This window comes from Bifidobacterium margollesii (genome assembly GCF_002860355.1).
Taxonomy (GTDB): domain Bacteria; phylum Actinomycetota; class Actinomycetes; order Actinomycetales; family Bifidobacteriaceae; genus Galliscardovia; species Galliscardovia margollesii.
Genome location: NZ_NMWU01000026.1, coordinates 1 through 57671 on the forward strand (window position 1 = coordinate 1; position 57671 = coordinate 57671).

Here is a 57671-nt window from a genome sequence, read left to right on the forward strand (position 1 = left end):
TCCCGATGCGCGTGCCGATCGCCGACCGGCCCAAGCGCGTGGACTCGCGCCGCGGGTTCGGTCACTTCGAGTCCGACACCGTCGTCGGCGCGTCCCCGTCGAAACGGTGCATCGACACGCAGGCCGAACGCAAGAGCCGCAAGCTGTTCGCCCGGTTCATCCCCGACAAGAGCGCGCTGGCGACCGCGCGCGCCGAATACGACATCTACAGCCGGATCCCCGCGCCCGCGCGCATCGACCGCACGTGGGACAACGGCACGGAGTCCTCCTGCCACCTGCTCGTGGACGAGGCGCTGGGCATGCTCACCTACTATGCGGACCCGTACTCCTCGTGGCAGCGGGGCACGAACGAGAACCGCAACGGCAGGATCCGGCGCTACCTGCCCAAGGGGACCAGCTTCGACGACCTGTCGGATGCGGACCTGCAGGCCATCGTCGACGAGATCAACGACACCCCGTTGAAGGTCCTGGGCTGGGAAACGCCCAACGAGGTTTGGTACCGCGAGCTCGGCAAGGTAATGTCAAAGACAAGCCACCCAGAGACGAGTGTTGCACTTACAAATTGAATCCGGGTATCGTTGGGATCGTATCGACACCGTTGGGATGATTAGGCACCGTTGGGATTGGACTGTGCGCAACACACGGAGCCTGGTCGATCTTCAACCTGGCCGATCTTCGATACTCGGTCAGCGTATTGGCCGTGTACGCCGGTGTTTGCCGCCGACGATGGACTAGATTTAGGAGAGTGCGGCGTCCGATCGCCGCGCATGGTCCGGCGGACATCGTATGCGCTCACGTATGCGCATGCCGCCGTATGCACATGCACAAGGAGGAAAGCCATGGGCAAGCGTATTTGGGTTGAGCGGAACAAGGACGGTTCGTGGGATGCGTTTTCGGAGGACGGAGCGCACATCAAGTTCGGCAAGGGCAGGGGTCTGTTCACTCCGGGCGATCTGATGAAGGTCGCCTTGGCCGGTTGCGCCGCGCTGAGCAGCCAGTTCGCCGTGGAGAACGCGCTGGGCGAAGGCAAGGGCGCGAAGATCTTCGTGGACGGCACTGCCGACCAGAAGCACAACGCCTACAGTGATTTCAGCGAAAAGGTGGAGATCGACGCTTCCGAGGCCGGTCTGCGCAAGGCTCAGGTGGATGATCTCAAGGAGCGTGTGCGTCGGCACATCGAAAAGGGCTGCACCGTGCAGCACACCTACCAGCGTGAGACGCCGGTCGATCTCACCATCGACATCAAGGAGTAGCGTCCGGCATCAAGGAGTAGCGTCAGCGCACGCGACCTCGCCGGATGCATCTCAGTCGAATACGTCGAATATGGCGGAACCTCCCCGATACGAAGGGGAGGTTCCGCCATATTTAGTCATGTCCGGATATCAGGAACCCGGAATACCGAAAACCCGGAATATCTCAGAACGGTGATTTCGCCGTTACTCCTTATGCTCGGGATCGATCGCGGCCTCGATGGAGTGGGCGGTCTCCACATCGGCGGTGGGCACCGACACCTCCTGCACGCCGGAGATCTCGTCGATGGACTTCGGGCTGACGTCGGCCGGGGATGCCGGAACGGTATCGAGACGGGACTCCGCGGCCTCCACATACTTGCGGGGCACCACGTAGACCGGTCCCACCGAATGCTGCAGCAGACCTTGACTGGTAGAGCCGAGGATCAGACCGGTGAAGCCGCCACGACCGCGGGAGCCGACGACCACCACGTCGTTGTTGTGGCTGGCTTCGGTGAGCGCGGTGACCGCGGAGCCGGGCACCACCGATTTGGCGATGACCAGATCGGGGTAGCGCTCCTGGATTGGGGCGATGCGCACGTCGAGATCCTCCAGATAGGATTCCATGATGCTGTTCGCCTCGGCACCGCCGGAACCGCCCGACGCGAACATGCCCATGCCGCCGAAACTCGGTACGGCGGACAGCACCGTGAGCTGGGCTCCCCACTGGTGGGCGAAGTCGGCGGCGATGTCCAACGCCTTGAGACCCCACTTCGATTCGTCGGAGCCGACGACCACACGGGTGATGGTGTTGTTCAGGTGCATCAGGTTGCCATCGTCGTCGGTGTACGGCACCACGACGATCGGACAGTAGGCATAGGCGGGCAGACTGGAACTGGTGGTGCCGAGCAGCCGTTCGGCCAATCCTCCCTTGCCGCGGTTGCCGATCACGATCAGATTGTAGTTGCGGGAAAGCTCGACGAACACGGAGCTCGGGTCACCGGTGACGATCAGCGTGGCTGCCTCCACGCCCTGTTCGTCAGCGATGGCCTTGGCTTTGGACAGAATCTCCTGCGCATCGGTGTGCGCCACATTGTCGTCCCCCATCGCCGTATAGGTGGCGTCGAATGATACCGCGGCATAGCTGGGCAGTGAGTATGCGCAGACGATCTGCAGAGTCAGACCGGCGTGCTTGGCGTAGTTCGCCGCCCACCATGTGGCCTTGTAGCTGGCATCCGAACCGTCCACACCAACAAGAATGGCCTTTTCGTTGACAGTCATGATGACCTCCCCTTGAGAACCATGAGCCCCGCGCCTATGCGTGGCTCTTACCTCCTAGGATAACGCCCGGGGCAACGAAACGCGTATAGCAAAACGCCCCCACCGCATGAGGCAGGGGCGTGAGACGATAGCGATTGGCGCCGTCTGGCCGAATCAGGCCAGTGCGCCTCCACCGATGAACGACATGGTGCTCACCGCGCGAACGGCGACGCCGCCACCGGCGGAATCGACCATCAGACCATTGCCGATGTAGATGCCGACGTGGCCGGGATGACGTCCGGCGTAGTTGAAGAAGACCAGATCGCCGTAGGAGAGCGAGCCGGTGTCATGCTTCAGGTTGCCGGCGCCGCCAACCTTGGCGTACAGTCCTTCCGGCGTGTTGGAGTTGGTGGGCAAACCGAGGGCGTAATCGACCAGACCGGAGCAGGTGAACGCGGAGCTGCTGGTGCTGCCCGTCCACACGTAGCCGCTGGAACGGTATGCCGAGCCGATCACCGACATGGCTCGGCCGACGAAGCTGTTGTCGGAGTCCGTAACGGTGGAGGAGCTGACGGACGCCGACGACTCCGCGGAGGAGGACGAAGCGGACTGATCCGTTGATCCGGCGTATGAGGAGTCGGAAGTCGTTTCGGAGGAGTCGGAGCTCACCGCCCCGCGTTCGGCGGAACGGCTGGCTGCCGCGATGTTCTGTTCGGCCAGCTCCTGTGCCCGCTGCTTTGCCGCGGCGGCGTCCCTTTCAGCCTTCGACGGGGTCTTCGGTACGTTGAGGCTTTCGATGCCGCCATAGCTGGCATCGGTTTTCACGGATGTGGAGGTGGATTCCTTCAGCAGAGTGTTGCTACGGGTCTTCTGAGGGGTGAACGAGCGGGAGGACGTCACTTCACCGTCCTCCGCGGCGGAGGCGGTGGCCCCCGTAAACGAAATCAGCGTACCGCTCATCGCAACGGCGGCCGCAACGGAAACGATCCTACGCATGTTTGTCATCGTTTCCCCACAGTACCGCAATCCGAATCCTCGGAAGCGGGCAGGAACCGGATTTTTAGGGAATTTTAAGGTACGGCGAGGAATTCTGTAATGCAGATCACATATGAACGCACTGTCACGATTGAACGCACTGCCACGATTCCACTCGAATAGTCCGAATATCCCGAATACGGCAGGTACTCCGAATATGAGGAAGCGCCTCCGAAGAGGCGCTTCCGATCATCAAAACCGTTTGGCGGACGACAAACGATATGTTGCCTGAGATGGCTCAGAGCACGCGGCGGATGGCGTAGTTGCCGCCCGGGAAGCCCCAGCTTACCGGAGTGAGCTGCGTGCCGCGGCTCGGGTTGAGGGCGTTCATGATCATGCCGTCGCCCACGTAGATGGCCGAATGGGTGCTGTTGGCGAGAATGTCGCCGGGCTTGGCCTCGGCAAGGCTGGAAACGGGCGTGCCCACGGCGGCCTGTGCGCCGGAGCTGTGCGGGAGGCTGACGCCGAACTTGGCGAACACGTACATCAGGAATCCGGAGCAATCCCAACCGGAAGGGGTGGATCCACCGTACACATACGGGGCTCCCTGATACTGCAGGGCGGTTTCCACCACGGCGGTGGCGGTGCCGCTCGCCGTCACGGTGGCAGCTGCGGAATCGGTGGCGGGAGCAGCCGCTGCCGCGGACTGCGATGCGGAGGAGGAAGTCGAGTTCGAAACCGTGCTACGCGACTGGGAACGGCTGGCGTAGGTCGTGGCGGCCTGCTGCTGAGCGGCTTCGGCGGCGGCCTGAGCCTGCTGCTGAGCGGCCTGTGCGGCGGCCTTGGCCTGCGCCTCGGCGTCCTTTTCTGCCTGGGACTTGGTCTTCGGCACGTTCAGGCTTTCGATGCCACCGTACTTCGTAGTGCTTTTGACGGTGGTCGAAGTCGATTCCTTCAGCAGCGCCGTGGTGCGGGACTCCTGACCCTTGAAGGACCGGGAGGAGGTCACGACGTCCGCGTCCTGCGCCATCGCGGCTGGAGCCACGAAGGCGGAGAGCGAAACAACGGCGGCTGCGGCCGCGATAATCGAAACAGGCTTTGTAAATGTCATCAGTGCACCACCATACCAGCTGGACGGTAAATCGGTGATTTCCCGTCCGGAACCATTGAACGCGAAAGGATTGTCAACAACAGGAAAGGCGGTTCCGAGGAACCGCCGAACAGATCAGTAATGAATGTACTGGAAATCGCTCACATTGGAGAACGTGCGCGTGAAGGACTTACCGTTGTAGGTGGCACCGCATTCGGAGGTGATCACCTTGCCGTCCTTGATGGCTTCGACGATGGCCACATGACCATAGGCGGAGCTGGCGCCCTCCTGACCTCGCTGGAACACCATGATGTCGCCGACGCGAGGGGTGTTGTCCACCCAGTAGCCGAGCTCCTTGGCCGAATTGGCCCAGTCCGCGCCGTTGCCGAAGTACGAGCCGACCGGCAGACCCAGCTGCTGGCGACGGGTGTAGGCCCACCATGTGCACTGGGAGAACGCATAGGCGTTACCGGTGTCGCCGGTGGCGTGGTTCGGGTTGAAACCCTGCGGAATGCTGCCCGCATCACGATCCATCAGCTTGGCGACGTGCGGATTGTTGGCCAGGGACTTCGACATCTGTTTGGTGTCGATGCGATCGACGGCCGACGAGATGTTCCACTCTGCCGACGTGTCGGCTACTGTGGTTTCGGCGGGGACGCCGCGCTCCGCGGAACGGGAGACCATCACGCCGTCATCGTTCCCATGCTCGGACGCGTTGGAGATCGCAGCCGTGTTGGCGTCGGCGATCACCGAGGACTCGGCCTTATCGGCCAACGGCGTATTGGAACGGGAGGCGTTGTTGGACGAAGCATAGACGAAGCTTCCCGCCGTAGCCGCAAGCAGTGCCAGCGACCCTGCGGTCACGAACTGCTTCTTGTGGGCGCGCTGGCGGGCGGCCTGACGGATGGCGCGACGGGTTTTGGGAGCCGCCTCGTTGAGCATCCGGGCCACTTCGGGAACCAGAACAGTCATAGGAGCGTTGGCTTCCACCACAGACGCCGTGTGGGCGTTCCGCACCGCACCGGTACGGCCCATCTTCACCACAACGGCGTTGCGCTGGGCATTGCGTGCCTTATGCGCCGCATGTCTCATTGCGAATCACTCCTTGGATACTTTTACCAAGTCGAAATAATAACCGTCCGGTATTGCGATGACAAATCACGATAACCGATCGGAAGGCGAGGCCGATCATTGTTCAACCAACCAACGTTAAGCAGACGTTCAGGTTTTCTCCAGATTCACCGACTTGAGATCCGACGACCCCGGTACCGAAAAATCCAGTGATCATTACGGATAACTCCACCAATTCATCACCAATGCGAACAGTTTCGATCAGCCATCGATATCCATGACCGGCACACCGCTCAAACATGGAGGAAATCTCATTATTCGAGAAGATACACTGGTCTGACTACGCTCGGCACCATGATCGAATCCGTGAAAATTCCTACCTCCCTACTGCCCGAAGACGGTCGTTTCGGCTGCGGACCGAGCAAGATCCGCCCGAAGCAGGTCAAGGCCCTGGCACAGGCCGGCACCACCCTGCTGGGCACTTCACACCGTCAGTCCCCGGTCAAGCACGTCGTCGCATCCATCCGCGAGGGACTCGCCAACTACTTCGACATCCCCGAAGGATGGCAGGTGGCGCTGGGCAACGGCGGCGCCAGCGCATTCTGGGAGATGGCCTGCGCCTCCCTGATCGCCCGCCGTGGCGCCTTCGGCTCCTACGGCTCATTCAGCGGCAAGTTCGCGGCCAGCGCGGCCAAGGCACCGTTCCTGGAAGAACCCGTTATATATAAAGGTGAATACGGCACCTGCGCGTTGCCCGAATATACCGACGACGTGGACGTCTACGCTTGGGCGCACAACGAAACGTCCACCGGCGTGATGGCCCCCATCCGTCGCGTACGCGGCAGCGTGGAACAGGGCGCGCTCACGCTGATCGACGCCACCAGCGGTGCGGGCGGCCTCCCCGTCGACATCACCCAGACCGACGCCTACTACTTCTCCCCGCAAAAGGTGTTCGGCTCCGACGGCGGGCTGTGGATCGCCATCCTCTCCCCCGATGCCATCGAACGCGCAGCCAACGTGGAGCAGAGCGCCCAGCTGGAAGGCGCGCGACGCTGGGTGCCCCCATTCCTTTCGCTCACCCAGGCGCTGGAGAACTCCCGCAAGGATCAGACGCTGAACACCCCGGCCATCAGCACGCTGGTGCTGCTCGACGAACAGGTGAAGTGGCTCAACGAGCACGGCGGACTGGACTGGGCCACCAAGCGCTGCGCGAAGTCGGCCGACATCCTGTACTCGTGGGCCGAACGCTCCGACTACGCCACGCCGTTCGTCAAGGACACCGCGATTCGCTCCAACGTGGTGGTCACCATCGATCTCGACGACTCCATCAAGGCCTCCGCCGTGGTGTCCGCACTACGCGACAACGGCATCGTCGACACCTCCGGATACCGCAAGCTGGGACGCAACCAGCTGCGCATCGGCGTCTTCCCCTCGGTGAAGCCCGACGACGTCGAAGCCCTCACCCACTGCGTGGACTACGTGGTGGAGCATCTGAACTGAAGACTTCGGGATCACGGGCGGACCGCGATCCCGAAACCCCTTAGATACCGGTGGAGGCCAGCAGAATGTCTCCACCGGTTTTTTCGTATCCGACCACCCTTAGCAGACCGTCCGACGCCGGTACGAACATGGCCTTCCCACAGGTGAGCACGGCATCCGTGATCCCGCCAGGGCGTTCCGTCCGACATTGCACGGCACCCTTCACGCACACCACGATTCTCGGACGATCCTGCGCCAGCATCGGCAACGGCCACTCGGCCACCCTGCCGCCATCCACATGCCCATAGATCAGACTGAACTCGTCGACGCACGGATGATAGAGAGCCATGCCCGCACGTTCCACGCCTTCATCGGCATAACCCCCGCCAACAACCCGACCACCACCGAGCAGACCACCGACGACACGATCACCGCCGAGACGGCCGGCGATTCCGAACGCCCGATCACCAACCACATAGGGAGCAGCCGGCGGAGTCGGCATCGCGTTCAACGACCGTAGAAGATTCGGCAGATCACGGTATTTGACCGTCAGACCCGCACGCAGCACATTGTCGGAATTCGTCATGATTTCGGCGGCCAGACCATGAAGGTAGACGTGCGGGGTTCCCGGGGCGATCGATATGGATTCGCCCTTGCGCAGCCGCACCGGATTCATCATCAGCAGGCACAGCGCGCTCGCGTCCGCAGGAAACGACTGCGCGGCGCGCATGGCGTTGGACAGCATCAGACGCTCGGCATTCCCCTCGACGCAGCCGGCGGCGGCATCGAGAAGGCCCACCGTGCCGATGTCGCCGCCATAGGAGGCCGCGAGCGCGAAGGCGCGAAACACCCGACGAGCGGTCTGCGACCACACCCGAGCCGATTCGGGCATCATCGCATCGATGCGCGGCGTCGAAGGCTCCCCTGATTCGAGGATATCGGCCATGCGTTGCGGCAGGGGATGCGTCACCGACCGCAGTGCGCGGATCTGCCGGGCGATGGGCGCGAATCCTACGGAGGCCGCGAACGGCTCCAGCGCCACCACCATCTCATGCTTGCCGCGCGTGTCCCTGAACGAACGATCGGGGGCCTGCAACGGCACACCGGCATCCTCCTCACGGTGGAATCCCCGACGAGCCTCGAAATCCAGCGGATGCACCTGCAACGAAAGCGGCTCCCGAACGGCGATCACCTTCAGCAGATACGGCAGCATGGGCCCCCACTGTCGGGATGCCACACGCCCCAACAGTCCTTCGGGATTCTGTTTCAGCAGGTCAGGCAACGCGACCCGCCGCACCCCGATGTTCCGATCGCCTTCGGCACTCCTGCTTTTCTCTTCGCCCTGCCCGCACGATTCCTCGCGAATCAATGCATCGGAGGCCATCGGCGTCCCTCCCGGCAGTTGCTCATGCGCACTGAACCACATTTCGGCCAGCGGACCGGATCCCTGCGTCACCGACGTATCGCCATCGCCGAACATCGTCTGCAATCGATCCAGCGAGCCCCAAGCATATCGCTTCGGCACCGGTAGTATCGGGATCATCATTCCCCCCTGAGCCTCGCCGATTTCGATTGCCGACCCATCCGGGCCTCACACAAGGTTACCCTGAGTTGTAAGGTGTTGCCTATGAAATTGGCACCGATTCTCGACCCAAATGCGCGCAAGCCGGGTCCCAAGCCCGCGCAGGTGGATCTTCATAAGGTGTTCTTCATCGGCACGTCGCTGTGGCTGCTGCTCGGCATCGTCTGTCTGGTTCTGGTGATCACCGGCCATCATCTGGTCAATGCGCTGGTGATCTGCATCTGCGGCATGATCATCGGCATCCTTCTGCTTATTTGGGAGCATTTCAACCGATGGAACTACCGTCGTCTGGCCAATCAGCGGCAGTAGCAGCCGTCACTGCCCCGGCTTCGCCAGCGGCAGCACGAACGTGAAGGTGCTGCCTTTGCGCGGCGCACTCCATACCGACACCGATCCGTGATGGGTCAACGCCACATGCTTGACGATGGCGAGACCGAGCCCCACACCGTCTCGCGTTCGGGACGTCTGGTTGTCTCCGCGATAGAAGCGCTCGAAGATGCGCGACTGCTGCTCCTTGGCGATGCCGCAGCCTTGATCGATCACCCGCACCATCGCATACTTGCCGTCCTTCGCCGTGCCCACCGCAATGCCGACCGACGAATTCTGCGGCGAATACTCGATCGCATTCTGCACGAGCTTGACGAACGCCCCTTTCAGCTGATCGGCGTCACCGTTCACCGTAAGACCTTCGCCGCCCTTGACCACCAGCCGCACATGGGCGTCCCGAGCCTCGTCACGCATCTCCGCAACGGCCGCGTTCACCTGTTCCAGCAGGTCGATGCGATTGTCGTCGTCGGGCACGATCCGCCCCTGCGCCTTGATGAGCAGCAGCAGATCGGACACCAGACGCCCCAGATGCTCGGCATATCCGTGAACCAGGCTCGCGCCGATCATGATGCGGTCGATGTCCACCTCATCGTCCTCAAGGTGTCGCCCCAGAATCTCCAGTTCCCTCGTGGGCTTGAGCAGCTGTTCGGTCACATTCGCCACGAAGTCGTCACGCACCTGCGCGAATCGCCTCTCCTCGCTCACATCGTTGATCAGCACCACCGCCATCGTCTTGGAAAGCTTGCCGACCGTCACCTCCAGCCAGTTCGGCCGGGACAGGGAATCACCTCCGCCCTGCCAGGACTCATCGCCCCGCTCGCGGGCTTCGACGGCATCCACCATCGGATCGACGTACTGCGGGCACGTCTGCGTCACCACCTCCAGCGAACGCTTGCCGCCGTCGCGCAGCACATCGTCCACCGCACGGGCGATCTGCTCGTCGACGATCCGATCATCGGCAACCACACCCAACCGATACGCTGCAGGACCGGTGCGCAGCACCTCACCGTCCTCGTCCACCACCACTGAGATCGAAGGAACCAGTGAAAGCAGGCGAATGGTCTCGTAATCCATCTCGTCGTCGTCCTCGTCGCGCTCATCCCTGAAACGTCGAGGTCTACGAAAGCTGAGCACCGCACGCCAATGTGCGATTCTGTCCGCATTGATATGTTTTGAGAGGTATGGGTAACATATGTTGTACAACCGAGTGATCAAGGCGAAGATCGCGATGAGGATCATCACCCCGAAAATGGCGAGGATCATCATCGAGGCTGCATCGAGTTTGTCTGTGGTCACACATCCATTGTGACACGCATCAAAGATGAACATGCAGTGAACAAAGGGGTGAACACTCAGACAACTGGTGGTTTACTCTACGGGTCCGTCAAGGGCAGTATGGCGACTTCGTCTAGAATTGGGAGAGGTTGCACCCAGACTATATGGAAAGGCAATGAGAACATGCGCGTTATTTTCAACGAGGAGCTGAAGCAGGTGGCCGACGACCTCGATCGTATGGCGCAGGAGGTGCGTACGGCGATTCTCGGTGCCGGCAAGGCACTGCTGGAGTCGGATGTCGAGGCCGCCCAGAACGTTATCGACGGCGATCTTGAGATCGACGCTCTCGAAACCAGCGTAATCAACCAGTGCGTCCAGCTGCTGGCCAAGCAGGGACCGGTCGCCACCGATCTTCGTGTGGTCGTCTCCACGCTGCGTCTGGCCTCCACCTTCGAGCGTATGGGGGATCTGGCCCGTCACATCGCCGAGATCGCCCGCCGCACCTACCCGGAATCCGCTCTGACCCCCGAAACCCGTGAGATCTTCGCTCAGATGCAGTCGTTCCTGAACACCGCCACCCAGAACCTGATCACCGCTCTGTCCACTCGTGACGAGAAGCTCGCCGAGCAGATCATCATCGACGACGACAAGCTCGATGAGCTGCACCACCAGATCTTCGACATCGTCAACGGTGCGAACTGGAGCGGCAACACCCAGCAGACCATCGACGTGGTGCTTCTGGGCCGCTTCTACGAGCGTTTCGGCGATCACGCCGTCTCCACCGCCCGTCGTCTGGTCTACATCGTCTCCGGCTTCGACCCTTCGAAGGAGCCGAAGAGCAAGGCCGACGCCGCTAAGGATCCGTACCTGAACGCCGAGTGATCCTGATCTTCGTCTCATAAGGCAAGCCGAAAAATCCTCCGTGAACATTGAGTTCATGGAGGATTTTTCATATTCGGATACGGCAGGAAGGCCACGGAAGACCTGAATGCAACAAGGCCGCATCCCCGACTCGCTTCGGGAATGCGGCCTTGATTTGCTACCGTTCAGCGCAAACGCCTACCGGATGGCGATTCGATGAATCACTTGCCCTGATTGGCGACGGCGGCGGCACCGGCGGCTGCAGCCTCCGGGTCGAGGTACTCGCCACGCGGCTTGATCGGCTTGAAGTTCTCATCCAGCTCGTACAGCAGCGGGATGGCGGTCGGGATGTTGACCTTGGAGATCTCCTCCTCGCTCAGTCCGTCGAGCATCTTGACGATGGCACGCAGGCTGTTGCCATGAGCGGCGATCAGCACGGTCTTGCCGGACTTGAGCTCGGGAATGATCTCGGACTCCCAGTACGGGGTCACGCGGGTCACGACGTTGGCCAGAGCCTCGGTTTCGGGAACCGGATCGCCGGCGTAACGCGGATCGTTGTTCTGCGAGTACTCGTCGTCCGGGTTGATCTCCGGCGGCGGGGTGGCGTAGGAGCGACGCCAGATCATGAACTTCTCGTCGCCGTACTTCTCGCGGATTTCCTTCTTGTTCTTGCCCTGCAGAGCGCCGTAGTGACGCTCGTTGAGACGCCAGCTGCGCTTGACGGGGATCCACAGGCGATCGGCCTCGTCAAGGGCGATGTTGGCGGTGTTGATGGCACGACGCAGCAGCGAGGTGAAGACGATGTCCGGAAGGACGTTCTTCTCCTTGAGCAGCTGGCCGCCGCGCTTGGCTTCGGCTTCGCCCTGCTCGGTCAGCGGGACGTCCACCCAGCCGGTGAACTGATTGGTCTTGTTCCATGCGCTCTGTCCGTGACGGAGCAGTACTAGTTTGTAAGACATATGGCCCAGTCTAGGCGACCGATGGGACGAGCGAAAGCCCTGATCTCGGACCGCGGAACCGCTCGATGACAACACGCGCAACAGTTTCCTACCATTCGGTGAACATGGTGACGAGCGGCGTATCGGGCAGTCGGTTACCGCAGAAACGACAGCGTCCAATACATGGCGGCCAGAACCAGCGACGAAAGCGTGCACAGCGGCAGCGCCATGCGGAATCGACGCCGATGCACAGTGAGGATGGCGGCCACGCACATCGCCGCGAACAGCACGAGCAACACCACGGATGACCAATACATGGCCACATCGAGCTGATATTTCCAGACATCGCATACCTGCACTGCATGATCGAGATCACCATCGGGATACCACACGCCGCAGTCCGGACCGATCGCGATGTTCTGCCATGAGGCTCCGGAAAGAAGGAACAGCAACGCCGAAGCGGCCGCGAGCGACAGCAGCACGTCGAGCAGCACGGTACCGCCCCGCTCCCCCAGACGAACCACCCATGTTCGCTTGCCGTGGAGTCGATCCTCATCCACGTCGCGCAGATTGTTGACGGTAAGCACCGCCACGGCGACGAGGCCGATATTGACGCCGCCCCAGATGCCGGACAGCGACACCGTGTCGGTGAGCGCGAACTGCGTGCCGACGGTGGCCACCAGACCGAAGAACACGAAGACGAACACCTCGGCCCAGCCGTGGTAGCCATAGGGATGTCTGCCGCCCACATAGAACCATCCGGCGAGCAGACATGCGACGCCGACGAGAACGAGCCACCAGTAGCCGGTGAGCACGGTCACCGCCAATCCGGCGACGCAGGCCAGAGCCGCGCTCACGCCGGCGGCGACCAGCACCCTTCGCGGATGCACGCCGGACGCCACGAGCCGGGAGGGCGCCCTACCGACTCCCGAAGCATTCCCGTCCGGCCCTCCGAGGGCACCGGTACGTCCGCGATCAGCGCCTTTCACCCCGTCGGAGTAGTCGTTGGCGTAATTGACCGCGATCTGCAGGAACAGCGCCACGCAGACGCACAGCACGGATACCGTCAGGAACCATCCCATGGAGGTGACGCACGCTCCGTGCACGTCGTCGTAGTGGCCGTGGGCCTCCGGACGGCCGCCGAACGTAGGGCAGGGCAAGTGCCGGTCGTATCCGCCGCCCTGCGAGTATTCGAAGACCCCCATCCACGACTGCGCGACGCCGATGAGCACCGGCGCGAGGGCCAGCGGCAACGTCTGCGGGCGCATGCCCTTGATCCACATGGAAACGCTCATATGGACCGAGTATACGAAACGAGGCCGCTGCGCGGACCGGACGCGGCAACGCCGATCGTCATCTGCACAGCAGCCTCACACGGATGCGATCCCATCCGCATCGATCACACGAACGGACGGGATACCGCCCACGGCATACGACCGCCCTTGAAGATGTTGTTGACGCTTACCCGCGGCACGTCGGCCTCAATCACCATATTGTTGCCGAGGTAGATCGCCACATGGCCGGGATAGAAGATCAGATCGCCACGCTGACGCTGCGAAAGCGGCACGCGCGGGAACCGATGGTCCCCGGAGAGGTTGTTGGCATCGTGGCTGTGCCACGGATCATACCAATGGTTGTACGGATTTAACTCGGCCATGTTCATGCCGGTGGCGTACAGCGACTGCATCACCAGTCCGGCGCAGTCCACGCCCACGCCGGGGGCGAGCGCGTAATTCCATACGTAGGGCGTGCCCATGTAGTCGTAGGCGCGGCTGATCATGGCTTCGATCGCATCATGACGGCTTGCGGTCACGCCGATGCGGGACGGACTGGCGTAGTTCCACGGTGCGGGACGGTTGAACGTCACGCTGCGCGAGCTCACCTGGAAGTACTGCGGCGGATTCTGCCATCCGTATTTGTCGGTCGCGCCGTTCTTCGGGTTGAACCAGCGTCGGTACCCGTCGATCATATGGGTTCCGGACAGCCGTGCGCCCGTCCGCTTGTCGAAGTAGCAGTATCGGTTGCCGATCTTCTGCCAGCCGGAGTGACGGTATCCGCTGCCGGATTCGAAGTAGTACCAGGTCGATCCGATCTTCGTCTCGCCGAATCGCTTCCTGCCGGTGTGGGGGTCGAAGTACATATATCGACCGTTGCCGAGCCTCACCCATCCGACGTGACGGGCGCCGGTGCGGTTGTCGAGGTAGTAGACGCCTCCGTCGATTCGCTGCTGGCCTTTGAGCGTCACGCCGTTTTCGACGTAGTACCATTTGCCTCCCACCTGCTGCCAGCCGACGGTGGTGGATTCCGATCCGCGGCCGGTCGGCGTGTTCGGCTGAGCGTAATCGGTGTTGCCGGTGCCTTCGCTGCCCTTGCCGTACTCCAATCCGGAAGATGCGGCAGAGGAGCTTCCCGACTCTTTCGGCGATTCCGCTGTGCTACCGGCATCCGCCGTGGCACCGGATTTCTCCGCGCTGCCGGATTTCTCCGCGGCATCACCGGCATCCGCGGCGTTCCGATCCGACTGCGTCGGCGTTGCGGATTCGGCCTGATCGGCGGATTCGCCGGTCTGTCCGGTCTGTGCAGTCTGCTCAACCTGTGCGGTCTGCTCAGCCTGCACCGCGGTCTGTGCGGCGTCGTTCTTCGTTTCACCGTGCGTGCTGTCGGCGAGGGCCGACGGCAGCAGCACCGACAGCGCGCAGATCGTGATCACCGATGCCACGGCGGCGCGTAGCGTGTTCCTGCCCGATGCCGCTCCCCTAGGGTTCCGACGTGCTCTCATAACCCCTGTTTCCTTCCCCTTCGTTTCGAATGTCATGCTCCGGCGGTTCATCGGCCGGCCGTGAACATGAGCTGTACGCCGACATTGCCGTTGACCGACCACGTCATCGTCACGCCGTCCCACGAGGCGGACTGCAGCCCATCGTTCATGCCGGAGGCTTCGACGCGCTGCCTCACCTCATCGGGCATGCGGGTTTCACGGATCACGCACTGGTAGACATGCCGGTCGGAATCCTTGCCGGACATCAGCGTCAACGATCTGCCGCCGGATTCCCCGATCAGGGATTCGGTGGCGGTCGATCCGGTGAAATCGACGTGCGGATCGCAGCCCTGATCGGCGTGCGTCAGCAGATCAGCCCCGGAAAGACCCGCCGCGGTTCCGGCGGATTTCGTCGCGGACTGCGAAGTCCGCCGACCGGCCGATTGCCCGTCGGCCTCCCCGGACCGACTTTGGGATGTCGCGGACGAGGCCTGAGCGGATGATGCCTGCGCTGACGTGGCCTGACCGCTGGCCGTACCACGATCGCCCCGCGTGGCGGCGAAGGCGAATCCCATGCCGATTGCCAGCACGACGATGATCGCAACCGTCACGACCGTGACGATCACCATTCGTCTGGATGCCATGATCTTCTGCATGTCGCTCACCGCCTAGTACAGCGAGGTCCACGCCACATGTTCGCCGCGCCAGCCGGCACGGACCACGGCGTTGTATTCGCTGAGGCTGGTGGTGTAGACGTGTTCGCCGCTGTTGCGGTTGTAGAGGCGGTACACGTTACGCACGCCGTTGGATGGCACTCGCCATGCCACGCCTTCGGCACGCCAGCCGAGCCTGACCAGATGGTTGCGTTCGGCGAGGTTCATCGTCCACAGATGATTGCCGTCATGCCGGTTGTACACGCGGTACACGGGCTTGCCTCCCTGGCTTACTGCCTTGAACGACACGCCTTCGTACCGCCAGCCGAGCCTGACCAGCGAGTTCTTCTCGCCGGCGCTGGTGGTGTAGTGGTGGAGTCCGGAACGACGGTTGTACACGCGGTACACCGGCACGGCGAGCGAGGAGTCCTCCTCGTCGTAGCTGACGGCCAGACGCGCGGCCGACCCGGAGGCGTTGATGCCGCGGGCGGTGAGGGCGATGGTGATGGTGGCGTCGGCGTAGCCGCCGTTGTGGAAGTAGATCCAGTTCGATTCGGTGCCGGCGGCCGCACGGCACAGGCTGCGCGGGCATATGTCGGCGGAACGGTTGCCGAGCACGTAGTCGCCGTACACGCCCTGCGTGGCCCGGTGGGTCAGCCATGACCCGAAGCTGCCCGTGCCGGCCCAGGTGGGCGCGCCCTTCTGGTCGCCGAGGAAACCGGCGTACGTGTAGCTGCCGGCGTTCTCGCCGCCGTTGAGCTGCCCGTAGGCGGAGATCACGAAGGCCGGTCGGGTGCCGCTCATCGTCTGGGCGCTGGCGATGCGGAACTTGCCGGTGTGCCGCGGCTTGAGGGTCACGGTGTAGGTACGCACGCTCTGCGGCTGGTGGTCTCTGGGCGAGGTCACCATGCCACCGGCGGCGTCGGCCTGATACTGTTCGCGCAGACCGTTCCGGGCGGCGACCGTTCCCGCGTCACGCAGCGTCGAGACGCGGCAGCCGGCGTTGGACGCGCAGTTCATGGCGCCGGTACCGTGCTGCTGCAGGTACGAGGCATAGGTGGAAACGCCGGAGGCGAAGTCCCTGACGGAAGCCCATGTATTGCCGGCGGCGGACGAACCGCCGGCCGCAGAACCATTGTGCGCAGCACCGCTGTCGGTGGCATCGTTTCCGGCATGATCCGCGGTGATGTCACCTGCTGCTTCGGCGGTCTCCTCACCGTTGGCATCGGACGATCCGACGACCACGCTCAGTCCTTCCGATGGGAATGCCGGTGCCGTTTCGGAGGCCGAAACGGCATCGTCCGGCACGGTCAGGGTCATCGACAGCAATGCCGCGCACACGGCGAGTGCGCCGACGATCTTCGCGGCATGTCCGGCTCCGCCGCCAACGGCCGCAGTCCGACCGAATGCTCCGCTTGGTGTTCTGCCTGGTGTTCCGTTGATTGCTCCGCTTATTGTGGGGAAGCGGAATCCGTCCCTCTCGTTCTCGCTCACGAAACGAACATACCCCCTCACCACAGACATCGTCCACCAATAGGACAAATAGTGGTAAAGGGGTAGCGAAAGATTGTTGATATATGTCTCGACTGCGGGTGCAGCCGTCAGCGGGTGTTGCCGTAGGAGCGGAAGAACACCCCCATCAGTGTTACGTATATCACACCCACGGTCATCACCAGGATCGCACCGAGCTGCATACCCATCATGTCGGAGGCCAGACCCATCAGCGGCGGGAAGATCGCGCCGCCGATCAGGCCGATCATCATCAGACCGGAAACCTCGTTCTGCCGCTGGGGCAGGTGCAGCAGGCCGGTGGTGAGCATGATCGAGAACACGTTCGCATTGCCAAGGCCCACGCAGGCCAGACCGGCGTAGGCCAGCCACACCGGCATGCCGTCAAGGCCGGAGAACAGCAGGAAGCACACCGACGAGGCCGCCATCAGGCCGCCGCACACGCGCAGCATGGCCTTGCGGCTGAACCGTTGCAGCAGCACCGAGCCGGACAGACAGCCGAGCGTGCGGAAGGCGAAGTAGACGCTGGTGGCGCCGCCGGCGACTTCGAGACCGATCGAGGAATGCTCCATCAGGATCTTCGGCGCGGTGGCGTTGATACCCACGTCCACGCCCACATGGCACACGATGCCGAGGAAGCACAGCAGGATCACCGGGTTCCTCAGCAGCGCGAAGCAGTCGGCCACGCTGGTATGGCCGGAATCGGGCGCGTTCTCGTTGATCTCGTCGAATTTGAGCATCACGAAGGAGAGGATGGCCACCACCAGATAGATGGGGTACAGCAGCCACCACCTGCCGAACATCATGGCCGCCCAGCCTGCGATCAGCGGGGCGATGAACGAGGCGATGGCCTTGACGAACTGTCCGAAGGTGAGCATGCCGGCGAGTTTTTCGTCATGGGCGAGGTTGCCGACGAGCGGGTTGAGGGAAACCTGCATGAAGGTGTTGCCCACGCCGAGCAGACAGAAGGAGACGATGATGAACGCCAGCTGGGCGGGCTTGGCGGGGATCAGATAGCCGATGATCGGCAGCAGGCAGCCGAGCGCGGTGATGGCGATGCTGACGAGCACCGTGTGGCGGCGGCCGATGCGGTTCATCAGCATGCCGGCCGGAACGGAAAGCACCAGGAACCAGAAGAAGGTCATGGTGGTGAAGATGTTGCTCACCGAATCGGAAAGTCCGAAGTCGGACTGCACGTAGTTCGATGCGGTGCCGACCAGATCGACGAAGCCCATCACGAAGAACGACATCAGGACGGGTACGAGTACGGTGAAGGGCGCATTGCCGAGCCTGTCGGCTTCTACGGCCTCGACCTCTTCGGAGGTCATGGACTGAGAGGTGCTCATGTATTGCTCTCTTCTCTTCGGTTTCCGTGATTCCGCAGCCTCGGATTCCGGGCTTCCGATCCGTCGGATCATTGCGGAACGTATGGTAGATATGATGCCGGCATTGCCTGCCTTCAACCTCGACTGCCCAATGGGCACAAGGGTTTACGCAGTAAAGCCGTCAATCGATTAACGGAGTTTATTAATAGAACGTTCAAACCGCAAATCGACACACCGAAAACGAAAAGACCCCGCCGAAGCGGGGTCCATATGAAAAGGCAGACGATCATATCGAATGGATGAGAACCGGGGGCGCCTTACCTCACCGGTAAGATCATCCGCGAGTTCACCGATCACCTCATCAGTCAGCCTACGGCTGCCAGCTTCCCCTCAAGGGGAAGCCTTTTTCTTGCCTTCCCCGTAGGCTGAGCCTTTTTCTTGCCTTCCCCTTGAGGGGAAGGTGGCCGGCGACAGCCGGACGGATGAGGTGATCATCAGAGATCACTCCGTCAGGCGACCAGCAGCGTTCGCCGCGTCAGGCGACCAGCGGCTTGACCAGCGGGAAGGTGATGGTTTCGCGAATCGTGGCACCGGTGAGCGCGATGAGCAGTCGGTCGATGCCCATGCCCATACCGCCGGCCGGGGGCATGCCCACGCCGAGGGCCTCGAGGAAGTCCTCGTCGATGTCGCAGGCCTCCTCATCGCCGGCGAGCGCATCCTTGGCCTGAGCCACAAAACGCTCACGCTGCACGACCGGATCGTTGAGCTCGGAGTAGCCGGTGGCCAGCTCGAATCCGCGCACGTAGAGATCCCACTTCTCCACCACGCCGGGCTTGGTGCGGTGGCCCTTGACCAGCGGGGAGGTCTCGACCGGGAAGTCGCGCACGAAGGTGGGTTCGTAGAGCTTGTCCTCGTAGAAGTGCTCCCACAGGTGTTCGACGAGCTTGCCGTGGTTCTCCACGTCGTCGCGTTCCACACCGAGCTTGTCGGCGATTTCACCGAGGTGCTCCACGGAGGTGCCGGGGCTGTCGGGGCCGCCGTTGGGCACGATCTCCTCGCCGAGGGCCTCGGAGAGGGAGCCGTACATGCTCATCGTCTTCCATTCGCCGCCGAAGTCGTATTCGGTGCCGTCGAGCAGCGTCACCTTGTAGGAGCCGAACACGTCCTTGGCGGTCTTCTGCACCAGTTCCTTGACCAGCTGGCCGATGGTGTCGTAGGTGCCGTAGGCCTGATACGCCTCAACCATGGTGAATTCGGGGGCGTGCGTGGCGTCGACGCCTTCGTTGCGGAAGTCGCGGTTGATTTCGAACACGCGGTCGATGCCGCCGACGAGGCAGCGCTTGAGGAACAGCTCGGGGGCGATGCGCAGGTAGAGGTCGAGGTCGAAGGCGTTCATGTGCGTGGTGAACGGACGGGCCGCGGCGCCGCCGTGCACTGTCTGCAGCATCGGGGTCTCCACCTCGATGAAGTCGTGATCGTCGAAGGTGCGGCGCAGTGATGCCACGGCCTTGGAACGGTTGCGCACCATGTTGCGGATCTTCTCGTCCGCGATCATGCCGATGTACGGCTTGCGAGTGCGGGTGTCCTCGTTGAGCTCCTTATGCAGGGCGGGCAGCGGCTGCAGCGCCTTGGAGGCGATGGACCATTCGGTGGCGAACACGGAAAGCTCGCCGGTCTTGGAGGCGATCACGCGACCGCGGATGTACAGGTGGTCGCCGAGGTCGACAAGCTGCTTGAACTGCTTGAGCGAATCGGCACCGATCTCACGCTTGGAGATCATGCCCTGGATCTTCGTGCCGTCGCCTGCGGAAAGCTGCACGAAGCACAGGCCGCCGGCGTTGCGCAGGAACAGCACGCGACCGGCGATGCCGACCACGTCTTCGGTCTCCTCGCCGGCTTCGAGCTTGCCGTCGTACTTGGCGCGCACCTCTTCGATGGTGGCGGTGACGTCGAGGTGCACCGGGTAGGGGGCGAGGCCGGAGTTGAGCATCAGGGCGCGCTTGGCCACACGCATCTGCACCTGCTCGGAATGGCCGAGCGGGCCGAATTCCTTGCCGGAGGGATCGATGGCGTCGTCCAGGGAGGAACCGTTCCTCACGCGCTCGGTGATGGCGGCGTCCTGCCTGAGCAGCATTTCGGCTCGTTCGACGGTGGTCATGTGCGGGGTGGCGGATTCCTGTTCGGTCTCGGAGGAATCGGCCGTGGCGGTATTCTCAATCGACTCAGTCATATCAGTACAGTGTAGCGATGCGGCGATACAGCCCGTCCGCTATGTCAACAGCCCTCTCCCCCACGGTTTTCCAATGCGACACGCCGCATTTTTGCCGGGTTTACGAATCCGTGTATTATCTATCGAGGTTTTACGGGCTGTAGCGCAGCTTGGTAGCGCGCTTCGTTCGGGACGAAGAGGCCGCGGGTTCAAATCCCGCCAGCCCGACCAGTTACCCCGCTCATTGCGAGCAGGGTTTTTCATTATGCATTGGCAATTCATTGGCAGAACCATTCATCAACGACCCGAAAACGTCCTCTTCATGATCGGTTTCGCCAATTAACCCAGATGCCACCAAGTATGGCCAGTCAGGCCATCGAGCAACATCTCCGCCAATGGCCCCGAGTGTCCCGACCGCCGCATTATCATGTTGCGGTCAAACGATGCTCACAGCATTCCACGCAATTCAATTACCATAACAACGGAGCATACGAAGAGCAGAATATGAAGAAGAGTCTTATCGCGCTGGCGTTCGGAGCCTTCGCCCTCGGTGCCGCGGAATTCGTCATGATGGGCATTCTCTCGCAGACCGCTCACGACATGGGCGTCACGATCCCACAGGCGGGCCACTATATCTCCGCCTATGCGATCGGCGTGTGCATCGGCACGCTGATCCTGGTGTTCGGCCGCCGTACTCCCCCGAAGAACCTCATCATCCTGTTCATGGTGCTGGTGGTCGTGGGCAACACCATGTCGGCGTTCTCCACCGGCAACATCATGCTGATCGTCGCCCGATTCATCTCCGGCCTGCCGCACGGCGCGTTCTTCGGCACAGCCACGCTGATCGCCAAAACCGTGGCCGACAAGGGCAAGGAGGCGCAGGCCGTCTCCGCGATGGTCACCGGCCAGACCATCGCCAACATGCTCGGCGTTCCCGCCGGCACCATGCTGGGCGAATTCCTCTCCTGGCGCCTCGCCTTCGGCGTGCTCGCCGCATGGGCCGCGGTGACCATCATGCTCGCATTGCTGTGGATCCCGCAGATCCCCGCCGTGCCCGACAAGGGCCTCGCCGGGCAGTTCCAGTTCCTGAAGAAGCGCGGCCCTTGGATGATTCTGGCCGCGGTGTTCCTCGGCAATGGCGGCGTGTTCTGCTGGTGGAGCTACGTTTCCCCGTGGCTGACCGGCGTGGGCGGATTCCCCTCCGGCTTCGTGCCCGTACTGATGATGCTGGCCGGTTTCGGCATGGTCGTCGGCGGTCTGATCGGCGGCAAGGTCTGCGACTCCTGGCGTTATGCCGGCACCGCGGCGCTCGGTCAGGGGATTTCCATGATCGGCCTGCTGGTGATCTTCCTCGTGCCGGGCGGCAACCTGCCGTGCGCGATTCTTACGTTCTGGGTGGCGTTCGGCCTGTTCTTCATCTCCTCACCCCAGCAGCTGCTGATGGCGAACGCCGGCAAGGGCGGCGGTGAGCTGATCGGCGGCGCAACCGTGCAGGTGGCGTTCAACTTCGGCAACGCGGTCGGTTCGATGATCGGCGGAGCGGCGCTGAACGCCAGCGGCATGAACTACCACTACCCCGCTCTGGCCGGCGTGCCGCTGGCACTGCTGTCGGTGATCTGCCTCGTCACGTATTCGATGAGGCATGAATCCAACACCGGCGCATACGAGCGGATGCGCAAGATTGAGGTGTGATGTGGGAAACCTCACAGCCCTTTTGTGATCGAAGCTCCTTTTCATATGCCCTCAACCGCCTAGACTGAATGAAGATTGGGCAGTGTCGACAATGCAAACGTCGATACCGCGACGCGGCCGTGCGTTGCGGACGATGAAACGAGGATCAATATGAGCGCTTTCGATGTCAACGGGTTTCTGAAGGGTCTGGATGCGATCTTCTCCGCGCATGACGCGGCGACGAAGGCCGAGCCATACCTGTTGGATGCGCTGAGCCGTGCGCGCGAGGCGCAGGACGACGGCGCCCAGCTCACCGTGATCAACGAGCTGCTGGGATTCTACCGTTCGCAGGGTCGGCACGCCGACAACCTGCCGCTGGTGAAGGAGTCGCTGGATCTGGCGAAACGCATGGGCCTTGAGGGCAGCGACGCGTGGGCCACCACGCTGATCAACGCGGCCACCGCCACGCGCGCGGCCGGCAGGTACGACGACGCCGAACAGCTGTATCGGCAGGCATTGGAATCCAGTGAGAAGACGCTGGCGCCCACGGACCGCCGGCTCGCCGCGCTGCACAACAACCTTTCCATTCTGTATTCGGAGACGAACCGGTACGACGAGGCGGAATCCGAACTGCGTGAGGCGCTGCGGATTCTGGAGTCCTCCAGCGTCAACGCCACGGAGGATGTGGACGTGGCATCCACCCACACGAATCTGGCGCTGATTCTGATGAACGAGAACCGTGACGACGAGGCACTGAAGCATGCGGCCGAGGCGCTGCGCATCTACCGGCGCGGCCATCTGGAGAACAGCGCGCATTTCGCCTCGGCGCTGGCCGGCTATGCGCAGGCCTGCTTCCACGCGGGCGATCTGGCGAACGCGGTTCGCGCCTACCGCAAGTCGTTGGCGGTGATCGAGGAATGCTACGGCCACAACGACTATTACGCCATCACCAAGGAGAATCTCGAAGGCGCAGAACAGGCCGCAGCCAAGGCCGGTGTGACCGTTCCCGCCGACGACGGTTCGGATTTCTGGGATGCCGAGGGCTCTCGATTCGCGGATGACTCCCAGACCGCCACCAAGATCGCCGGAGCGGCCCAGTCGTTCGACTGGCATATCCAGCCTGAGGATCAGGCGATGACCTCGTCGGCGGCACAGGCGGGTCCGGGCGCGAACCACACCGATTCCACGGCGAACGTCGGCGGGGCCGGTACGGCCACCACGCCGACATCCTCCCCCGCAACCCAGTCCTCCCCCGCAGCCCGCCCGGACATCACCGGTCTGGCCTTGGCGAAACAGTACTGGCTTAACTGCGGCAAGCCGATGATCGCGGACCGATACCCCGAATATCAGGGACGGATCGCGGCCGGTCTGGTGGGTCACGGTTCGGAATGCTACGGATTCGACGATTCGATCTCCCAGGATCACGATTTCGGCCCGCGATTCTGCCTGTGGCTCACCGATGACGATTACGCCGCGATCGGCGAACAGCTGCAGCATGATTACGAGACGCTGTTGCCGAAGGAGTTCATGGGATTCACGGTGAAGAACGCCGACTCCTCCACGCCGCGCGCGCAGGGGGCCTCACGACGTGAGGGCGTGTTCTCCGTGGGCGGTTTCTTCGAAGGCATCACCGGATACCGCGAGGCGCCGGGCGACGACCCCGCCAAGGCGCACGAATGGCTGCTGCTGGACGAGGCCACGCTGGCCGCGGCGACGAACGGTCAGATCTTCGCCGATCCGCTGGGATTGTTCTCGAAGACCCGTCAGGGATTCAAGTCCATGCCCAACGATGTGCGGATCGCATTGATCTCCCGACGTCTGGGCATGATCTCCCAAGCCGGGCAGTACAACTTCCCCCGCATGATCGAACGCGGCGACGGCGCGGCTGCATGGCTGTCGATCAACGAGTTCGTCAAGGCCGTCTCGTCGTTCGTGTTCCTGCTCAACGAGCCGATCACCGTGGGGTACCTGCCGTACTACAAGTGGCAGTTCGCCGCGCTGCGCAAGCTCAGCCGCGGCATGTTCACGCGCATGAGCGATGCGTGCGAACAGCTGGAGAGCGTGCTGCGGCTTTCGTCGGCGGCCTGCTTCGGCGGTGCCGGATTCGGCGAGGGCGGCAAGGGCGCGGGACCGGCCGTGGACGCCATCAACCAGACCATCGAGCATATCTGCGACGAGGTGGTCAAGGAACTCAGGCGCGACGGACTGACCCGCAGCGACGAGCGGTTCCTCGAATGGCAGCGGCCCTACGTGGAGGAGCGGATCGCCAACCCCTGGCTGAAAAGCCTGTAGCGGATGGCACCAAGTCCGCCGCGAACGAACGACGAGACGATGCATGGCAGCGAAACGAAACAGCAAGACGAAACCGAGGAAACGGTATGACGACATCACCCAGCAACAATGAAGCGGACAAGGCCGCAACCGAAGACACCCATATTCTCAGCAGGACCCTCTGGTACGACACTCCGGAGGACGTGAACGATCAGGCGCACAAATCCGAGCTGATCGTGCGACACGAATGGTCGCAGTTCCAGCAGGTGAACAATCAGGGAGGCCGCGCCAACTGCCAGGGCAACTGGCCCACCTTCCATCAGATGCGGCTGAGTCAGTTCCTCACCTGGCGTCTGGAGATGCTCGACAGCTACGCCGAGGATCTCGACGATGCCGATGCCACCGGCCGCAATCTGCTCACCGAAAAGTACGCCCGCATGATGGAGTCCACCGAGCCGGAGCGGTATCACACCGAGCTGGAGCCCCACATGCCGAAGCTGGAACCGGAGCGCGTGAAGGCGCAGGAGGCGGTGATCGCGCAGCAGGTGGCATGGGCGCGGGACTTCCGCGAGCACTTCCCGAAGCTCGGCGAGGCGATGCGCGTGCTGACCACCGACGAGGACGTGATCGGCACCACGTCGTTCGAAACCTATCTGCGCGGCGAGCTCGGCACGTATTCGAACCGCACGTTCGCGATGTACGCGCAGATGATCGTGGATCTGACCGGTGCGGGCGTCAATCTCACCGAGGAGACGCTGCGGCTCACGGTGTCGTTGGGCGGGTTCTCATCGCTTGAGGAGGCCGAGGCCGCCCAGTGACCTCGTCGCCGCCCGGCGAGGTCGCACCGCCCAGCGATAGGACTTTCCTATATCTGGAATAGGTATTCACACACAGGCCCGGTTGCCCTATGATGAGGGTGTTCATCAAGCAGAGTCCCTCGGCACGCCCGTACGCCCGCCATCACAGTTGACGACCCCGGCGCCGCGGTTGCGTTTCGATTGGCTCATGATCAAGGGAGAACATATGTTCACCAACGAGTACCTTCAGCGCGTCTACGCCCAGGTCGAGCAGCGCGATGGCGATCAGCCGGAGTTCCTGCAGGCCGTGAAGGAAGTCTTCGAAACCCTCGAACCGGTTGTGGAGAAGCACCCGGAGTACGAAAAGAACGGCGTGCTGGAGCGCATCGTCGAGCCCGAGCGCGTGGTCAAGTTCCGTGTGGCCTGGGTGGACGACGAGGGCAAGGTGCAGGTGAACCGCGGCTACCGCGTGCAGTTCAACTCCGCGATCGGACCGTACAAGGGCGGTCTGCGCTTCCACCCGACCGTGAACGAGGGCGTCATCAAGTTCCTCGGTTTCGAGCAGATCCTGAAGAACAGCCTGACCACGCTGCCGATGGGCGGCGGCAAGGGCGGTTCGGACTTCAACCCGAAGGGCCGGTCCGATGCCGAGGTCATGCGCTTCTGCCAGGCGTTCATGACCGAACTGTGCCGTCACATCGGCCAGTTCACCGACGTTCCCGCCGGCGACATCAACGTGGGCGGCCGTGAGATCGGCTACCTGTTCGGCCAGTACAAGCGCATCCGCGACGAATACTCCGGCGTGCTCACCGGCAAGGGTCTGGAGTTCGGCGGCTCGCTCGCCCGCACCGAGGCCACCGGCTACGGCGTGTGCTACTACACGCAGGAGGCCCTGCGCGTGCTGCGCAACGATTCGTTCGAAGGCAAGACCGTCGTGATCTCCGGTTCCGGCAACGTGGCCATCTACGCCGCGCAGAAGGCCGAGCAGCTGGGCGCGAAGGTCGTCACCGTCTCCGATTCCAACGGCTACGTGTACGATCCGAACGGCATCAACGTCGACGTGGTCAAGCAGATCAAGGAGGTCGAGCGCGGCCGCATCAAGGAGTACGCCGAGCGCGTGCCGGGTGCCGAATACCATGAGGGCTGCTCCGGCGTGTGGACCGTGAAGTGCGACATCGCCCTGCCGTGCGCCACCCAGAACGAGATCAATGAGGAGTCCGCCAAGGCTCTCGTCGCCAACGGCGTTCAGGCCGTGGTCGAGGGCGCGAACATGCCGAGCACCCCCGAGGCCATCGCCGTCTACCAGCAGGCCGGTCTGCTGTACGGCCCGGCCAAGGCCGCGAACGCCGGCGGCGTGGCCGTCTCCGGTCTGGAGATGAGCCAGAACAGCTACCGTCTGAGCTGGACCTTCGACGAGGTGGATGCCAAGCTGAAGAACATCATGGAGACCATCGTCGCCGAATCCCTGGCCGCCGCCAAGGAGTACGGCCATGAGGGCGATCTGATGCTCGGCGCCAACGCCGCCGGCTTCGTCAAGGTGGCCAACGCCATGGTCGCCCAGGGCATTCTGTAAACGATTCCGCCTGTCCGATCGAGCCTGGGAACAACGCCTCCGCAGTGTTCTCAGGCTCGTTCTCTATCGCTCTATCGATCGTCCATATCGAAGTCTCTCACAGACAATGCGCCATGTACAGCGGAAGTTTGATGCGTTCTCCGTCGCTTTCAAGCTGCCGTGGATGCAGCACATACTCCTTGCCCAATTTACTGCCGTATATCCTGCGGAATTTATCCAAGGATGACGTGCCGTATCGTTTCGTGGATTTCACCTCAACCGGACTGATGCGAGGTTTCATCGCGGCATTGTCATATTCTCGGACAATAAGAAAATCGATCTCCATGGTTTGAGAGGCGTCATTTCGATTCGTTCGAGAGAAGAAATACAGCTTTCTCCCATTCGCACGAAACTGTTGCGCCACGGCGTTCTCGACAAGCATTCCCTCATTCAACGACAATTTGTCAAACAAAATATCGCGGTATACATCGTCAGGGGTGGTTTGCCGGTCCGCGAATGTCTCCGATACCAGCAATCCCGTATCCGACATATAGCATTTGAATGACGAATTGTCTTCATACAGCCCCAAACCCACTGATGGATCAGTTGAATTACGACAAATATTGACCAGCCTTGCATCCTCCAGCCAAAAGAACGCACCGTCATATTCCCGCGAACGCGCATTGGTGCTGATCGACGACAATGTGAACTTCTTTTCGTGTTTGGATAGCTGCCCGGGAATCTGCGCGAAAATGCCTCTCACACGTCCTGCGTCCCCATTGGCGAACTTGCCGATATCATCGCCATAAAGCTGCAGAATGCCTCTTTTGATATCATCCACTTCACCGAAATCACGATTCTCCACATATGCGGCTACGGCTTGTGGCATGCCACCGACCAGAAGATATTCACGCCACAGCCTCATCGCGCGCTTATGAAGGGCATCCGGCAACGGATCAAGCGCTTCGAAGGATCGCCGAATCGTCTCCGCAAGCAGATCTTCACCCATTGCCCAGCAGAATTCCTCGAAGTCCAACGGACCCATGTCTATTTTCCGTTCCTCCGAAGGAATAACGATATTCCGAACATTCTTTTTGATGGAGATCAACGATCCGGTTTCCACATAGTCGTATCGCCCATCTGCGACCAGATATTTGATCAGTTCACGGGCGGCGGGATACTGCTGGACCTCATCGAAGACAATCAACGAATCCCGTTCGTACAGGCGCGTGCGATAATACGTCGACAGCATTAGAAAAAACGTAGTGAGGTCATCACGCTGTTCATCGAATATCTCGCGCACGACATGAGGCAATCGCGCGAAATCGATGAGTATGAATGAGCGGTATTGGGTACGTCCGAAAGCCTCGACAATGGTACTTTTGCCCACACGACGGGCCCCTTCAATCAGCAGAGCTTCATGCCCGTCGGACCGTCGTTTCCAGTCGATAAGTTTGCTCATCATTTTTCGCTTCAGCATACGCACCACTCCGATTACACGAAAATGCCAGTATATACATTTCCAAATTTACACGAAAACAACGATTTAAATAAGTCTCAGATACACGAAAACAATGATATGGAAGCGTTCGAAGTGCACGAAAACAGCAGCGGACAATACATCGCGATCATCCACCCACCCCTATAATTCCACGAAGATTCAGATTGAGGACGCCGTGCATTCAGTTTGGCAAACCGCGGACATTAACCTCATGGATATACAGTGGAAGCATGACTCTACGATTTCGCGGGAACGGCACATTTCGTGTGCTGCAGATGGCCGACATTCAGGATGGACCGAACGTCAACGAGGATACGATCCGCCTGATCAGGGAGGCGATCGCCGTGGCCGAGCCGGATCTCGTCGTGCTTACCGGCGATCAGATCCGCGGCTATGATCCCGCCTACATCGACACGTTCCTGCGCCGCCGCGGGGACACACCCGGCGAGCACATCCGCTCCGTCACGAAATTCGAGGCCAAGGTGCAGGGCCTGGAACCGGAGCACGTCGATCTCGACACGGCCATGGAGCACACCCGCGACAAGGTACGGGAGACCTTCGCCTCGTTCCTGGAGCCTCTGATCACCGCCGACGTGCCGTTCGCCGCCACGTATGGCAACCATGACTTCCAGTGCGGCGTGCTGGCCGACGAGCAGGACGACATGTACCGAGAATTCCCCGGATGTCTCAATCCGCGCGTCCCGGCCGACACCGCGGATGCGAACGCCGTGGATGCGAACGGCGATGATCCGCTCGCCTGCGAGGCGGGGACCTTCGCGCTGCCGATAGAATCATCCGACGGCAGCGGACGGATCGCCATGAGCGTGATGATGGTGAACTCCGGCGACTATGCCGGCGAGGTGGGCGGTGAGGACGGCGAGCCGGGACCTTACGTGGAGACCGACGCGCAGGCCAAGGCCAAGCATCCGATCACCTTCAGCCTGTATTCGCAGCATTCCCGGGCGATCGATCTGGCGGACAGCGCCGGCTACGGTTCTCCGAGCGATCAGGCACTCCGATGGCTGGGCGACGTGCAGCGTCATCTCGGCGAGCGCAACGGCGACGGTCTGCCGGTGCCGGCGATCGCATTCCAGCATATTCCCCCGCAGGAGTTCTACCAGTGCCTGCGCGAAGTGCCCGCGTGGACGCCGTACGCCGTCGAGGGTGCACGGGCCTTCGCCGGCAAATGCTATCTGCTTGACGAATCCAAGTGCCGCCCCGGCTCCCTGCTCGGCGAGTCCATCGGCTGCGCTGACACGAACTGCGGCGAGGTGGATGCCATGCGCAGGGCTGGCGGATACTTCGCCCTGTTCGCCGGGCACGATCATAAGAACGCCTTCGTCGGCCATGTGGACGGCATGGATCTCGGCTATGCCCCCACCTGCGGCTTCACACCGTACGGCCCGAAATCGGCGTTGCGAGGCATCCGCCTGTTCACCTTCCATGAGGACGATCCCGCGATGTACGACACTCGTATGCTCACTTGGGGCGAGCTGATCGGCGAACCATCCAGCAACGAGCTGCGCGTGTTCGTCGGCGATCACCTCGTCACCGACGGCGCATCCTTCCGCAACGAGCTGCGCAAACCCCCGGTTTTCGCCACCCTCGCCCTCAGCGTGGCCACACTGGCCCACGTAGCCTGGCATTCCCTCCGCAAACGACGTCGTTGACGATACTGCCAACTGATTATTCGGCTGAACGTTGGGTTTTCCAGATGAGGTAGGCGGCCAAGGTGATGCAGTCCATGATGTCACCGGCGGCGATCATCTCCTCGATCTCCTCCTCGGAGAGCCAGACGAGACGTGAGTCCGTATCGCCGGCAACGGTAACATCGGCGTCGGCGGTGGCGGCATCGACGGCATCGGCATCAGCGCCAGCGGGCGAGGCCGGACCGTCCACGGTGAGCTCCACCACGGCGATCGAATCGCGCAGCTTGCAGGAGTCGGCGTGCACCGACTGAAGGATTCGCCGCGAGGAAGCCCGCACGCCGGTTTCGCGCAGCAGCTCCTCCTCGGCCACGGCTCCCGCGGTCAGCCCCTTCATGCCCATCGAACGCGGAAACTCCCATTCATACGAATCGGTGGCGAATCGCCAATGACGGGCCAGCAGCAGCATGCCATCGCGTACGGCGACGCACACCACGCCAGGCATGCCGCCCTTCACCTGCGCGAACAGGATCGGCATATGCTCGCCATCCTCGGCACGGTCCCCGGTCATGCTCACATCGGCCTCGATCACCGTGAACCCGGATTCGTCACCCCCTTCGAACACTACGCGTTCGCCGTTGACCACGAACTCGGTCTCCAACCCGGACCGCACCGACGCCACATCGTTGTCCACGCCTGTCATCTTGTTCCTCCAAGGTATTTAAACAACAGATTGTTCTAATCTATCCCGTTTTTCGGTTGCTATCCATATCGACGCACGAAAATCCCAAATACAGCGACGTTCCTTCACAACCATCCAATAACCCCCTATTATGATTTCGCTATATTCCGATTGCCTTTACCGAATTTTCGTTTTCACCCTTTACACTGGGGACATTGATGGAACAGTCAACGAATATTCTCAAGCCCATATCATCGTTTTCGGGAAGTAATCCGCCGATACCGCCTGCACCGGCAAGAAGCAACGCCTCGCCGGACGATCAAATCTCGGCAGACGATCGACCTCGGCCGATCCTCAGCGACCTTTCCGACATGCTGCTGTATCTGGCATTGATCACCCTGCCGGTGGACGGCACGGCCGTCGGCATCCAACTTCCCTACTGGAGTCCGATCGCCCCTTGGTTCTTCCTCGCCTACTCGGTGTGGAACTGGCGGTATCTGCGCCTGACGCTGCGACGATTCCTGCCGTTCTTCCTGTTCCCGATCATGCTGGCGCTCACCTCGATCTACGGGTGGCAGACCATAGCCGTGCATGGCATGGCATTAACGAAATCCTTCGTTTCGATTCTGCTGGGTCTGGCCTGTCTGACGTCATTGGATATCGCCTTCATTCGCAAGCGTCTGTCGTGGAGAACCGCGCTGAGCGTGCTCATCGCCGCATACTGGGTGGCGTTCGCCACGGGGGTTCTGCAGTATCTCGCGCAGGGCGGCCATCTCAATTGGAAGCCGGTACGGGCGTACTTCGTCAATCTGCTCCACCGACCGTACATCTGGACTCGTCCGCAGTTTCTGTTCGCCGAACCCTCGTACATCGGCATGCATCTGTTCGGCGTACTGCTCCCCTGCTACTGGATAACGCGCGACCGTCGGCTGGCCGTGCTCATACCGACGTTCGCGATCGGTTCGATCGCCATGGGGGCAGGCACGCGCATCATCATCGATTCGGCCGTGGCATTGTTCCTGTGGATGGTGACTTCGGTGAACTTCCGCGATCGAAGGGCCACCTGGGGTTTTGTGGGCGGCATGGCTGCCATCGGCATCGGATCGATCGGCGCGATGCTGTTCAATCCTCGGTTGAATTCGCTGCTCACCCATGGGTTGTTGGCCGGCGACGGGTCGATGTCCGCGAGGATCTTCCACGCACTGGCCCCGATGTGGTCGTGGCTGCACGATCCGGCGCATTTTCTGCTTGGGTGGGGTGCCGGCAACATCTCGGACGCGGTGAGGAACGGGTATCTCGGCGCCCGGCGCTGGTATGACGCGCATGGCGGCATCGTGGGCTGGGAGATCCGGAGTCTGGCGGACCCGCCTGCCGACACCTTCACCATGAGCCTGTATTCGAGTTTCATCAGCGAATTCGGCATCCTGATGTTCGCCGTGTTTCTGCTGATGTCGGTGATTCACGTCACCCGTCATCACGCGTGGAATCGCACCGTCGTGGTGTGGATGGTGCTGATCGCGTACCTGTACATCCAGTTCGAGTCCTACGCCTTCTACGCCATCCCCCTGTTCATCTGGACGGTCGGCAACCAGCACGGCTGCGGACTGTTCGAAAAAGACGCTTAGGCCGTGGGTTCACGACGGCATCACAGCAATACAATTTGCGAATATTTCGTTTACATGCCATACTGAACATATTCACACATCCACCGCAGGGTATTCAGCATGAAAGGAAACGCACATGGGAACGCAGAGCATTTCCAAGGATTCCGCGACGTATATGCCCAATGCGGAAGATCGCAAACAACTCATCGACATCAAAGAAGCGTTGGCCAGCCTATCGGAAGACAGAGCATCCTTTGATCACGAATTTGATGGCATAACGTCTCAAAAGGACTTTCCAGTAGCGATGCTTAAAGTCCCCGGCGAAAACGATCGCCCACTTACCCCGGAACTTGCGGATGTACTGCTGAAGGTCGCCGATCAACTGGCAAAGGGAAAGGCCGTATTTGTCGCCCCATATGATACGAGACTCACCACTCAAGACGCTGCGGACTTTCTCGGCATATCCCGACCGACTCTGGTGAAGCTGCTGGAGCAGGGGAAGATTCCTTTTGAAAGGGTAGGCCGTCATCGTCGCGTTCTGTTGTCTGATTTGCAGCAATACTCGGAGACTCGTCATCGTGATAATCTTCGTATCTTCGACGATATCGCTTCGGATGAAGATCCGAAGGCAACACTGGACAACCCGCTGCTGTCATAACAACGATAATCTGCATCGAGGAGGACGGCAGTCATGAGCTTTCCGGATTAAAGCAGTTACATAGCAGTGGAGGGGTGGAATCGGTTGGATTCCACCCCTCCACGGTTTATGTTCCGAATTCGACGGGATTCAGGACAGTCAGCGCCTGCGCTTCTTCTTGCCGTGGCCCTTCTTGTCGTCTTCGTAATAGTAGTAATAGTAGTTCTTCGAATGGGTCTTCTTCGGGTCGGCGAAGTTGAACACGAAGCCGAGGATCGGCACTTCGGCGGTTTTCAGGGACTGCATGGTGTTCTGCAGCTCCTTCTTCTCCACCACGCCCTTACCGGTCACCAGCACGAGACCGCCGGCCATGCGGCCGAACACCGTGGCGTCGTTGGCCACGGAAAGCGGGGCGGTATCGATGAGCACGTAGTCGTACTGGGTGAGGGCCTGATTCACCAGTTCGGTCATCAGATGCGAGTTGAGCAGGATGCTGGCGTTGGCCGGACGCTTGCCGGCGGGAAGAATATGCAGGTTCTGCTTCCAGTACTTCTGCACCACGTCCTTCGGCGTGGCCTGGCCGGACAGCACATGGGAAAGACCCACATGGCCTTCGATGCCGAGCTTGTGCGCGACGGAGGGGTGACGAAGATCGGCGTCGATGAGCAGTACGCGCTTGCCTTCCTCGGCAAGGGCCACGGCGATGTTCGAGGAGATGGTGGTCTTGCCTTCGGAGGGATCGGTGGAGGTGATGACGATCAGGCGACCGTGCTCGTTCTCATCGGTGGTGAGGAAGGAGAGGTTCGTACGGATGCGGCGGAACTCCTCGGCTTCGCGTCCGGCGGGCTGGGCCACGATCACCGGTCGGCTCTCGTCCAACGTGGCGTTCTGCGGAATCGTGCCGAGCGAGGATGCGTGGGTGATGGATCGCACGTCATCGGAGCTGTCGACCTTGGTGTTGAGCATGTCCTTCAGCAGTGCGACGCCGATGCCGGCGACGATGCCGAGCACGACGGCGGCGGCGAGGAACATCGGAATGTTCGGGGAGCTTTGCTGGGAAGGCACGCTGGCCTTCTTCACGACGGAGAGCTGAACAGGGGATTTCTGCTGAGGCTGCTGCGCGTTGCTGTCGCCGGATGCGCTTGACGACACGTATTCGGAAAGGCTCTTGGCGACGGCGTTGGCGATATCGGACGACTGCTGCGGATCCTTGCTCTCCACGGAGATGTCGACCATGAAGGAGTTGGTCGGGTTCGACACCGTGATCATGCCGGCCAGCTGATCGGCCGTGTAGTTCAGACCAAGATCGCTGATCACCGGGTCAAGAACCGCTTCAGTCTTAACCAGCAGAGGATAGGTCTGAATCTGCGTGGAAAGATATGCGGCACCGGAATTCATGGCGGATGAATTCTGCGTGGCGTCGGCCACGGAAACATTGTATGAGGCGTATACCTCGGAGGTGGCGGTGTATTTCGCCGGTGCGAGGAACGTATAGGCGACCACGGCTCCGCAGACCACGGCGAATGCGATGATTGCGGTAATGATGCGCCGGCGAATCATCTGAAGAAGATCGGAGATGCTCAATATTCTTCCCTGTTCTTAGACAAAGATTTATATACATCATGCAATGTAGCACACCCTGTTGATTGCCAATCGGGTTGCGACGGACCCTCACAAAACATGACCGCGCGGGAAAACACGGCAAAGGAAAAGCCCCCGAATCGTTATGATTCGGGGGCTCATGCCGTTTATGGCAGGTGCGCAGTCGAGCTTCCCCTACGAGGGGAAGCTGTCGAGCGAAGCGAGACTGATGAGGTGGAGGGACGAAGCAATCAGGCTTCCCCTACGAGGGGAAGCTGGCAGCCGAAGGCTGACTGATGAGGTGGAGGGGAGAAGCAATGAACTGCGCCCCAACCCCCTCATCAGTCGGCTACGCCGACAGCTTCCCCCTGTGGGGGAAGCCCCCATACGGGTACGTGAACTTCCACCGTCCGTTTCCTTGGCTTCCTCCACAGGGGGAAGCCAAGAAGGGCCAGCTAGATCACAGGCTTCTCCACGCGACGCCCTCGCCGCGCCAGCCCGCCTTCACCACCGCACGGTACTCGCCGTAGCTCGTCGTGTACACATGCTCGCCGGAATTACGGTTGTACAGACGGTACACCGGCCTGCCGTTCGAGGGCGCGTACCAAGCGACGCCCTCGTCCCTCCAGCCGAGGCGCACCAGCATGTCGTGCTCCCGCTTGTTCAGCGTCCAGTTGTGGTTGCCGGAACGCCTGTTGTACTCGCGGTACACCGGACGGGCGCCGGGCGTACCCCTGCCCACGGTGACGAACGACGCGCCCCTGCTCTCGTCACGCCAACCCAGACGAACCAGCATGTTCCGCTCCGCGGCGCTGGTCGTGTAGTGGTGCAGACCGGAGTTGCGGTTGTACACGCGGTACACCGGCACCCGCTTCACGGTAGGCTGCGTCGGCGTCGCGTTCTTCGTCCACTTGGCGGTCAGGGTGATGTTCGCGGTCACGCCGCGGTTGAAGTCCCACTTCGCATTGCCGTAGTACCAGCCCGCGAACGTGTAGCCGCTGCGGGTCGGATTCGCCGGCTGCTTCACCTTGCCGCCGTTGGCCACCTTCTGGGCCGCCACCGCGGAACCACCGTTGCTGTTGAACGCCACGGTACGGTACACCACCGGCACGGCGCTCTTCGTCCAATGCGCGGTCAGGGTGATGTTCGCGGTCACGCCGCGGTTGAAGTCCCACTTCGCATTGCCGTAGTACCAGCCCGCGAACGTGTAGCCGCTGCGGGTCGGGTTGGTGGGCTGCTTCACCTTGCCGCCGTTCACGACCTTCTGGGCCGCCACCGCGGAACCACCGTTGCTGTTGAACGCCACGGTACGGTACACCACCGGCACGGCGCTCTTCGTCCAATGCGCGGTCAGCGTGATGTTGCCGGTCACCGCACGGTTGAAGTCCCACTTCGCATTGCCGTAGTACCAGCCCGCGAACGTATAACCGCTACGCGTCGGGTTCGCCGGCTGCTTCACCTTGGCACCGTTGGCCACCTTCTGGGCCGCCACCGCGGAACCACCGTTCGAGTTGAACGCCACAGTGTAGGTCGTCACCACCGGGCCGGTGCGGGTGCCGTAGACCGAAATCTCGTGCAGACCCTGATAGATCGGCTCCTTGCGGCTCGTGGCCTTGTAGTTCTCCTTGATGCCGGTCACGGTAACACGGACGTATCGGGCAGAGGCCGTGCTCGGAAGCACATTCGGAACGAATCCGATGTACGGGTTGTTGGCTTCAGCCTTATACGTGCGGTAGCTGTTGCCATCGAGGCTGTACTCGATCTTGTAGTTGAACGTAGCCTGATGGTAGACATTCAGTCGAGTGGTGAAATCAATCTCGGAAACCGCAACGGGACCACCGAGGTCGACGGTCACGGAATACGGCGGATTCTTCTCTTCCGCGTACTTATCAGAGTTCGCGGTATCGCCATCGGTGAGCACATTCACGCTCTGCTTGGCGGAATCGGTAGCAGGCCGACCCAGGGAAACCAGTCGGGCATTCTGCACCGGCACCGCGCCATACTGGGAATCGACATCAACGCCTTCATACCAGCCGTATGCCAGATACGATCCATTCACGGCAATCGGGAATTCACGCTGAACCGTTCCGATCGGAGTGTGAGGAGTGCGGTAGGCGGCAGCACCGAAGTGAATGCCTCGTGAGGTGTATGTGGTACGCAGGGAACCGGCATCGGTACGCACGCTCACCTGCTGGGTATCGTAGGTGGCGGTATCGCCGATCTCGGTGGTGGAGGACCAACCCGACATCATCGACTTGGACCACTGGTACTTGGCCTGTGAAGGATTCTGCATGGCGGAACGTGAAGTCAGCAGATAGTAGACCCCATTCTTCTTGAACACGTACGGGGCCTCTCCCTGCTCTCCACGAGCGATGTACAGAGGCTTCACCGACGAATCGGCATCGGTCCAACGGCCGTTCAGCTTGACAATGCCGGTATCCTGCTGGTTGTTCGCAGCACCAAGCAGATAGGCATTATTGCCATCGGCAAACAGCGTCACATCATAGACAGGGAACGATTTGATCTTGGCGCTGATGATCACCGGTTCGACCGAATCCATTTCAAGAATGGCGGTACCGTTGATCGCGCTGCTGCCCTTGTTGGGGATGATGTGCGAAGCTGCGATGCTGTTGTGGGTCTGCGGGTTGACGACATTGTGGTTGCCGACGTTGTAGATCGCATTGTCGACTCGCCATACCTTGCCGCTGGTGGTCATGGTGTTGGTCCACTGGCTGTCGTAGCAGTGACGCACGTAGGTCTTGCCGTTATGAACCCAGTCGTACTCCCACCAGGACTTGTGCTGCAATACCACATAGGGTTTGCCGGTGGACTTGTCCGTGGCGTTCACCCACATGTACTTCGTCTTGTACGGACGAGCGTTCGCCGGGCAGTTGGGAGAGGTGAACCACGCGGGACGTCCCTTGGAGTTCAGAGACGAAACGCCGTTCGGAATGTCGGAAGCTTCGTCACTGCCGGGTTGAGATCCCTTGATGTTGCTCATGCTACGGGTGATGTGCGTCGGCGTGAACGGGGTCACCACGTTGGAGGTGGCGGTGACGTTGCTCGGCGAGGCCTTCACTTCGTAGGTGTACTTGGCTCCGACCTTCAGACCGTAGTCGTCGATGGTGTGACCGGTGGTGGTGCCGATCTGGGTGCGAGTGCTACCCTGCACACGATACACGGTGAAGGAGGTCGCGCCGTTGACCCGGCTCCAGTAGATCTTCGCGTTGGTCGCGGACTTCTCGTTCTTCAGTCGGAATTCCTGTGCTGCGACCATCAGGGAACCGCTCGCCGCCGAAGACTCGCCGGTTTCGGCCGCGGGGGTTTCCGCCGCATTGGCCGCTCCCGCAGGGATCAGGCACAGCAGCATGCTGGACGCCGCAATAGCCGCAAGCAGGCGCCGGCCCCTACCTTTCTCGATTAAAGGAATACGCATAGTTTTCTTCCTTACTGTATGCTTCCGCCAAGGTGCCCTTGGCTGTGAAAACATCTGCGGCTCGCAGACATCGAACCGCAAAACCTCTCACTCTGTCAGCATACCTCGAAGAGGCGAATCCCCCCCCCTATGGCAGCACGTTGCAATACGAAACGTTAATGCCGGACAACGGAAGGTAAACAAAAGACCACAAAGCGGTGAACCATTCGATCGGTCCCACTCCCGGACGAAGACCGCACGGAGATATTCCCCTACCGGATCTTCTTCAATGCCTTGACTACATCCGATATGATATGCCGATTGAATACGCAATACAGACCATAGGCCACGAGAACCACGGCGAACGCGGGAAGCGTATCCAGCATCAGCGCCGCGAATACGAAGACCGCAGTGAACATCAGTTCTGAGATCTGCCCCAATACGGGGGTTTTCACATTGAGATCGCTAGCCAGAATATGCTGGGTGACCAGATACCGAACGATCAGGGTCACGGCACCGGCCCCGATCACGGCATTGGGCGAATGAAAGACGATCAAGGCCAGCAGCACGAGGCACACGCTCAATGCCACCGCGGCGACGTTCACGGCAAGCAGGATCTTCTCCTTGCGAAGCACCTTGAGGTACGTGGTTCCCAGCACGTTCATCTTGCTGTCGAACACGCAGATGGGCAATACCAGCGCGAAGGCGCTCAGACTTGACTGATACTGCGGCAGCCATAGCGCCAGAATGATCACCAAGGGGAAGTATGCGAGATACAAAGCCGGCAGCACGATATCCATGCAGTTGCGGGCACGTTCGTAGAAATGGATTCGTTCCTGCCTTGTTCCCTGACGAAGCGCGGGGAACAGCACCATGCTTACCTGCGTAATAAAGGACAGGAAGAAGTTGCACATCGACAGGGCGAAGGAGATCTTGCCGAACACCTCGATTCCCCATGTGTGGTCGATGACGACTCGGGCGACACCGAGGATAGCCAGACTCGCCACACCGGCGATCATCACTTTGATGCCTATGCGCACGCTATTGATCGTCTCGACGATGGATTCGCGAACGCCGAAGCATTTGGCGGCGAGAAAATCACGTCCCTTCCACAGGGTATAGAACAGGGAGATGATTCGAGTGATCAGATATCCGATGACATATACCTGAAACAGGTGTTCCTTGGCCAGAAGCAGAAAGATCAAAGCCACAAGAAACAGGAACCGGTCGATAAGCGTTGCGATCGAAAACAGCTTCGTCTCGTTGATGGCCTGAAACACGAATCCCAAATACCATGCGATGTTGTTGATGAACATCCACAGCGCAAACACGATGATCACGAATCGTCTGTTGGGATCGGGCTGGCTGATGAACGCCAGTATGCCGATCACCACGGCGAATATTCCCTGGGCGACGGCACCGACCACGAACTGCGACTTGACGGAGTCCTTATTCACCTGGTTGCGACGCTGACCGCCGATCAGCAGGTAGACGCCATCGTTGAGACCCAAATGGAAGATGCCCGCATACGTGGTATAGAAGATGAACAACTGCCAGTATCCGAAGGCGGCCACTCCAAGCACCTTCGGCACCAGCAACGTAGTGGCGCAACTGGCCAGAACGCTGGTGCCTTGGGCCAGAACGGCGACGCCGAAATTCTGCAGTATCTTTTTGTAGTCCATGAGTAATCAGCCACCAGTCGATGATCGGGATAACGTTGAGCCAACCACGGTTCGTGTTTACCAGAACATGTTCTGTTCCAGAATCGGATAGAACCACATGTCAATCGTATGCATGGTGGTCAACGCCCAGAAATTCACACCGCACAATGCAACAAGACCGAAGGACAGCATCAGTCGTTCGCGATCGTCGTGGTTCATGTTCAAAGGTTTGAGCTCGTATTGCGCGACGAAGAAAGCGGCATATTCCATGTAGAGCAGACCGCGGAACAGTCGATAGCAGCTCGGCACGTCGAAGAACAGTAGGATCAGGATCGGCAGGCAGAGGTAGTTCATCCGTCGAATAAGTTCCAGATACGCGATCTTTTTGCTCTGCCGGTCCAGCGTTCCTGCGTTGAACGCAGCCTCGTTGGCCTGTGATGTGTATCCTCTGGACGACAGCGAATACTCGATGAAGAGCACCATACACAACACCAGCAGCCATGCCAGAACAACTCCCAGACTCTGGGATTTGCCAAAGTATGCGCTTGCTTTTTCTTCGGTGGTCATCGACTGCAGCAGCTTACGCATAACGCCAGTGGGAATCAACAGCAAGGCGAAAAACGTTCCACCGACGGCACAGTACTTCAGATGCTTCTCGTTGAGGAATCGAATCACCACAAAGAACATGTAGTACAGCGTCGAAGTATGGAATAGTCCTGCGACGATCACCGCAACGATATAAATCGGAATGCCGTATTTCTTATCCTTAAGGAGAAACCGGGAAGCGAACAAGCAGATGGCGGATGCGAAGAAGAACCGGTACTGCGTGATGTTGATAATGAATGGCACGAAGAAAAACAACGCCAATACCGCCGACACCGACTCCGTGATATCCATCACCGTCAGCACCACCAGAATGATACCGATCAGGAGCAGGAAATTACGGTAATCGATGAACGGCAGAGAGAAATGCCTGAACACCGTCATCAGGAACTGGTAGCCATGCTCACTGGCGCCATAGAACTTCCACAGAGCGGGATTATTGTACTGGGTGAAGAACATGGGGAAATCGGCGTTACCGGTATTTCCCAGTCCAATTATCAGCATAAGTCCGATCAGAACAACGCTGAAGAATCTGGACTTTCTGGCTACAAGACCACAGAAAGCCGCCACAGCCGCAATAGAAAAAACTACCAATTTCGTTCCTTATTCAGTCCCGAGACTCCACCGTCAGTACAGTCCGAGCATGACGAACACCCGGAACGCCGCTCGTTCTATCCTGCTCTGCGGATACAGCCCCGACCGGAAAGCCAACCATCTCCTTGCCGCTAGGCTCCTTCGATAACCTGCGATCCTCTCATAGAAAGCACGCTGATCGTCATTCAGCATATCCGAATAATTGCGCAGCAGGTACGCAGCCGGATTCGGGAAATGTCCTTTGTCAAACATCCGCTTGAGCTTCTGCATCTGATTCGTGAACAGATTACCGGTATCGGACACATTACCGCCATGACCACCGTGGATGACATGATACAGCAACGGCTCCGGCGTGTAATAGACGTGTCCGAACAGATATCCGAGCAAACCGACCCAGTAGTCATGCCCCCAGTTCTCATCCAACGGCATGGACCGAACGACGAGATCCCGCAGCTGTTTGGTCATGACCAAGGCACAGCCTTGCGCATACCCATTCAGCGTCGCCCACTGCAATGATGAGGGGGAAGGAATCTTGTGCTGCTGACGCGGCCATTCCTTCAGATCATCATCCACCTTCAACTTATTGCAATGCGCAAAGCTGAGGCCGGAACGCTGATTTTCGGGAATGGTTTCAATGGTGACTCTGATCTTCTCTGGCTTCCAGATATCGTCCTGATCGGAGAACGCATAAAAATCAGCCACAGGCGCCTGCGAGAGAGCGGTCAGGAAGCTGCGTTTCCATCCGACGTTCTGCCCGGCGATAAACGCCAGACGCGGCTGATGCTCCGCATATCTGCGCAGCAGCGCAACCGTGTCGTCCGACGAGCCATCGTCGCGAACGAAACAGTCGACGTCCACTCCCGTCTGGGCAAAGATGCTATCGAGCTGACGCTCCAAATACTTTGCGCCATTGAACGTGGACATCACGACCACCACATGAGGCACCTGCATCGGTTAATCTCCTTACCATACTCAGCCAATACATATTCGGCCAACATGACGACAATACGCGATATCCGGAATCCGAGTCTCAGCACTTGACATGAAACGGAATCCTCGTCGGCCGATGCCGCGCATACCATGAGCCAATGGCATCATCGCCTCACACAATCGGGGTGCTCCGCAGACGATGCGGATCACCCCGATCACCATAGAGTCCGGTCGATCAGCCGTAGTACTCCTTGTACCATTCTGCGAATCGGCGTAGACCGGTGCGCAGGGAGGTCTGTGGCTTGTAGCCGAAGTCGCGTTCGAGGGCGGTGGTGTCGGCGTAGGTGACCGGCACATCGCCGGGCTGCATGGGCACCAGTTCCTTGTGAGCCTCGAAGTCGTAGTCCTCGGGAAGCACCTTGGCCCGGATCAGCTCCTCCTGCAGAATCGTCACGAAGTCGAGCAGGTTCTCGGGATGGGAGTTGCCGATGTTGTAGATGCGGTACGGCGGCAGAGGCAGTCCGTCCTCGCCGTTGACGCGGTCCGGGGCCTTCTGCATCACGCGCAGCACGCCTTCGACGATGTCGTCCACGTACGTGAAGTCTCGCTTGCAGTTGCCGTAGTTGAAGATCTTGATGGTCTCGCCGTTGCGCAGCTTGTTCGTGAAACCGAAGTAGGCCATGTCGGGGCGGCCCGCCGGTCCGTATACGGTGAAGAAGCGCAGGCCGGTGGACGGGATGTTGTACAGCTTCGAATACGCATGATCCAGCAGCTCGTTGGACTTCTTCGTGGCCGCGTACAGGCTGACGGGGTTGTCCACCTTGTCGTCGGTGCTGTACGGCACCTTCTTGTTCGAACCGTAGACCGAGGAGCTGGAGGCGTACACCAGATGCTCCACGCCGGTCTTGCCGCCATCGTAGGAGTGGCGGCAGGCTTCGAGGATGTTGTAGAAGCCGATGAGGTTTGATTCGATGTACACGTCCGGGTTGGTGATCGAATACCTCACGCCGGCCTGAGCCGCCAGATTCACGACGACCGACGGCTCGTAGTCGGCGAAGATCTTCTCGATGAGGGAACGATCCGCTATCGACCCCTTGACGAAGGTGAACGCGGGGAACTCCTCGAGTTCCTTGAGGCGCGCCTCCTTGATGTGCACGTCATAGTAGTGGTTCATGTTGTCGATGCCGATGACCTTGGCATCCTTGAAATCCGACAGCACGCGTTTCGCCAGGTTCGATCCGATGAAGCCGGCGGCGCCGGTGATCAGGATCGTCCTGTGCGACAAGTCAATAGCGGTCATTTCATCTCCAGAAATAGTGTGCGAATATTCGTTGGCGATCAACCGTACGATCAGTCGCGCTTGAACAGGTCGCGGGTGAAGACCTTGTCGCTCACGTCGGCGAGGTCCTCGTTCCAGCGGTTGGCCACGATCACGTCGGCCTCGGCCTTGAAGGCGGCGAGATCGTGGGTGACCTTGCTGCCGAAGAAGTCGGGGGCGTCCAGCGTGGGCTCGTACACCACCACGTTGACGCCCTTGGCCTTGATGCGCTTCATCACGCCCTGGATGGAGGACTGGCGGAAGTTGTCGGAGCCGCTCTTCATGGTCAGGCGGTACACGCCCACGACCGGGGACTGCTTGTCTTCGACCTGCTTGAGCACTTCGTCGGCGATGAAGTCCTTGCGGGTGCGGTTCGCTTCGACGATGGCGCCGATGAGGTTCTGCGGAACCTCGGCGTAGTTGGCGAGCAGCTGCTTGGAGTCCTTCGGCAGGCAGTATCCGCCGTAGCCGAAGCTCGGGTTGTTGTACTGGTTGCGGATGCGCGGGTCGAGGCACACGCCCTTGATGATCTCCTGGGCGGAAAGGCCACGGGCCTCGGCGTAGGTGTCGAGCTCGTTGAAGTAGGCGACGCGCAAGGCGAGGTAGGTGTTGGCGAACAGCTTGATGGCCTCGGCCTCCGTGGTGCCGACCACCAGCTGCGGAATGCCCTTGCTGCCGTCCTCGTTGGTGCGATCGTGCTCGGCCGGATCGGCGCCCTGCGCCAGCAGGTTGGCGAAGGTGTGGGCGGCCTCGACGGCTTCGGCGTCATCACCGGGAGCACCGACGACGATGCGGCTCGGGTGCAGGTTGTCGTACAGCGCGTGGCCCTCACGCAGGAACTCCGGGGAGAAGATGATGCGCTTGTCACCCAGACGCTCACGCAGGTCGGCGGTGTAGCCCACCGGAATCGTGGACTTGATCACGATCCACGCGGTCGGATCCTGCTCACGAATGGCGGCGATGGCGGCCTCGACGCTGGAGGTGTCGAAGTAGTTCTTCTTCGGATCGTAGTTGGTCGGCGTGGCCACCACGGCGAAGTCGGCGCCCTCGTAGGCCTGCTTCGGGTCGAGGGTGGCGGTGAAGTCCAGGCTCATGGAACCGTCCTGCTTACCGTCAAGGAAGCGAGTGATCTCCGTGTCCACGATCGGGCTCTTGCCGTTGTTCAGCAACTCCACCTTTTCGGGCACGATGTCCAGCGCATGCACCTCGTTGTGCTGCGACAGCAGCAACGCCACGGACAATCCTACATAACCGGTACCAGCAACTGCGATCTTCATAATCTCCCCCGTACTCTCCTATTCTTGAGGCGTGATTACAAACAATTCGATCATAGCCGAACACCCGCCAAATGAAACATCCCCCCACAATGTTCCCAAAACCTGACATTCTCCGTTCCATAACGGACCGAACTGTCCGGCAAGGAACAACGACGACAATTCGTACTACGAATCAACAAATGCCGGTGAAGAGACATCTTCAGTAGAAGAGCGCCCTCACCGGCATACCAGCAATGCGTTTCAGGCAACGCCAATCAAATGCATCGTTTTATTTCCCCACAGCCCGATGCTCGCACAGCGTGCGCAGCTTGCCGTAGAACTCCTTGCGACGCTGGCTGAGAATGTCGTTGTGGTATTCCAATGCCTTGTTGTAGTTGCGATTGCTCTGCTCCACCATGCGCGGCCAATCGGAAAGCAGCTCGCAGATCTTGTCGGCGTATCCGTCGACATCCCACCAATCGACCAGATAATCGTCGGTCAGCAGTTCCGGAACGCCATCCACCGGACTCGAGATGCACGGCAGCCCCTGAGCCATCGCCTCAAGAATCGCGCGCGGCAGCCCCTCCGCCTTGGTGGGGAATACGAACAAGTGGGACTTGCGCAGTTCGGCGAACAGATCCTGCTTATGCCTGATCAGCCCACAGAACGTGCACTGCTTATCAATGTGCAGATCCCTAGCCAACTGCTCATACTGCGGCCGGAGAGCTCCATCGCCGATGAACTTCATCTCGACGTTGAAACCGCGCTCCACCACCTTTTGCACGGCTTTAAGCACATAATCCTGGCACTTTCGACCATCATCCATGAAGCCTGCGTGCACAAGCACGAACTTGTCCGGCTTCCGATTCGGATCCCAATGCTGCTGGTAGTAATGTTCGTCCTTCATTTCGATGGTGGAGAACGATCCGGTGAAGTAGTCGGGGTTATCCGGCTCAACCATGGCACGGCACGGATAATCGTCCTGCAGAATATGTTCCGTCACATATGACACGCCGTTCGCTTCCATGCAGATCTTTTTCAGATATCGATCTACGCCCTTGTTCAGGATGTTAAACGGGAAACCGCTTTGCGGGAACATATGAGTGCCGGAAAGCGCGACGTCGATGGAGAACGGCAGCCCACTGTTCTTGATCTCGTTATACAGCAGGAAGGTCATCATGGACGGGGCACGTACAATGATCGCGTCCTCGCCGGCGAGCGCCTTTTTGAAAATTCTCTTTGTCTGCGGCAACTTCGCCAGCGTGGCCTTCACTCCCTGGGTATCGGGAAGTTCGACAAAATCCACCCGCGGGCCACTGAGCTTCAGCAACGAGCCATCATTCTCCTTAATAGTGGAGATTCGGGCACAGACACTGATCTCGTCGAACACCGACAGGTAGCGATCCAGGTACTCGTAATCGATAAGTCGCTTGCTCCAATACTCACCGTTCCGATCACGGTAAAAATGCAGTTCCAACAGAACCAAAGCCTTCACGGCAAGACCTCCATACCATACCCTTGGTCATGAGCAGATTGATTGATTGAATGATTGAAGGGACAGTCCTTATAGATGAGCGATATATCCTCCGGTCAGGGCTTCACCCATGCACCGGACTGCACATCGTATTGTTTGATGATCTTCGCCGGTACACCAGCGATCACACTGTAATCCGGAAAGTCTCCCGCCACCACAGCATTGGCACCAACGATGCACTGCTTGCCAAGGTGTGACCCCGGTAGCACCACAGCACCGTATCCGATGAAGCAGTTTTCACCGATCACCGTCTCCTTCTCGATCATCTCCTGATGCAGTGCATCAACGTCGATCTCACGATATCCGTGATTCACGTTTGAGATAAACACGTTTCCGGAAATGGTGGTGCCACGGCCGATAACCAACCGACTCGAATAGGATACGACGTGAAAATTCTGTCCGATAGAGACGTTATCTTCGATCACCACGGATGCGGTGCTTTCCGGCACTTCCAATCGCATTCCGGGATAGATCCTAACGTTGTTGCCAATGGATAGCGCCTTCGTGCGCTGCAAAAACAGCGGCTTCGCGATATAGGAGTGTCCACCGACGTGACCATACCGGAATCTGGTCAGCTGCGTCTTAGCAAACCACCAAGCTTTCTGCACATTCATGGTTTTCCTCTCATTCAATTCAGATCATCACCGCGAGAACAAATCAATCGGCGATATCCGTAACATGCAAGCAACGTCACTTCCCCAACAGTTCGGTTAGCCAGCTGTTCAGCGAATACTTGCGGTAGATCGCTTCGTCGATGTCGGCGAAGTCCTCCTTGAAGAACGGCGAATCGAAGTCGAACACGCCGTCGTACACATACACGTTGCGCTCGTCGTAGAAGTCATAGTTCACCACGTCCTTGTTCGTCGTGATGATCTTGCGCTTGGCGCCCAAGGTCTCCAGCACGCGCATGGTAAGACCCAGCTGACCATCCTGCGGAGAATCCAGAATGCACTTGGATTCGGCGAACAGACGATCGAGCTCGGCGCCCTTGATCGAGGTGAAGTGGAATTCCGAATATTTGGCGTGCTTGAACTCCGGGTTGCGCAGCTTACGATACACATACACCAGCCGCGAGGGGAAGAAGAAGTAGATGAACTGCTTCGGGAACACCGGCCGGAGCTTCTTCGACATCTCCGAGACAAAGCGGTACTTCTTCGGATGCGCGGTACCCACGAACAGCACGTCGTACTTGTAGCGTGCAGGGCGACGCCGGCCGATCTCCTCGTATTTGCGCGAGTAGAACAGCGGCATGAACCTCCAGCGAGCATGGGATGCCACATCGTCGCGATCGAAGGAATAGCAGCGATCGAAATGCTTTTCCACCGTATCAATGTATGGGAAGTTCGCAACGCTGTCCCACTGGTACAGCACGAACTCCGCCTGAGGCTGACTCTTCTTCAGCCGGACGATCATGTCCTCGGTGAACGACAGCGACTGGCCGGAGACCAGCAGCACCTTGTCGTACTTCTTTCCGCCGATGGACTGCATCACACGGTTGAAATACTGCCTGATCACACTGTTGATGGTGTCCTTGTTGATGCGGATGATCGCCTTGATGAACGGGTTGGTGCTCGGACGGTCGTCGAACCAATCCACGTCGTGGCCCATCCTTCGCAATTCATCGCAGATCAACTGCGGATAATCGAAGAAATTGGGGGTGATAAGCAATACTTTCATTGTCGTTCGAGGATCTTCCTTCTCGCCGTCCCAATCGGCATCGGTATCGGTCGTTCCGTTCAGCCCTTCAGCCCCTGCATGATCTTCTCGATCTTCCCGGTGTTGCCCCATACGGCCTTGGAATCATACGGACGATCGGGGAATGCACCATACTTGAGCGCAATATCGTAATGATTCTCCTTGATGAACCGCTCCACGCGGTCAGCCAGCTTCTCCGGTTTGCCGGAACCGATGTTGATGATGCCGGTCACGGCCTTCTGGGACACCGCGGCCGCCACCTGATCGCAGAACTCCGGATAGTCCACGAAATCATACTGATTCTGTCCCATGGTGAAGGGGAATTCCTTCTTCCCTTCATGAACAGCCGCGGTGATCTTCGAGAAGATGGAGCTGCCGTACTCCGAATTACCGACGATGTAATAGCCGCGAAGCCACTGGAACGTCACGTTCTTCTGCTTGCAGAGCAGCTCGGTCGCCTCACGCAGCGCGTTCTTGCCGATGCCGTACATGCTCATCGGATTGCAGGGGGTGTGCTCGTCGATGCTTCCCTCGTAGAAGCCGATCTCGTGCATGCTGCCCATCACAGCGACCTGAGGGATACCGGATTCGATCATCGTCTTGATGAAACGGTAATGCTTGGGCAGATCCTCGATGTGAGCATCGGAATTGTGCACGAACCCATCACGCCACGCCATGTGCAGCAACGCATCCGGCTTGCCGAAGTACTCATACGGATCCTCGATGCCGAAGCAATCGCAATCAATGCGCTTGGCCCGCTGATCGACATGGTCTGTGGCGAAATCGGCGGCGATGACCTCGTGCCCCAATTCCAAGAGGCTCTTGACAACGCCCTGCCCCAGATATCCGTTGGCTCCAGTTACCAGAATTCGCATTACACGCTTCTTTCTCTATCGATCAGCCCCTGCATTCCCGCATAGAGACACGGTCACGGCCGAAAACTAGTAGACACTATACCGACAGGGGTGTCCCGCGCCAAGATATTTATCAGACCCCTTGCATCATCATGAAACGGGGGTCTATACCGTATGGGCGATTTCACGAAGGAGACCCTCCGCCCCATCCGCAATCATTCCGTGATTCGCACGGGATCCCATCGGCTGATGACGCCATCCACTACAATGTTGGCCGTACAGGTTGGAAGGCGGCTAACCTCTGAGCTTCATTGCCCGTAGAAGATCCGCTTCGCCATCCACGGACAGTTCGGACAATCAGGCCTGTCCGGGGGCGCAAATCCCCCGAATAGCGACGATCAGGCCGGCGCCAATCGTTGACGAGGTTGAAGCAGATGCAGGTTGCCAATCAGATTCCCACGCCTCCCACCGCGAAAGACAGGGGGCGCGATTACCGGTACGAAACGCTCCGCATCATCGCCATGATGCTCATCGTGGCCTGTCACTTCGTGGCACACATCGGCTGGAATCTCGAAACCTCCGGCGGCGTATCCCAGGCGGTTGCCTATGCCATCGATCAGTACGGCGGACAGATCGGCGTCTGCATCTTCTACATCATCTCCGGATACTTCCTCGTCAACAAGGGGTTCCGCGTGGAACGGGTGCTGCGAACCATGCTGCAGACCCTCGTCTACACCCTGCTGTTCTTCGTGATCGCCGTGGCACTGTCATCGCATATCAGCGGGACCACACTGTCTCTCGCGCACCCCACCTCGCTGGTCAAGGGGCTGTACCAGTCGATGCTGCCGACGTTCAACGGCACCTATTGGTTCATCACCTCATACGTATTCCTGCTGCTGTTCGCACCCCTGCTCAACATCGCCGTGCATAATATTCCGCGCCGGGGCTTCACGCAGATACTTATCCTGCTACCCCTGCTCAGCATCATGGCCGTTGTTTCACTTGGACAGCTGCTGTGGACAAATCTCACCTACGCCATCACCGCATACCTTTTCGGCGCATACATCAAACTGCACGGCAAGAACATTCGCATCGCCCGACACATACGCCCTTGGCAGGTGATACTGCTCATCATATTCTCATTCGTGACTATCGCCGGATTCTACTATGCGCTGGATCTGGTATCGATCACCAAACAGTTCCGCCAAAGCAATCACCATGTCGTCGGCACGGTGCCGATCCTCCCTATTCTCACCGTTTCGGCAATGTTCATGATGCTGCATAACGCCCGCCCCCGGAAACATGTACGACGATCCGCTTCTCCGACCGCATTGCAGAAGCTCATTGGCAAACTGGCCAAAAGCGTGTTCGGCGTATATCTCATCCACGAGAACCCGTTCATCAAGGAGCCGCTGTGGGCGTTCGTCTCGAACCTGCTGCCGGATCCGCACCCGGCCCTGCTGATGATTCCGATGGGGGTCGCAGGCGTGATCCTCGTCTACGTCATACTGCTACTGGTCGCCTCCCTGATCGATACGGTTCTCGTGCATCCGCTCGACAGGCTGATCATTCCCCGCGTTGCACAACAATTTCACAACAGTTGATTCTGAATCAAGAATTACCTCGCATTCCCGTATACACAACACGATATAAGTCAGGTGGCGAACCGGTCGGAACGTGGGTATGGTGACTTCTAAGATGGCTTAGGCGTGCAGCTGCACGCGACGGAAGTGGAAGACGATCGGGAGAGTCAATGGTCGACAAACAAGACGACAGCCCCAACGAGGACAGGCGGAAGATGGATCTGTGGTTCCCCATCGACGACGAGCCGCAGACCTCCGGGACCAACGGCAACGCTTCCAACGCCGATGCGAACAATGACAGCGGCGATGCCGAGGGCAACGCATTCGCCGGCATCACCCCATCAGGCGACTCCGAGCAGACGGCCGGAGAAACCCCCGACAGCACGAACTCCGCCGACACACCGGCAACCGGAACCGGTAATACAGCCGCGCCCCAGACCGCGATCAAGCCTCTGGCCGAAGGGGATGTGGTCAACACCCAGTGGGATATCCCCCCGATCACCTTCCCCGCTCTAGTGGAGAAGACCGGCCCCAAGCATACGGCGGACGGAGCCGGCAGCGCACAGCCCAGCGCTCCCGCCCAGACCTTCGGCCCGGTGATTCCCGCCGCGGACGTCACGAACTCCGGCAACGCTTCAACCAATATCTCCGACGATGTCGACGCGTCAGCCATGGCCGGCGACGAACCCGATGAGGAGAGCGGCCGTACGATCGTCTCCGCCACCCCGCATGACGGCGGCGATGATCTCGTCGACACCGCCGTCATCACCCCGCTCAACGCGGGATTCACGCCGAAGAACCCGACGGTCGCGGCCGCCGACCAGCCGGCTGACAATACCACCACAGGCAGCACCGAAGACACGCCCGCCAATCTGACAGTCGACACGAATGCCGATCCGAACGATACAGGCGACGATCACCCCGAAAGCGGCGTGGAGCAGCTCGCCGAAACCGTCGCCGAATCACCCGAAGAGGTATTCGGAGATGCGGTGCATCAGCCGATCAACTCAGCCGCCACCATCAGCATGCCGGCGGTCGGCGCCGCAACCACCGTCACCCCGACCACCGACGCTCCGACCATCGCCTTCCCGGCAGCCACTGCCGAACCGGGTACCGCAGCCGAATCGGATACCGAGAACACCGACGAACCGGCGAATCCGGAAGCCACCATGGCCTTCAACCCGCTGGTCGATCCGGACGACAACGGCGGCGACAGCAACGGCGACAACGACGACGCGGCCGAAACCGTGGCATTCACCCCGGAGGACGTCAAGGCCGCGCAGGCCGAAAATCCGACCGGCACGGCCGCCGACCAGAAGGCGTCGATCTTCCCGGACAACATGGATCCCACCGCCAACACCTTCCAGCTCGCCGGACTTCCCCTGCAGCCGGACAACGCGGCCGACCGCGAACGCGCGAGGAATCTCAGCGCCATCGAATCCCTGGAGCCCAAGCCGGGAGAAAAGGATCCGCTGGCTCTGGTGCCGCCGGATCAGCAGAAGAAGCAGCCGAACCGCAAGCCGATCATTATCGCTGCGGTCGCCGCGGTGGCGGTGATCGCCCTGGCCGTGGCCGGCGTGATGGTGGTGCGCAACCGCAACGCAAACTCCGGCACGACCGACAATCAGTCGCAACAGGAGCATCAAACCGCACTGACCGCATGCCTCGCCGCAGTGGACGACTACAACAGTGCCAAGAAGTCGCTCGACTCCGCGGTCAGCGGCGTCAGGAGCCAGCTGGGCATCACCGCCGATCAGGTGACGGACGCCAACACCGTAAGCAATCTGAAGAAAGCCGTGGACGCCGCAGGCAAGATCGAGGACGCGAAGAGCTGCGACACCGGCCTTTCCGCCAACGAACTCAAGTCCAACACCAAGGACACCCAGAAGCTCACCTCCACCATGAAGAGCCAGGCCTTGGCGGTCACCGCCGCGGCGAAGTCCGTGACGAGCAGCAGGGACGCCAAGAACAAGACCACCACCGACAACGCGAAGCAGAACCTGCAGACCGCCGTCGACAACGCCCAGGCGCTCTTCGAGAGCAGCCGGTACAACGTGGCCGACGATCAGACCCGCGTCCAGCTGCAGATCGCGCTCGGCACGGCCAATACCCTGCTCGACCAGGACAACCCCGATCTGACCGAGGTACAGAACGCCATCAGCGCGCTGTCCACCGCCTCCGCCAACGTGGAGGCCTCCATGCAGCAGCTGCAGAACAACACCGCCGCCAACTCCACGCAGTCGAACGACGGCACGCAGGGCGGCACGACCACTAACGGCGGCAACGCCTATACCAACAATTCCAATACCAACAATTCCAATACCACCAACAACAACGCCAACTCCAATACGACCACCAATAACAATGGCGGAGGCAACACCAACGGGGGCGGCAACGGCAACACCAATAACAATGGCGGAGGCAACACCAACACCAACGGAGGCGGCAACGGAAACACCAATAACAATGGCGGAGGCAACACCAACACCAACGGAGGCGGCAACGGAAACGGCGGCGGCAACACCGACAACGGCAGTAATAACAGTGGTACCACCGGCGATGATGGCCCGGCCATCAAGTGAACAAACGGCGAATCCGTGATCAACAATCCCCCCTTCGTCGTTTATCGCTACTATGCTCTGCTAAAGAAGAAGTTTGAGAAATCATAAGGAAAGACAGAGGGAGGGATTTCGCCGTGGATGACAAACCTTCGTCAAACAGCGAGTCCCTCGCTCCCGCAGGGGGTTCTATGACTGCTGAGCACAGCAAGCCCGAAACACCGCCGACGCCGCCTACAGCGGCAAGCGGAAAACCATTCGGCTCGTCAACACCGCGCAGCGAATTCAAATTCACCAATACGCCGTTCGAGGATTCGATCGACGACTATCGTCGCTGGGGATTCAGGCAAACCCCGCGATGGCGTTATCTGTTCGTGCTGAGCATGATCGTCACCGACATCGTGGTGATGCTGGTCTCGATGGTCATCGGCTTCGCGGTCAATCCCCCCGCCTACAACACCGTGCTGCGTGCCATGCCGATCTCCCTGTTCATCGTGATCCTGTGCGGCATCTGGCTTCTGGCACTGCTCTTCGCCGGCGCGTATCAGCGCCACGGCATGGCCGAAGGCTACGGCATCTACACGAAGATCATCAACGCCACGGTGTTCACGATCATTCTGGCCAGCTGCATCGCCTTCATGTTCGATCTGGAAATGCCCCGCACCAGTCTGATCATCGTGCCGATCATCGCCGGACTGATCGAAGTGGTGGCCCGCTGGCTGCTGCGCCGATCCCTGCACCGCAATCGCAAGAAAGGCGACTGCAAGTACGCCACCGTCGTCATGGGATCATCCGAAGGCATCAACAAGGCCCTGCGCACCATGCAGGACTACACGGCCCTCGGCTACGCGCCCATCGCCGTATGCCCCATTCAGGTGAACCCGCATGACCCCAACGTGGTGATGAGCACCCAGTACACGCCCGACCCCTCCATCGCCGGCGCGGACAAACTCGAAATCGTGACGCTCAACTCCCGCTTCCCCCGCACCGCGGAACGTCTCGGTGCCCAGTCCATTCTGGTGACCGACGTGCTCACCCGCGATTCGCCGCTGCTGCATGCCCTGTCGCTCGGCGTGGAATCGCTCGGCATCGAACTCGCCGTGTCCGTCTCACTGGCCGACATCGGCGGCCATCGCCTGTATCTGCGCAACACCACCGAACAGCCGGTGCTCACCGCCAGTCTGCCGCAATACCGCATCACCACCTACGTGGTTAAGCGCATCATGGATCTCATCCTCTCCACCATCGCCATCATCATCAGCTCGCCGATCATGCTGATCGTGGCGATCCTCATCAAGCTCGACGACGGCGGCCCGGTGTTCTTCACCCAGACGCGCATCGGCATGCACGGCATCCCGTTCACCATGTACAAGTTCCGTTCCATGGTGACCAACGCCGAGGAGATCAAGAAGAAGCTGGCCGAGGAGTCCGGACAGTCCGACCGCTTCATCTTCAAACTCAAGGACGATCCGCGCATCACCAAGATCGGCAAGTTCATCCGCAAGACCTCGCTGGACGAGTTCCCGCAGTTCTTCAACGTGTTCAAGGGCGACATGTCGCTCGTCGGCCCGCGCCCCGCACTGCCCGAGGAGGTGGCCCGCTACAATTCCCTGTACGCCACCCGACTGCTCGTCAAGCCCGGCATCACCGGCCCGTGGCAGGTTTCCGGCCGTTCCGATCTTTCGCAGGAACAATCCGAATACCTCGACGTTTCGTACATCGAGAACTGGTCGATCACCGGCGACATGGCGATTCTGGCCAAAACCGTGCTCGTGGTATTCAAGGGAACCGGATCGTACTGATCGCTACCGGGAGATCCAGGATTCCGGTCGATTTGTAGAGATCATGCCCGTCGTGGAAAATTTCACCTCCACGACGGGCATTATTGATAGTTGTAGTTCGAGGCTTCCGTGCGGATGAGTCGAAAGCCGTACCGTCATATCGAGGGGAGCGAGCATTGGCAAGACACGTTCAGGGATCGGGACGCAGCGCATCGAGCGGATCCTCACAGGCCGGCAACGGCACTGCGGCCGCGGACTGGAATTCGATCATGCAGCCGGAATCACGGTCTGCCGGACCTCGCTCCGCACGCAATGGGGGCGGACGTCGCGGACATCGACCGGCGAAGAAGCGGCACACCGTACGCAACGTGGTGATCACGATCCTGCTGATCCTCGTGGTGCTGGCCGCGGTGGGCGGATTCCTCGGTCTGAAGTTCTACAAGCAGGCGCTGCAGGTGCGCGATCATGAGACGCAGGCCGTGCAGGCGGTGGCCTCGCTGTCCGATCTTTCCGGTCTCAAGGACACCAAGACGCTGAACAACGCCATCGCCCAGGCGCAGACCCACACCAAGGCCGCCAAGGAGATCGCGAACGGATCGCTATGGAAGGTCGCCTCCGCGGTGCCGGTGTACGGCGATGACGTGAAAACCGTGCGCGGCATGACCGACGTAATGGACGCCATGGTCTCCCAGGCCCTGCCCAGTCTGAGCGACAACGTCTCCACGCTGATGAACGCGAACCTTTCCGCCGGCGACTCCCAGCTGAACCTCAAACCCCTGCAGGACGTGCGATCCAGCTTCGGCAAGACCAACCAGCTGATCCAGCAGCAGAAGCAGACGCTGGACGCCCTCCCCCAGCCACACGTCGGCATGGTGAAAACGGCCTACGAGCAGAGCCGCACCCAGTTCGACACCGTGGCCGAGAAAATCGACCAGATCGACAACTCGCTGCAGTTCCTGCCCAGGTTCCTCGGCGCGGAAGGCAACCGCAACTACCTGCTCATGGCGCAGACCACCTCCGAATCCCGTTCCAGCGGCGGTCTGGTCGGCTCGCTGGGCTCCATGAGCACAAGCAACGGCAAGATCGCCATGGGCAACTTCCACCCGAACACGGAGTTCAACCTCAAGGGAGTGCTCACCGACGAGGAGACCAACGTGTTCAGCGAACTGGAGGTGACCACCGATCCGCGTAACGCGCCGGTGCTGCCGAACTTCCCGCATGTGGCCGAGATCCTCAACAAGACCTGGCAGGCCTCCCCCTACGCCGGGCAGGTGGACGGCGTGATCGCAGTGGACCCGGTGTTCATCCAGCAGATGGTGAAGATCAACGGCAGTGTCAAACTGCCAGACGGACGCGTGCTCACCGGCGACAACACCGCCGAGTTCATGCTCAACACCATCTACAAGGAGATCCCCGAAGAACAGCAGAATGCCTACTTCGAATACATCGTGAGCACCGCCATCAGCCAGATGTTCGCCAACATGAACACCTCGAAACTCATGCAGGTGGCCAACAGCATGGGCGATCTGGCCTCCAACCGCCACCTGTACATGTACAGCTTCCACGAGGACGAGGCGAAGAACTTCCAAGGCGCCGGACTGGCCAAGGGCACGCCGAGCAGCGAGGAGAACCCCGAGCTGGGCGTGTACGTGACCGAGATGAAGACCTCGAAGATGACGTGGTACATCCACCGCAAGACCACGATCACACGCCAGTCGTGCAACGCCGACGGCTCGCAGACCTACCATGTGCGCGTGACGTTCACCAATACGGTGCCCACCTCCGACGTGAAGGCCGAATACGAGTACATCGTGGGCAAGAACGATCATTACGGTCCGATGGGCACCGCGCACGACGCGATGCTGTTCTACGCGCCGAAGGGCGGCTCGATTTCGAACATCACCACCAATGCGGATGAGAAACCGAGCCAAACCAGCATCGACGGCGAAACCGCTTGGCTGAGCAAGACAAACATTTCACCCGGCTCGACCGTCTCGTACGAGTTCGACGTGACCACCTCCACCAAGGCGAAGACCGACCTGAAGCTCGACCAGACCCCGATGGGATGGATGGATCCGGGCGTGACCTACGATACGGCCGCCTGCGCGATCTCGAAGCAGTAGCGTGAAACGTATCGGAATGGTGAAGCGGCGTGGAACCGATTAGGTATCCGCAAACCCGAACGGGTATTGTGGATAAGGTATTTTCCACGCCTTCGTCGTTGAGCATTGTTGCGTGACGTCGATCGCCGACCAATAAGACAACGCAACAGGAGAAGAGTATGCACAACCCCATGCACATCATGTTCGTCTGCACGGGCAACATCTGCCGTTCCCCGATGGGCGAACTGCTGATGGCCGCATACCTGAGCAACACGTCCATCCGCGTTTCCAGCGCCGGCACGCATGGTCTGCCGAGCGAACTGATGGACAAATCCAGCGCCAAACTCATGCGCAGCGTGGGAATCAACCCCTACGAGTTCCGCTCGCGGCGACTCACCCCGGAACTGGCGGAGTCGGCCGACCTGATCCTGTGCTTCGAAAAGTCGCAGCGCAAGGACATCGTCACCATCGCCCCCACCGCCGTGAAATACACGTTCCTGCTGCCCGATTTCGCCAACATGTGCGAATACTGCAAGACCAACGGACTGGTGAACGGACTGACGATCCAGGAGCGGCTGGAGTCGGTGATCGATTCGGCCGCGATGATCCGACCGGCCGTGCCGGAGGCGCAGGACATCGAGGACCCGCACTACAAGTCGTTCCCGAAGTTCCAGAAGGCCGCCGAGCAGACGAATGCGGCGATCCGCAAGATCCTGACCAGCATGAAGAAGCATTGAGGCTTCCCCTACCGTCCGGCTTCCCCTATGAGGGGAAGCTGGCAGCCGAAGGCTGACTGATGAGGTGGATCAGACGAACTATGCAATCACGCTTCACACCGGAAAGCTCGCCCGTCGGCTCGAATAACAACCGACGCCCTGCCCAAACCCCTCATCAGTCGACTATCGCCGACAGCTTCCCCCAAAGGGGGAAGCCCCATACGGGTAATGCGCCTCCTACCGTCCGGCTTCCCCTATGAGGGGAAGCTGGCAGCCGAAGGCTGACTGATGAGGTGGATCAGACGAAGCCACGCAAAAAAGGTGGAGCCCCTTGCGGTGGCTCCACCTTGGCGATCTCTATGCGATCTCTATGCGATCTCTAATGGCGAGATCTCGGCAACCGGTTTACAGCTCGCCGCCTTCCACGACGATGTCGTCGGGGTTGACCTCGTCGCCGTACACCGGCTCCAGAGTCTGCTGGTAGTCCTTGTGGAAGAAGTTGTCCTTGCCGAGCTTCACGATCTCGTCGTTGACGAAGTTCAGCAGCTCGGTGTTGCCCTTCTGCACGGCCGGAGCGATGGTGTCGGT

General features: G+C 60.2%; 44 protein-coding genes and 1 tRNA gene (1 of these 45 running past the window's edge). 18 read left to right on the forward strand and 27 right to left on the reverse strand.

The window, feature by feature from the left end:
• A partial coding sequence (locus Uis1B_RS07540) for an IS30 family transposase (RefSeq protein WP_133124882.1) occupies positions 1 to 566 on the forward strand: 566 nt, incomplete at its 5' end.
• Between the two features lie 273 nt (positions 567 to 839).
• Positions 840 to 1253, forward strand: coding sequence for an OsmC family protein (locus Uis1B_RS07545; protein WP_101617058.1), 414 nt, complete (start codon positions 840 to 842; stop codon positions 1251 to 1253).
• A 183-nt stretch (positions 1254 to 1436) separates the two neighbouring features.
• Here the strand turns inward: Uis1B_RS07545 and Uis1B_RS07550 are convergent, their stop codons facing one another.
• From Uis1B_RS07550 to Uis1B_RS07565, 4 genes are all read right to left on the reverse strand, one after another.
• A complete protein-coding gene (locus tag Uis1B_RS07550; RefSeq protein ID WP_101617060.1) occupies positions 1437 to 2510 on the reverse strand; it encodes a universal stress protein in 1074 nt (357 codons plus the stop codon).
• 153 nt (positions 2511 to 2663) lie between these two features.
• Positions 2664 to 3485: a C40 family peptidase gene (locus Uis1B_RS07555; RefSeq protein ID WP_165782794.1), complete on the reverse strand. Its 822-nt coding sequence runs from the start codon at positions 3483 to 3485 to the stop codon at positions 2664 to 2666.
• A gap of 277 nt (positions 3486 to 3762) precedes the next feature.
• The gene (locus Uis1B_RS07560) at positions 3763 to 4575 is read right to left on the reverse strand and encodes a C40 family peptidase (RefSeq protein WP_101617065.1); all 813 of its coding nucleotides are present in this window, start codon (positions 4573 to 4575) and stop codon (positions 3763 to 3765) included.
• Between the two features lie 114 nt (positions 4576 to 4689).
• The gene (locus Uis1B_RS07565) at positions 4690 to 5646 is read right to left on the reverse strand and encodes a CHAP domain-containing protein (protein ID WP_101617067.1); all 957 of its coding nucleotides are present in this window, start codon (positions 5644 to 5646) and stop codon (positions 4690 to 4692) included.
• A 333-nt stretch (positions 5647 to 5979) separates the two neighbouring features.
• Between Uis1B_RS07565 and serC the strand changes: the two genes are divergently transcribed.
• A complete protein-coding gene (gene serC / locus Uis1B_RS07570) occupies positions 5980 to 7125 on the forward strand; it encodes a phosphoserine transaminase (RefSeq protein WP_101617069.1) in 1146 nt (381 codons plus the stop codon).
• Between the two features lie 40 nt (positions 7126 to 7165).
• On the opposite strand, the gene Uis1B_RS07575 is transcribed toward serC, so the two are convergent.
• The gene (locus tag Uis1B_RS07575) at positions 7166 to 8650 is read right to left on the reverse strand and encodes a type I phosphomannose isomerase catalytic subunit (protein WP_101617071.1); all 1485 of its coding nucleotides are present in this window, start codon (positions 8648 to 8650) and stop codon (positions 7166 to 7168) included.
• An 81-nt stretch (positions 8651 to 8731) separates the two neighbouring features.
• On the opposite strand from Uis1B_RS07575, the gene Uis1B_RS07580 reads away from it, so the two are divergent.
• On the forward strand, positions 8732 to 8995 hold the full coding sequence (locus Uis1B_RS07580) for a DUF2530 domain-containing protein (RefSeq protein ID WP_101617073.1): 264 nt from the start codon (positions 8732 to 8734) through the stop codon (positions 8993 to 8995).
• A gap of 6 nt (positions 8996 to 9001) precedes the next feature.
• Here Uis1B_RS07580 and Uis1B_RS07585 read toward each other — a convergent pair whose 3' ends face one another.
• Positions 9002 to 10087 (reverse strand): sensor histidine kinase, encoded by a 1086-nt coding sequence (locus tag Uis1B_RS07585; RefSeq protein WP_101617174.1) that lies wholly within the window; start codon positions 10085 to 10087, stop codon positions 9002 to 9004.
• A 384-nt stretch (positions 10088 to 10471) separates the two neighbouring features.
• Here Uis1B_RS07585 and phoU point away from each other — a divergent pair, with 384 nt between their 5' ends.
• Complete coding sequence (gene phoU, locus Uis1B_RS07590; protein ID WP_101617075.1) at positions 10472 to 11170, forward strand: phosphate signaling complex protein PhoU; 699 nt, start codon at positions 10472 to 10474, stop codon at positions 11168 to 11170.
• A 200-nt stretch (positions 11171 to 11370) separates the two neighbouring features.
• Here the strand turns inward: phoU and Uis1B_RS07595 are convergent, their stop codons facing one another.
• The 7 genes from Uis1B_RS07595 to lysS form a co-directional block, all read right to left on the reverse strand.
• Positions 11371 to 12108, reverse strand: coding sequence for a phosphoglyceromutase (locus Uis1B_RS07595; RefSeq protein ID WP_101617077.1), 738 nt, complete (start codon positions 12106 to 12108; stop codon positions 11371 to 11373).
• A gap of 134 nt (positions 12109 to 12242) precedes the next feature.
• Positions 12243 to 13382: a 1,4-dihydroxy-2-naphthoate octaprenyltransferase gene (gene menA / locus Uis1B_RS07600; RefSeq protein ID WP_101617079.1), complete on the reverse strand. Its 1140-nt coding sequence runs from the start codon at positions 13380 to 13382 to the stop codon at positions 12243 to 12245.
• 104 nt (positions 13383 to 13486) lie between these two features.
• The gene (locus Uis1B_RS07605) at positions 13487 to 14866 is read right to left on the reverse strand and encodes an NlpC/P60 family protein (RefSeq protein ID WP_165782795.1); all 1380 of its coding nucleotides are present in this window, start codon (positions 14864 to 14866) and stop codon (positions 13487 to 13489) included.
• A 47-nt stretch (positions 14867 to 14913) separates the two neighbouring features.
• Positions 14914 to 15489 (reverse strand): hypothetical protein, encoded by a 576-nt coding sequence (locus Uis1B_RS07610; protein ID WP_133124883.1) that lies wholly within the window; start codon positions 15487 to 15489, stop codon positions 14914 to 14916.
• Positions 15490 to 15513: 24 nt separating this feature from the next.
• Positions 15514 to 16992 carry a hypothetical protein gene (locus Uis1B_RS07615; protein WP_133124884.1) on the reverse strand — a complete coding sequence of 493 codons (1479 nt, stop codon included), beginning with the start codon at positions 16990 to 16992 and terminating at the stop codon, positions 15514 to 15516.
• A 107-nt stretch (positions 16993 to 17099) separates the two neighbouring features.
• Complete coding sequence (locus tag Uis1B_RS07620; protein ID WP_133124885.1) at positions 17100 to 18353, reverse strand: MFS transporter; 1254 nt, start codon at positions 18351 to 18353, stop codon at positions 17100 to 17102.
• Between the two features lie 514 nt (positions 18354 to 18867).
• Positions 18868 to 20562, reverse strand: coding sequence for a lysine--tRNA ligase (gene lysS / locus Uis1B_RS07625; RefSeq protein WP_101617087.1), 1695 nt, complete (start codon positions 20560 to 20562; stop codon positions 18868 to 18870).
• 133 nt (positions 20563 to 20695) lie between these two features.
• Here lysS and Uis1B_RS07630 point away from each other — a divergent pair.
• The 5 genes from Uis1B_RS07630 to gdhA all read left to right on the forward strand — a co-directional run bounded on the left by Uis1B_RS07630 (position 20696) and on the right by gdhA (position 26853).
• Positions 20696 to 20772: transfer RNA gene (locus tag Uis1B_RS07630), tRNA-Pro, on the forward strand.
• A 273-nt stretch (positions 20773 to 21045) separates the two neighbouring features.
• Complete coding sequence (locus Uis1B_RS07635; protein WP_101617089.1) at positions 21046 to 22233, forward strand: MFS transporter; 1188 nt, start codon at positions 21046 to 21048, stop codon at positions 22231 to 22233.
• Positions 22234 to 22383: 150 nt separating this feature from the next.
• Positions 22384 to 24504: a DUF4037 domain-containing protein gene (locus tag Uis1B_RS07640; RefSeq protein ID WP_101617091.1), complete on the forward strand. Its 2121-nt coding sequence runs from the start codon at positions 22384 to 22386 to the stop codon at positions 24502 to 24504.
• Between the two features lie 182 nt (positions 24505 to 24686).
• Positions 24687 to 25301: a DUF4125 family protein gene (locus Uis1B_RS07645; protein WP_243390315.1), complete on the forward strand. Its 615-nt coding sequence runs from the start codon at positions 24687 to 24689 to the stop codon at positions 25299 to 25301.
• Positions 25302 to 25506: 205 nt separating this feature from the next.
• On the forward strand, positions 25507 to 26853 hold the full coding sequence (gene gdhA / locus Uis1B_RS07650; RefSeq protein WP_101617095.1) for an NADP-specific glutamate dehydrogenase: 1347 nt from the start codon (positions 25507 to 25509) through the stop codon (positions 26851 to 26853).
• Positions 26854 to 26950: 97 nt separating this feature from the next.
• Here gdhA and Uis1B_RS07655 read toward each other — a convergent pair whose 3' ends face one another.
• Complete coding sequence (locus Uis1B_RS07655; protein ID WP_165782796.1) at positions 26951 to 28312, reverse strand: ATP-binding protein; 1362 nt, start codon at positions 28310 to 28312, stop codon at positions 26951 to 26953.
• Between the two features lie 251 nt (positions 28313 to 28563).
• Here Uis1B_RS07655 and Uis1B_RS07660 point away from each other — a divergent pair, with 251 nt between their 5' ends.
• Positions 28564 to 30003 (forward strand): metallophosphoesterase, encoded by a 1440-nt coding sequence (locus Uis1B_RS07660; RefSeq protein ID WP_101617097.1) that lies wholly within the window; start codon positions 28564 to 28566, stop codon positions 30001 to 30003.
• Between the two features lie 16 nt (positions 30004 to 30019).
• Here Uis1B_RS07660 and Uis1B_RS07665 read toward each other — a convergent pair whose 3' ends face one another.
• Positions 30020 to 30682: an NUDIX hydrolase gene (locus tag Uis1B_RS07665; protein WP_101617099.1), complete on the reverse strand. Its 663-nt coding sequence runs from the start codon at positions 30680 to 30682 to the stop codon at positions 30020 to 30022.
• 350 nt (positions 30683 to 31032) lie between these two features.
• Between Uis1B_RS07665 and Uis1B_RS07670 the strand changes: the two genes are divergently transcribed.
• A complete protein-coding gene (locus tag Uis1B_RS07670; RefSeq protein ID WP_101617101.1) occupies positions 31033 to 32286 on the forward strand; it encodes a hypothetical protein in 1254 nt (417 codons plus the stop codon).
• 115 nt (positions 32287 to 32401) lie between these two features.
• Positions 32402 to 32923, forward strand: coding sequence for a helix-turn-helix domain-containing protein (locus tag Uis1B_RS07675; RefSeq protein WP_101617103.1), 522 nt, complete (start codon positions 32402 to 32404; stop codon positions 32921 to 32923).
• A 138-nt stretch (positions 32924 to 33061) separates the two neighbouring features.
• On the opposite strand, the gene Uis1B_RS07680 is transcribed toward Uis1B_RS07675, so the two are convergent.
• The 11 genes from Uis1B_RS07680 to Uis1B_RS07730 all read right to left on the reverse strand — a co-directional run bounded on the left by Uis1B_RS07680 (position 33062) and on the right by Uis1B_RS07730 (position 48364).
• Entirely contained in the window at positions 33062 to 34486 is a 1425-nt protein-coding gene (locus Uis1B_RS07680) for a tyrosine-protein kinase domain-containing protein (protein WP_101617105.1), read from the reverse strand.
• Positions 34487 to 34943: 457 nt separating this feature from the next.
• Positions 34944 to 37919, reverse strand: coding sequence for an InlB B-repeat-containing protein (locus Uis1B_RS07685; protein ID WP_165782797.1), 2976 nt, complete (start codon positions 37917 to 37919; stop codon positions 34944 to 34946).
• 251 nt (positions 37920 to 38170) lie between these two features.
• On the reverse strand, positions 38171 to 39580 hold the full coding sequence (locus tag Uis1B_RS07690; protein WP_101617110.1) for an MATE family efflux transporter: 1410 nt from the start codon (positions 39578 to 39580) through the stop codon (positions 38171 to 38173).
• 57 nt (positions 39581 to 39637) lie between these two features.
• Positions 39638 to 40756, reverse strand: a complete 1119-nt coding sequence (locus Uis1B_RS07695; RefSeq protein WP_133124887.1) for an EpsG family protein — start codon at positions 40754 to 40756, stop codon at positions 39638 to 39640.
• 33 nt (positions 40757 to 40789) lie between these two features.
• Positions 40790 to 41707, reverse strand: coding sequence for a glycosyltransferase (locus tag Uis1B_RS07700; RefSeq protein WP_101617114.1), 918 nt, complete (start codon positions 41705 to 41707; stop codon positions 40790 to 40792).
• 214 nt (positions 41708 to 41921) lie between these two features.
• A complete protein-coding gene (locus Uis1B_RS07705) occupies positions 41922 to 42986 on the reverse strand; it encodes an NAD-dependent epimerase/dehydratase family protein (RefSeq protein ID WP_101617116.1) in 1065 nt (354 codons plus the stop codon).
• Between the two features lie 50 nt (positions 42987 to 43036).
• Positions 43037 to 44281 carry a nucleotide sugar dehydrogenase gene (locus tag Uis1B_RS07710; protein WP_101617117.1) on the reverse strand — a complete coding sequence of 415 codons (1245 nt, stop codon included), beginning with the start codon at positions 44279 to 44281 and terminating at the stop codon, positions 43037 to 43039.
• A 268-nt stretch (positions 44282 to 44549) separates the two neighbouring features.
• Positions 44550 to 45650: a glycosyltransferase gene (locus Uis1B_RS07715; RefSeq protein ID WP_133124888.1), complete on the reverse strand. Its 1101-nt coding sequence runs from the start codon at positions 45648 to 45650 to the stop codon at positions 44550 to 44552.
• A 200-nt stretch (positions 45651 to 45850) separates the two neighbouring features.
• On the reverse strand, positions 45851 to 46408 hold the full coding sequence (locus tag Uis1B_RS07720; protein ID WP_101617120.1) for an acyltransferase: 558 nt from the start codon (positions 46406 to 46408) through the stop codon (positions 45851 to 45853).
• A gap of 76 nt (positions 46409 to 46484) precedes the next feature.
• Positions 46485 to 47471 carry a WaaS/CpsH family glycosyltransferase gene (locus tag Uis1B_RS07725; RefSeq protein ID WP_101617122.1) on the reverse strand — a complete coding sequence of 329 codons (987 nt, stop codon included), beginning with the start codon at positions 47469 to 47471 and terminating at the stop codon, positions 46485 to 46487.
• A gap of 59 nt (positions 47472 to 47530) precedes the next feature.
• Positions 47531 to 48364: an NAD-dependent epimerase/dehydratase family protein gene (locus Uis1B_RS07730; protein WP_101617124.1), complete on the reverse strand. Its 834-nt coding sequence runs from the start codon at positions 48362 to 48364 to the stop codon at positions 47531 to 47533.
• Positions 48365 to 48777: 413 nt separating this feature from the next.
• Here Uis1B_RS07730 and Uis1B_RS07735 point away from each other — a divergent pair, with 413 nt between their 5' ends.
• The 5 genes from Uis1B_RS07735 (at position 48778) to Uis1B_RS07755 (ending at position 57104) form a co-directional block, all read left to right on the forward strand.
• Positions 48778 to 49947 carry an acyltransferase family protein gene (locus tag Uis1B_RS07735; protein WP_101617126.1) on the forward strand — a complete coding sequence of 390 codons (1170 nt, stop codon included), beginning with the start codon at positions 48778 to 48780 and terminating at the stop codon, positions 49945 to 49947.
• Positions 49948 to 50096: 149 nt separating this feature from the next.
• A complete protein-coding gene (locus Uis1B_RS12045; RefSeq protein WP_101617128.1) occupies positions 50097 to 52508 on the forward strand; it encodes a hypothetical protein in 2412 nt (803 codons plus the stop codon).
• Between the two features lie 167 nt (positions 52509 to 52675).
• Complete coding sequence (locus tag Uis1B_RS07745; RefSeq protein ID WP_101617130.1) at positions 52676 to 54286, forward strand: sugar transferase; 1611 nt, start codon at positions 52676 to 52678, stop codon at positions 54284 to 54286.
• A gap of 155 nt (positions 54287 to 54441) precedes the next feature.
• Positions 54442 to 56388, forward strand: a complete 1947-nt coding sequence (locus tag Uis1B_RS07750) for a DUF4012 domain-containing protein (protein ID WP_133124889.1) — start codon at positions 54442 to 54444, stop codon at positions 56386 to 56388.
• Between the two features lie 170 nt (positions 56389 to 56558).
• A complete protein-coding gene (locus tag Uis1B_RS07755) occupies positions 56559 to 57104 on the forward strand; it encodes an arsenate reductase/protein-tyrosine-phosphatase family protein (protein ID WP_101617179.1) in 546 nt (181 codons plus the stop codon).
• A 384-nt stretch (positions 57105 to 57488) separates the two neighbouring features.
• On the opposite strand, the gene Uis1B_RS07760 is transcribed toward Uis1B_RS07755, so the two are convergent.
• Positions 57489 to 57671, reverse strand: the final stretch of a protein-coding gene (locus Uis1B_RS07760) for a cysteine ABC transporter substrate-binding protein (RefSeq protein WP_101617134.1). It continues 726 nt past the right edge of the window; 183 of the gene's 909 nt are visible here — the last part of the coding sequence; the start codon falls outside the window, past its right edge — the gene reads right to left on this strand; its stop codon occupies positions 57489 to 57491.

Bases quoted from the DNA above. Each gene is read 5' to 3' on its own strand.
- Uis1B_RS07545 (WP_101617058.1), top strand. From the start codon at position 840: ATGGGCAAGCGTATTTGGGTTGAGCGGAACAAGGACGGTTCGTGGGAT.
- Uis1B_RS07550 (WP_101617060.1), bottom strand. From the start codon at position 2,510: ATGACTGTCAACGAAAAGGCCATTCTTGTTGGTGTGGACGGTTCGGAT.
- Uis1B_RS07555 (WP_165782794.1), bottom strand. From the start codon at position 3,485: ATGCGTAGGATCGTTTCCGTTGCGGCCGCCGTTGCGATGAGCGGTACG.
- Uis1B_RS07560 (WP_101617065.1), bottom strand. From the start codon at position 4,575: ATGACATTTACAAAGCCTGTTTCGATTATCGCGGCCGCAGCCGCCGTT.
- Uis1B_RS07565 (WP_101617067.1), bottom strand. From the start codon at position 5,646: ATGAGACATGCGGCGCATAAGGCACGCAATGCCCAGCGCAACGCCGTT.
- serC (WP_101617069.1), top strand. From the start codon at position 5,980: ATGATCGAATCCGTGAAAATTCCTACCTCCCTACTGCCCGAAGACGGT.
- Uis1B_RS07575 (WP_101617071.1), bottom strand. From the start codon at position 8,650: ATGATGATCCCGATACTACCGGTGCCGAAGCGATATGCTTGGGGCTCG.
- Uis1B_RS07580 (WP_101617073.1), top strand. From the start codon at position 8,732: ATGAAATTGGCACCGATTCTCGACCCAAATGCGCGCAAGCCGGGTCCC.
- Uis1B_RS07585 (WP_101617174.1), bottom strand. From the start codon at position 10,087: ATGGATTACGAGACCATTCGCCTGCTTTCACTGGTTCCTTCGATCTCA.
- phoU (WP_101617075.1), top strand. From the start codon at position 10,472: ATGCGCGTTATTTTCAACGAGGAGCTGAAGCAGGTGGCCGACGACCTC.
- Uis1B_RS07595 (WP_101617077.1), bottom strand. From the start codon at position 12,108: ATGTCTTACAAACTAGTACTGCTCCGTCACGGACAGAGCGCATGGAAC.
- menA (WP_101617079.1), bottom strand. From the start codon at position 13,382: ATGAGCGTTTCCATGTGGATCAAGGGCATGCGCCCGCAGACGTTGCCG.
- Uis1B_RS07605 (WP_165782795.1), bottom strand. From the start codon at position 14,866: ATGAGAGCACGTCGGAACCCTAGGGGAGCGGCATCGGGCAGGAACACG.
- Uis1B_RS07610 (WP_133124883.1), bottom strand. From the start codon at position 15,489: ATGGCATCCAGACGAATGGTGATCGTCACGGTCGTGACGGTTGCGATC.
- Uis1B_RS07620 (WP_133124885.1), bottom strand. From the start codon at position 18,353: ATGAGCACCTCTCAGTCCATGACCTCCGAAGAGGTCGAGGCCGTAGAA.
- lysS (WP_101617087.1), bottom strand. From the start codon at position 20,562: ATGACTGAGTCGATTGAGAATACCGCCACGGCCGATTCCTCCGAGACC.
- Uis1B_RS07635 (WP_101617089.1), top strand. From the start codon at position 21,046: ATGAAGAAGAGTCTTATCGCGCTGGCGTTCGGAGCCTTCGCCCTCGGT.
- Uis1B_RS07640 (WP_101617091.1), top strand. From the start codon at position 22,384: ATGAGCGCTTTCGATGTCAACGGGTTTCTGAAGGGTCTGGATGCGATC.
- gdhA (WP_101617095.1), top strand. From the start codon at position 25,507: ATGTTCACCAACGAGTACCTTCAGCGCGTCTACGCCCAGGTCGAGCAG.
- Uis1B_RS07655 (WP_165782796.1), bottom strand. From the start codon at position 28,312: ATGCTGAAGCGAAAAATGATGAGCAAACTTATCGACTGGAAACGACGG.
- Uis1B_RS07660 (WP_101617097.1), top strand. From the start codon at position 28,564: ATGACTCTACGATTTCGCGGGAACGGCACATTTCGTGTGCTGCAGATG.
- Uis1B_RS07665 (WP_101617099.1), bottom strand. From the start codon at position 30,682: ATGACAGGCGTGGACAACGATGTGGCGTCGGTGCGGTCCGGGTTGGAG.
- Uis1B_RS07670 (WP_101617101.1), top strand. From the start codon at position 31,033: ATGCTGCTGTATCTGGCATTGATCACCCTGCCGGTGGACGGCACGGCC.
- Uis1B_RS07675 (WP_101617103.1), top strand. From the start codon at position 32,402: ATGGGAACGCAGAGCATTTCCAAGGATTCCGCGACGTATATGCCCAAT.
- Uis1B_RS07685 (WP_165782797.1), bottom strand. From the start codon at position 37,919: ATGCGTATTCCTTTAATCGAGAAAGGTAGGGGCCGGCGCCTGCTTGCG.
- Uis1B_RS07690 (WP_101617110.1), bottom strand. From the start codon at position 39,580: ATGGACTACAAAAAGATACTGCAGAATTTCGGCGTCGCCGTTCTGGCC.
- Uis1B_RS07700 (WP_101617114.1), bottom strand. From the start codon at position 41,707: ATGCAGGTGCCTCATGTGGTGGTCGTGATGTCCACGTTCAATGGCGCA.
- Uis1B_RS07705 (WP_101617116.1), bottom strand. From the start codon at position 42,986: ATGACCGCTATTGACTTGTCGCACAGGACGATCCTGATCACCGGCGCC.
- Uis1B_RS07710 (WP_101617117.1), bottom strand. From the start codon at position 44,281: ATGAAGATCGCAGTTGCTGGTACCGGTTATGTAGGATTGTCCGTGGCG.
- Uis1B_RS07720 (WP_101617120.1), bottom strand. From the start codon at position 46,408: ATGAATGTGCAGAAAGCTTGGTGGTTTGCTAAGACGCAGCTGACCAGA.
- Uis1B_RS07725 (WP_101617122.1), bottom strand. From the start codon at position 47,471: ATGAAAGTATTGCTTATCACCCCCAATTTCTTCGATTATCCGCAGTTG.
- Uis1B_RS07730 (WP_101617124.1), bottom strand. From the start codon at position 48,364: ATGCGAATTCTGGTAACTGGAGCCAACGGATATCTGGGGCAGGGCGTT.
- Uis1B_RS07735 (WP_101617126.1), top strand. From the start codon at position 48,778: ATGCAGGTTGCCAATCAGATTCCCACGCCTCCCACCGCGAAAGACAGG.
- Uis1B_RS12045 (WP_101617128.1), top strand. From the start codon at position 50,097: ATGGTCGACAAACAAGACGACAGCCCCAACGAGGACAGGCGGAAGATG.
- Uis1B_RS07745 (WP_101617130.1), top strand. From the start codon at position 52,676: ATGACTGCTGAGCACAGCAAGCCCGAAACACCGCCGACGCCGCCTACA.
- Uis1B_RS07755 (WP_101617179.1), top strand. From the start codon at position 56,559: ATGCACATCATGTTCGTCTGCACGGGCAACATCTGCCGTTCCCCGATG.